We start from the raw sequence: 57,671 nt of genomic DNA, 5'->3' as shown, positions 1-57,671 counted from the left end.
CTACTGATTACTTCTTCATCAAACTAAAAATTTTCTCCTCCAAATCCTTCCCTCTCAAATTTTTGGCCACAATGACACCATCAGGATCGATGAGGAAAGTGGTAGGGTACCCTTGAATTCCGTAGGTCTCTTTTATTTTGTTACTATCATCCGATACGATTTGCGTCCAGGTTATAGAATCTTTTTTGATCATGGCTTTAAGCTGGTCCAAAGGACTTTCTGCCACGATGCTGATTATTTGGAATTTATCTTTATCCGCTGTTTCTTGAAGCTTTTTCAGGTGAGGAAGTTCTTGTATACAGGGTCCGCACCATACCGCCCAAAAATCGAGCAATACATACTTGCCTTTTAAGCTAGACGAAGATACGTTGGAGGCTGTAACGAAATCGCTGCCCTCAAAAGGGAAGGCTTTAAACCCGACTTGGGTAGAATATAGCTCACTTTTGGACTGCGCCATTTTTTCTAAGATCAATGTATTCTTATTGGTATTCACGCCAACATTTCGGTAGAGCTCTCCCTTCACTTCAATGAACTCATTTTTTTCTATCAATCGGTCAGGGTTTATTTTCATATCCTTTTTTAGGGTGTCTGGAATTAAAGCCACCACGGCATTAGTATAGGATAAACTTGTAAACCCATCCGAACAAACGGCCATTTTCTCTCCTTTGAATTCGGCGATGGAGTATTGAGGAAAATTGTACATGAACGCATCATACTCAGCCAAGTGGCCAATAAAAAGCGGGGCAGTAAGTAGCTGTTTTTTAGTATTTCCTAGCCGCTCAAACGAAACCTGAATGGCATTGCTTAATGCAACAGAATCGGTCAATCTTCCTGTAGGCGAAAGTTTGAAAGGCACAAAGGGTATATCATCACTAAGATCAAGGTTATTATTGGCATCCACTACCATGTTCATAACGCCCGCGGGGTCTTTCCCCATCGCAAAGGCAATTTTGCATTTTAACGGCTCTTTGGACAGCGCAAGGGTATCGGGTACCCAATCCCACGATTTTTGCAATTCTTCATACCATTCTTTGGTGATATTTCCGAGCAAATAGTTTTGGTAAACGGTTTGAAGCATGTTTGTCTCAATATCCCCGTACTTCACGTCAGTCCAATTCTTTGGCGCTCCGGTTACTGATAAATGCGTCTTTTTCCAAGGATCATTTTCTTCTTCTGAATACGTCGAGATCCCAGCTAAGGCCGAGCGGAAGTACCCGTATCCGTCCTGTTGCGTAAGTGGGAGCTCCACTAAGTGCTGTCCTGAGCAGCTCAGTGAGCAGGCTACGCCAATAGCGATGAGAGGTAACAATTGAAATTTCATACTAGGCATGTGTTATCGTTTAATGGTATGTTTTTATGGCTATGAAGCTGGATACTCTCCACCCGCTACCTACCTGCTTTCTATTTTCTTATCCGCCAAAAGCTTTTGAAACCAATTCCGTGTCCATGTATTCGTTTATTTCGCAGATTTTTCCGTCTTTTAGTTTACATACCCAGCAATAGTTATTTTTATAGGGTATACCGCTAGTGGTCTCGTTTTGCCCGGTCATCTCGACGACTACGTAATCGCCATCGGCTATGATTCGGTGCACAATGACTTGATAGGGTTGTTTGAGGGTAGCTCTCACATTTGCCCATAAGTCATTCAGCACTTGCGGTTTCCCGACGAAAGATTTAGACCATGCCCCGGAACCCATCCAATTCCATTGCATATCCTCACTCATTGATTCCAAGAAGGGCTCATCATTCCCTTTTGATAATTCTGAAAATATTTCAGTGATAATTCCTCTGTTATTCATGGGTACGACTACGAATTCAACGGTTTGCTTCATGAATCGCTAACGACATCGAAAGAAAGAGATACGATCGAAATAGTCGGGTACTTTCCTACTGATAGTCACCAGCTCCGACGATGTAAAGCCAAGGCTAATCGCCAAACTACTGCATAAGATACAAAAAATCTCGTGGCCCCATGCCACAGGCTGTTTTTTACATCAGAATAAGCGGTCTCAGATCATCAAGATAGGCTGAGGCCGCTTATTCTACTCTAAAGAAAAGTATTGCTTTTGAAACAAAGTACCCTAAAAGTTGAGCGTATAACTTACTATGGGCAACAGAGGCAACTGTTTCACCTCTTCGATACTTTTGTTAACGGCGTTATAGTACAAATCAATGACGGCACTCTGGTTGGTTACATTTTGCACATCCACCTTAAATTCGTGACTAAGCCTCGATCTATTGATTCTATAATTTACCGCCACGTTCAAACTGAATACATCCTCCCCTTTCTTTTTAAACGCATTCCTTTCATCATATACGGCATACCCTTTTTCAACCGATTCCTTCAGGTCAATGTTCAAAAGTCGGTTTGCGCCCAGCCAGGAAACTTTAGAATTGATACCCAGGCTATTATTCTTACTTGTCCCCACTTTAAACTCTCGCCCAAACAATCCGTTGGCAATATACCTTTTGTTAAACCGGGTGCTTCGCCAAACGCGGTCGCCCGCCTGGTACTTTGAATCAAATAAGGAAGCCGTGACCAAAAAATAGTAACTATCGGCAAAGTACCTTTCCAGGGTTAGTTCAAGGCCCGTATTTTTGCCTTTCCCCTCATTCACCAGAACCCGATCTGGGAATTCGGCCTGCTGGTTGATTAACGAATAGCTGCTGTTGCCCGCCTCTACGGGAATATCGTACAAGTCCTGATGGTAAGCCTCTACCTTGAGAAAGAGATTTTTAGACAGTTTATTTTCGTAGCCCACTACATAGTGCCGCGCCTTAAGCAATCCCAGGGCAGTATTGGGAACCCGTCTATTTCCTTCCGTATCGTACGTGATCGCATAGTAGTTGCCCAGGGAAGTCATATTACTATGTACCCCAAGGCCGGCGGTTAACGCCTGTCCGCGGGGGAGGTCATAGCGTAATGAACTACGTGGCTCGATCGTTACGGACTGGTTTTGAGACGTATTCTGGCTATGCAGCCCGGTGACCAGGCTCAGTTTTTCGGTGGCTCTCCATTTCCACGTCACAAAGGATTGGGACAACTGGGCCGTACCATCCACATCAAGCGTTTGGACAAACTTTCCAGCCGCGCCGTCAAAATACCTGGACTTAAAATTAAAATCAAAGTGAGAATAGACAGTACCTAGCTGAAAAAGATGCCTGTTGCTGAGTTTGTAGTTAAAGGTAGTATTCAGCCTAAGGCTAGTATTGCTTGTATTGAAATGAAGGTCTTCCTGTAAGGTTGGCGTATCAAAGGCTCTCAAACTGCTATTTTCGCTGCCATTGGTGGCATAGGCTAGCGTGGAGCTGACGTAGGATTTTTTATTTAGATTAATCAAATGCCGGATACCGACCACGCCCAGTCGCCCTTTTTGCTGAAATTCTTCGTTTACGACCTCCTGATTTTCCGGATCAAACGATTCGGTTTTGATGTTACTCAGCCCTCCCAAACCAAAAAGGGAAAAAGTACCTGCTTTCTCGGTAGGAATAACGATCTTGAAGGAGAGGTCCTGGTACTTGGGCACCCCACCAAAATCCAGAATTCCCAGACTGCTTATTAAAGCTAAAGTAGAATACCGATAATTGATTAAATAGCTGCTTTTACCGCCCGCTTTGAAAGGACCTTCCGTGGTAATATCCGTCCCCAATACGCCAATCGAGAAGCTATGTTCGCGCTTTTCGCTATTGCCCTTTCGCAACCGCATGTCAAAAATACCGGATAGCGCATTGCCATATTCAGGCGCAAAAGCGCCCGTATAGAATTCCGAATTGGCTAGCATTTGGCTATTTAAGGCACTAATGGGGCCACCCGTCAACCCTTCCTGGGAAAAATGGTTAGGGTTGGGTATCTCCGTCCCTTCCAGTTTCCATTGCACAAACCGGGGGTTATTCCCCCGTACAATGATGTCGTTATTGCCATCGCCGGTAGAGCCTACGCCCGCAAAGGAAGATACCAAGCGGGCAGGGTCACCAATCCCCCCGGCGTATCGTTTCGATTCCTCCACCGACAACCCTCGGGACGACACCTGAGCCATTTCATTCGTAAGCTCGGACTTATGCTGCCTGGATGAAATCGTTACTTCTTTTAGGGTTTCGAAAGACTCTTTCAGTTCAAGGTCCAATACGGTTTCTTTTCCGGAAATAATCACCAAATTAGGAATGATCTTCTCTTCGTAGCCAATCCGACTTACTTTGATGGTTGCTCTCCCAACGGGTACTTTTTTTATCGAAAAATAGCCATTATTATCCGAAATAGTACCCAGCAAAGGCTCGGTCCCAACCACTACAATAGTAGCAAATTCAACGGGAGCTTTGGAATCGTGATCGACTATTTTCCCTCGGACCGTTTGCGTTAAATCCTGCGCTGCTACACCAGCGGCAAGTAATAGGATTAAGTTCAATAGCAACAGGAAGGGTACTTTCATGGCTTTCATAAGGCTGTTTTTTTTGTTTACGGCCTCATGACACCCTTACTTGAGTTTACCCTTTGCTTTGCTAAAAAATAATTTTCGATTCTGCATCCATCGGTAAAAATGGTCGGGGGTACTTTTTGTTTACTTCTACCAAGTACCCTTGCCACCGCTCTTGCTCGGTGAATCGTTGTATAAAGTACCTTGTAGGATTTCTCCGCTTTTAAGTCGAGGAATCCCTTGCTGCCGCTAGCCTGGGGCTAGTGGTAAGAAATAAACACAGTCTCCGACTGTACACAAGCTCCCTTACTTCCAACGCATCACCTGGCCGGTGGCGGCGGACTCGTAGGAGGCCCAGACCAGCTGCACGGTGCGGAAATTGTCTGCGCCGGTCATTTCTGAAGTACCCCCTTGCAAGCCCCGCAGGATGTCCCGGTTGCAGTCCACAATACTGGAGTGTACTACGGCGTAGTCGGGGTCCAGCCAGGGGTACATGACGGGCTCCACGACCTCCGACTCGGTACCGGACTTCTTAGTGATTTTTAGTTCAAAATCGTGGGTCAGGTGCAGGGAGCCGCGCTCGCCTTCCACCAGTACCAGCGTTTGCGGAAAGGACTCTTTCTCCAGGATGGACGCGTACGACATTTCGGCGTAGCAGTGCAGCCCACTCTCCATCTCCATGAGTACATTGGCTACGTCTTCGCCCTGGATTTTAGGATTGACGCGCTTCGTGAGGCAGTAGAGCGAGCGCGCTTCGCCAAATAAAAAGCGGCACACATCCAACACGTGCGAGCCGACGTCGGTCAGGATGAATTTGTCCAGCTCGGCCAGGAAAGGCTGGTTTTCAAATACCGGAAAAGCCGAGCAAAACGATACTCGCGCCTTGAAGGGCGCCCCAATGGTACCAGCCGCCAGTGCCCGCTTCAGCGCCCGCAGGGGGGCCTGCCAGCGGAAATTTTCGTGAATGTAGAGCTGCACACCCTGCTGCTGGCACAGACTCAGCATCCCTTGCGCCTGCGTGAGCGAGGCCGCCATGGGCTTCTGACAGATCACGTGCACGCCCCGGCGGGCGGCCAGCTCGGTGAAGTGCGGGTGGGTGTCGACGTCGGTGATGATGTCCACGAAGTCCAGCTCCTCGGCGTCGAGCAGCGCCTGGGCGTCGTCGTACACGCGGGGTACGTCGAAGCGGTTGGCGATCTGCGCGGCCTTGGCGCGGGTGCGGTTGTAGACGGCCACCAGCTCCACCCCGTCCAGTTCCTGCCAGGCGGGGATTTGGTAGTTGGCCCAGAAACCGGTCCCCAGCACCGCAAATTTCAATTTTCTCTCTTCCATCAATTATCCAAAGTTTGGTAGATCATACGAATAAACGTCGCCTCGCTGGTATCGCCGGAGACGTCGCGGGTTTGCTTCATGAGCACGGCCACGATCTTTTCCTGCGGGTCGGCGAAGTAGTTGGTATTGAAGTACCCTCCCCAGTTGAATTTTCCGGCCCGGCCCAGGCCCCGGTCTTGCCCCTTGGGCGTGACAACGCTGAAGCCCAGGCTAAAATGCATGTACCCCGCCTCGCCGCCGTAGAGGGTACCCGTCTGGTTAGAAACGGTGAGGAGCTCGGTGGTGTAGCGGCTCAGGAAGCGCTGGCCGTTGTAGGTACCTCCGTTGACGAGCATTTGCAAAAATACGGCGTAGTCGCGGGCGGTGGAAGATAGCCCCGCTCCGCCCGAAAAGAAGGTTTTGGCTCCCGTCGCGGGGTAGTTGGGGTCGTAAAACGTCACTGGATAAGGTACCCACTTGCGGGCCGAATCGGGCTTCTGGATCGGTACCAGGCGGGCGCGTTGCGCTTCGGGTAGGTAGAAGTGCGTGTCTTTCAGGCCCAGCGGCTCAAAGAGCCGCGTACGCAGGAAGACGTCGAACGGCTGGCCCGACACCACCTCGATAAAGTACCCCAGCACATCGAGGCCTTCGGAGTAGACGTACTTTTCGCCGGGCTGGTGGTGCAGCGGCAGGGCGGCCAGCTTCCTGACGCTCTCCCCGATCCGGACTGGCGCGGTCGTGAACAGGTCGGTGATGCCCGCCTTGTGGTACATGGCCCGGAAGCGCTCGTCGCCGTCGATGACGCCGTAGCCCAGGCCCGAGGTGTGCGTCAGCAACTGCCGGATCGTGATCTCCGAGCCGGCCCGCTCGGTGGTATAGCTGGAGTCGGCAAAGGAAAACGACTTAAGTACCTTGGGATTTTTGAATTCAGGAATATAGCGCGAAATAGGGTCGTCCAGGGCAAATTTACCCTCTTCGTAGAGCATCATGACGGCCGTGGCCGTGATGGCCTTGGTCATGGAGGCGATCCGAAAAATATCGTCGGTACGCTGGGGCCGCTGGGTGGCGACGTCGGCCAAGCCGTAGGCCTGGTGGTACACGATCTGCCCGTTGCGCACCAGTATAGCCACCAAGCCGGGTACCTTACCGTCGTCCACGATGGCTTTCAGGGCGGCGTCCAGGCGGCGCAGCCGCTCCGGCGACACACCCACCGCTTCGGGATTTTTGGCTACGCTCAGCTGCTGGTGGGGAAGTGGGGCAGTAAGCTTGGTTTGGGCGGGCGCAGTGCCGTAAAGTACCCCACTGAGCAGGAGTACAAGTAGCGTTTGTTTCATAGAGATGGGTAAAGGGCTTCGAAAAAGAATCTTTCCCCACAAAGACGAAAAAAACGCTACTCTACCACTCTTTCGCGCTCCTTTTTGAGAAAGTACCCAGGGTACTTAGGGCAGCGGGTACCCCTTAGCCGCGTCGTCCAGCAGTAGTACCCAGTCCTGGCCGTAGCCCTGGCTGGGTGGCGAGAACAGCTTTTGCCCCTGGTTTGGAGAAGTACCCGCGTCTTTGGCTTCGCCGGTGCGGGGATTGTACCAGGTACCTTTCAGGGTGCTGCCGCTGATTTTTCCCAGATTGACCGTAAAGGGTTTTCCCTCCGAGGAGTACACCATCAGGTAGTCTTTGCCGCGCGTAGCCTGGGTGCGGTCGTGCTCGTGGCGGGCGTCGGTAATCAGGCTCTGGTCCGGCACGCGGTCGAGCATCGGGCGCGACTCCATGAGGCGGCGTAGGTACTTCATCTGGGAAGCCCCCGGCAGGTCCAGGGCGTCGTACCAGTAGTGATTCGGTCCGTTGACCGGCTCCCGGCCCGGCGCGTACATTTGCCAAATATCGTGGCAGCCGTAGGTATGGCCTAAAGCGCCCGCAAATACGTCCAGGTAGGCGTGCTTTCGGATGTCGAAGGCGCTGGAAGTACCCAGATCCTTGGCGTTAAAACAAACCGGATGATCTTCGTAGAGCGTTTCGCCGTCGAGCACGGGCTTGGTAGGTACCTTGTTGTAAGCTACCTGAATGCGGTCCCAGACGTTGTTCTCGCGGCAGTGACCGGTCTGGAACATGTTGAAGTCCAGCCAGGCATCCTGGTGAAACCACTTGGCCGAGCCCGCGTCCTCAAGGCCATTGGGCTGCGGATGAAACGTCATGAGGGCTTTGTCCTGACCGCCCACGCCCGCCACTACCCCGGCGGCCATGGCCCGCCACACGGCCACGTCGGCATCGTGGCGGGGGTTGCGGTCGCCGCCGATGATCCAGATCACGTTTTTGCGGTTTTTGTAGCGGGCACCCAGCCATTGGCCGTAGGCCTGGGCGCTGGCGGTCGTGAAGATCTCCGGGCCTTTGCCCCACCGGTCTTTGAATACCTTGTCGCCCCAGGTAGGCAGCAGCCCGATGTAGAGTCCCAGCTCGGCGGCTTTGTCGATGATGTAATCGACGTGCCTGAAGTAGGCTTCGTTGGGCTTGGTGGGGTCATTATTGAGCAGCGGTTTATCGCCGTAGGGATTGGGCGTATCAAGGCCGTCGAGCTCGGCCAACGCCACGGCTTGTATCACCGTGAAGCCCTTGTCGGCCCGGTTTTTCAGGTACCTGTCGGCCTCTTCGCGGTTGAGGCGGTGAAAAAGCTCCCAGGCCGTATCGCCTAGCCAGAAGAAAGGCTTGCCGTCGGCAGTCTGGAGGTACCTTTGGTTGTCGCTCACCCGGAGCTGCGCCCGCGAGGTACCCGCCAGCAGGCTCAGCAAAGCGAGGGGAAAAAGGAATTGTTTTTTCATAAAAAGAGCGTTTACGGAAAGATTCACGGCTTACTTTTGGGTAATGTCACGTACCTGCGCACGGATGTCGTCCATCTCAAAAATCCGCTCCCAGTTCTCTTTAAAAAGGATTGGCTTGGCGCGTTTACTGATCTTGTAGGCGGCGTCCGAGAAAGTACCATTCACTTCCTTGAACAGCACCGCGATCTGGATCCGCAGGTGGCCCAGCACGAAATCGCGCGCGGCGGCTTCAGGTACCCCCAGCGCCACGATGCGGTCATAGCCTTCTTTCACCACCTCCATGCAGGTTTGGGCCAGGGTTTCGACCATAGCGGGCTCCAGAATCGCCATCTGTTCCAGCGTGATGCGGTGCGTGTCCAGAATCGGTGCGTACATGTCCTGCGCTACTTTCTCGCCCAGCGCGTAGTGGGCTTCGGTACCGTGCATGAGTGCCACCACGATGGACTGTTTGGCCGAAATCCCCCCGTAAAAATCGCGGAAAGCGGCCTCGGTAGGCTCCCAGTTGAAGACTGACGGATGGCAAGGGTGCGCAATGACGTAGCCCAGGTCGTCGCGGTGGGCAATGACGCCGTCGATGGGCGCGGCGGGGTCCAGCGTGAGCACCAGCGCGCCCGGCTTCATGGCGGGGATGATCTCCTGCGAAAGCGCCCCGATGGCCACGTCGGGCAGGGCCAGGATCACCACGTCGGCGGTCGGGATGCAGTCGGCCTGGGTACTTACCTGTACGCCGCGCTCGGCGAGGTTGGCCAGGCCGCGTTCGCTGATTTCGAGGTAGTCGACGCCGTACTGATTGCACTTCAGAAAATTGTCGGTGAGGCGGCAGCCCATTTTTCCGCCAGCGCCTACTAGAGCTATTTTGATCATGGTTATTGGGTATAATTTTTCAACGTGTTTTTCAAAAGGTCAATTCCCTCCTCCGCCCAGGCAGCTTCCTGCCGGATGGTGGCCTCCAGGGTACCCAGGTAGGGCGGCCATTGTTCCAGCGTCACCGACTCGCAGCGGAGGTACTTGCTCAGGGTACTTAGCAGGTACCTGGGGTCAATCAGGCCCTGGCCCGGCGCGCAGCCTGCCACCTCAAAGCCCATCTTATGCGCCACCCGGCGGATGGCAATGTCTTTGTAATGCAGATTGATGACGTAAGGCGCCAGGATTTCGACGAGGTACGCCACGCCCTCGCCCGCGCCCAGCGAGTTGCTGGTATCCAGGCAGATACCTACCCAGTCGGGGTCGGTACTTTCTACGATGATTTGTAACGACTTGGCCGAAAAGCGGTCGTGGTTCTCGATGCCCAGCCGGATCTTTTGCTCGCGAAGCTGGGGGAGCAGCGCCCGTACCTCCGCCACTACCTCCGCCCGGCTCGGCGCGTACCCTTGGTCATCCACTACTACCCTCAGAAAGGGCGAGCCCGCCTGCGCCGCCAGCTCCAGGTACCTCCCGATGTGCTCCCGCTCCAGCCTGCGGGTACCCAGCTCCAGCTGCACGCCCAGCTGCCCCGCCCGCCGGATGGCCTCGCACCAGGAGGTACTTGGGAGCGTGTGCACGGGTAGGTTGTCGCCAATTTGCAGGCGCTTCACGGCCAGTCGGTGGCCGATTTCCAGGAGCTCCGGCAGGGCCAATGGCTGGGCGGGCCCGTAGCCAGGTACCCCCACGGCCCAGGGATAGGTATAGGTGCTAATTCCTAAATCCAATTTTTTCTTTTTATTTCCATGCAAATGTTCGGTAAAAAAAGAAAATTCATTTTCACTGGATTGCCGAATAGTTGACGTATTTTAGCATCAATTGAAAAAAATCGTCCAAGTACGTCAATATACTACCTGATGTCGCTTCCCAGCTACCGCCTCATTCATCCGCAAGCCAACCGCTCGTTTGTCTTTAAGTGGGAGCCCTTCGACCTCAGTACGCGCTGGCACTACCACCCCGAGCTGGAGCTGATTTACTTCATCGAAGGCAAAACCAACGGCGTGATCGGCGACGGCTTCCGGGAGTTTGAGGCGGGCGATCTGGTGCTGCTGGGAGCCAACTTTCCGCACGTGTTGCAACCCAACCCAGAGTACCGCCAGGCCGCTCCCGAAGCCCGGCCACTGGGGCTGATCATTCAGTTTACGGAGGATTTTTTGGGGAAAGATTTTTTGCAAAAACCCGAAGTCCAGGCGCTCAACGGACTTTTTGCCCGCGCCCGGCGCGGACTTCAGTTTACGGGGGCCGGGGAGGTACTTGCGCGGCTGGGCCAGATGCCGCCCCAGCCGGACTCGCGCAAGCTCCTGACGCTGCTGGAGGTACTGCTGCAACTGGCCGAAACCGAGCACTACAAGTACCTCACCAACCAGGACTACTACTTCGACTTCAGCCGCGACGAGGAGCGGATGTGGCGCATCAACCAGTACCTCTATACGCACTTTGCCGAGAAGATCAGCATCCGGGACGTGGCGCAGGTCGCTACCATGAGCGAAACGGCCTTTTGCAGGTACTTCAAAACCCGCACGCTGAAGAGCTTTACCAAGTACCTCAACGAGATCCGGGTGGCCTACGCCTGCAAGCTACTCCAAAAGCCCAACTACTCGGTCACGGCGGCCTGTTTCGAGGCGGGCTTCAATAACCTTTCGTACTTCAACCGACAGTTCCGGAGCCTCGTGGGCATGAACCCGCAAGCCTACCGCAAGCGGAAACTGGGCGAGTGAGGTACTTGGAAAGATGGCTTAGGTGGTGTGGCCACGGTTGTCGGGTGGAGCTTGAACCTGGGCGACGCCGTCTCCGCTAAACAAAGGCAACGCCAGCGGCGTTTAATGGGTACGGTTAACCAATTCGCCCAACGCTTATTAACCGTAGCAGGGTTGCACCCTGCCTGCAATAGGGCAACATCCGGTCTATGACGGGCATGGGGAGCGCCTATAAAGAATCAACGGAAGCGGCCATTACGGAACAGATTATTATCACTACCTTGCATTAAAATCGATAACCGGCCTTTTCCTGAGCTGGCCGGTGGCATTCTATATCTCCTACTCATTACATTCTCCAAAAGCACGAATGGAAACACCTATCTTTGAAATCTTACGGTCAAAGAAAGACCGGGTCTTACAACTTTGGCTGCAAGTTCAGCAAATGGATACCGAAGTGTCCAACAACTATAATACGGCCGATGAGCTTCGCGCGCAATCAACGGAATTCGTTGACATACTAGTAGGTTCGCTCAACGAAAATACCGTTCAGGATTTTTCTTCGCCAGAGTTGGAAGCTTTGACCGACTACATTTCAAGCCTCACCATTTCCCGAGCACGGCAAGGATTTTCTCCACGGGAAACCGCCACGTATATCTTCACGCTTAAGGATGCCCTTTTAAAGGTACTCAGCGAGCAAAACAGCGATAATCCCCAGCAGCTCTACCAGGACAGCATCCTGGTCAGCAAGTTTATCGATAACATAGGTATCCTTAGTTTTGAAACCTTCATTACCGGCAGAGAGGATGTGATTTTTCAGCAATCCGAAGAGATGGCCGAACTTTCTACGCCCGTCATACGGGTTTGGAACGGGATCCTGGCCATGCCCATTATCGGCACTCTGGACAGTGCCCGCACGCAGGTGGTCATGGAAAACCTTTTGCAGGGCATTGTCGATACGGGCAGTAGCATAGCGATTCTGGATATTTCAGGGGTACCGGCGGTGGATTCGCTGGTGGCCCAGCATTTGATAAAAACTGTGAATGCAACCCGGCTGATGGGCGCAGAATGTATCATCAGCGGCATCCGGCCCGAAATAGCCCAAACGGTTGTCCACCTGGGGATCGACCTATCGCAGATGATCACAAAAGCCACCCTGGAAAGCGCGCTTAAATTTGCCTTCAATAGCTTGCAGTTGGAAGTAAGGCGTACGCAAAGAGAAAAACTTAACTAATAAGAATAAGCTCTGACACTATGGAGAAAATTCCTATTCTTAAAATGGGAAAGTTTTTGCTGGTAACCATCCAGGTTGATTTATATGACCGCCTAGCACTTACCTTAGAAGAAGATCTGATCCAGATGGTATTCAAAACAGGATCTAAAGGGGTACTTATTGACATCTCGGCCCTGTCTATTGTGGATTCGTTTATGGGCAAAATCATTGGCAACATTGCCGGTATGTCCAGCATCATGGATGCAGAAACCGTCGTGGTAGGGATGCAGCCCGCCGTGGCGATCACGCTCATCGAACTGGGGCTGCCGCTTTCTGGGGTGCATACCGCCTTAAACGTGGAAAAAGGAATGGCACTGCTTGAATCCAGAATGCCGCCCAGCCTAGACGATGCTAATGATGACGATGTTGATTAAAGAAAGCCTGATTATCCAGCAAGAACGTGATTTGGTATACTGCCGCAACCGGGTAAAGGAGGTGGCAGCAAAAATAGGTATGGGTATCGTAAACCAGACCAAGCTGATCACAGCTACGAGTGAAATTGCCCGGAATATGCTCATCTACGGAGGCGGCGGAACCATGCGGCTAGAGGTAGTTACCAAGGGAAAACAGGAAGGTATCCAGCTGGTGTTTGAGGACAAAGGCCCAGGAATTGCCGATATCCAAAAGGCCATGCAAGACGGCTACACTACGGGCCGGAGCCTGGGCATGGGCCTGCCCGGGGCAAAGCGCCTGGTCAATGAATTTGTGATACAAAGCGCGATCGGTCAAGGGACTACCGTGAAAATGTTAAAATGGAAGAATGGATAGTCTACAACAAGTGGTTTTTAGCCTTACGGATCGCAGCTATTTGAATATATTAAAAAAAGATATCGTCAAGATCGCCGAGCCCGTAGGCTTGTCCACAAAACGGGTGGCGGAACTGGAGCTGGTTATTTCCGAGATTTCGACTAATCTCCTAAAACATGCCGGTGGCGGTGAGCTGGTCGTCCGGCTCTTATATGAAAATGCAAATAAAGGAATAGAAATCCTTAGCATTGATAAAGGGCCTGGCATGGCCGACCCGGCCCGGATGATCGAAGACGGCGTGTCTACAACCGGGACCCTGGGCCATGGCCTGGGCTCCATCAAAAGACTTTCCGACCAGTTTCAGCTCTATTCGTTAAAAGGCTGGGGAACGGTGCTTTTATCCCGAATTTTTTCACAACCGGTTTCACAAAGCCCGCCAGCCAGCGTGGGTATTTATCCCGTTGTTTTGCGCAAGCCCGGTGAAAAAGTATGCGGCGACGCCTACGCGTGGAAGGCCAACCCTTATTTTCTTAAAGTAATGCTGGCTGACGGACTTGGACATGGCCCCCTGGCAAACCTTGCTGCGCAACGGGCGTGTGAAGCCTTCCGAAAATCTACCTTTAATGACCCCAGCGACATTCTCAAGGATATCCACAAACACGTGAAAGATACCCGGGGGTTAGTTGGTACCGTAGCGGTTTATGATCTCCTTCATAAAACCTGGAGGATATGCGGCGTAGGCAATATTTCCACCCGGCTTTGCAATGCCTTAACCGCAAAAACCCACATGCCCTTCAACGGGATCCTGGGCATTAACATTTCGGGCAGGCTTCAATCCCAAACGATCGTGAACGAGACCGGGAGCTACCTGGTGCTGTGCTCGGACGGGATCTCAACCCGGTGGGAAACCAATAAACATGCGGCTGTTTTCAAGTATGACCTGTCAATTCTGGCCGCCGTTATTTATAAAGACTATGCCCGCCATTCCGATGATATGTCCGTGGTTGTTGTAAAAGTTAATTGAAGAATCCATGAAGGAAATAATCGTTTTTAACCTGGAAAACGACCTGGATTTAGTCCTGGCCCACCGAAGGTCCATGCATCTGGGCGAACTATGCGGGCTGGGGCTGGTCGCCCAAACCAGTTTTGCAACCGCCGTGTCTGAGGTGGCTCGCTTCATGATTGAGCAAAGAACGAATTCCATATTGAGCTTGGCACTCACTAAATCAAAAGAAAATCAAGCGGTTATTTGTGCCAGCATTAACAGCCCCTCTTTGAGCAGGCTGAATATATCCAACGAAAACTTTCGGTATGCCCGAAAACTTGTAAGCCATTTTGATATATCGGGTACCTCCGTTTCGATCAGCTGTGAGCTGCCTAAAACCGCGGTTTTAAGTCCGGCCCTGATCAATAAGTGCAAGCAGGAATTTAATGCCTCCCAGGCCATTTCGCCCTACGAGGAGGTTAGGCGTAAAAATACGGAGCTACAGCAACTCGCCGATAGCCTGGTTGAAAGCGAGAACCAGTACCAGGAGCTTACGAATTCCCTGCCTTTAATGATGTTTACGCTGGCCGCGGACCATCAAATGCTGTATGCCAATCAGTCGTTTCTGGACTTCATAGGAAAGTCTCTGCCCGCTCTTAAAGGCACAAACTGGTTTTATTGGATTCAGGACTACCATCTGGATGTAGACATTAACTACCTCAAGGTAAAGCTTGAAAAAAAAGCGTTTTTTCAGTTGGAAGTAAAGCTTTCCTCCGCTGCGGGCGGAGTATGGCATTTGCTCTCCCTGACGCCACAGCTGGATAGTGCGGGCAACTTGATGCAGTGGTTTGGATTTATCGTTAACATCCACGCGCAGAAGGTCGTTGACCAGGCTTTAAAGGACAACCAGGAGCTAAGGCACGTGAAAGAAATCATGGAAAGCCGCCAAAAGCAGCTCGATGATACCATTCATGAGCTCAACCGCAGCAACCATGAGCTGGCACGGTATGCCTATGTGGCTTCCCATGACCTACAGGAACCGGTTCGTAAAATAAAGATATTGGCCGACATCATCATTGACAAATACGATACGCACATTCCCGTAGATGCTCAGAATTTACTCGAGCGGCTGAAAAATTCGGCCGAAAGAATGCAGTCGTTGGTCAAAGACTTGCTGACTTACGCCAGGCTAAATTCAGGGCCCGTCCTGTTGAATGAAAAAGTTGAACTTTCTAAAATCGTCCAGCTTGCCACGGCAAACCTTGAATATTTGATCCAGGAAAAGGGGGCGACCATTACGGCAACTGATTCTTATACCATCACCGGGAATGCTTTACAGCTGCTTTTGTTATTTCAAAATTTGCTTGCCAACGCCATTAAGTTCACCTCCGACGGAGTCAAGCCGGTCGTTGTCGTGCTTGCCGACGTTTTAACAAGCCAACAGGCTAAGCAGCTAAAACTAGCCGACAACCGGCAATGGCTATGCATCCAGGTTATTGACAATGGTATTGGCTTTGAACCGCAGTATACCGAAATGATTTTTGAAGTTTTTCAACGCCTTCATTTACAATCGGAGTTTAATGGCACGGGGATTGGCTTGTCGATTTGTAGGAAGATTGTAGAACTGCACGGCGGTAGTATTACCGCCAAAAGCAGCCCAGGGAGCGGTTCTAACTTTACCCTGTATTTACCGACAAAATGATTTTAACGCTAACGGTTTGCGCTTGCCGTACCGCATAGCGATGGGTGTTGCGTACCACAGGGTACACGGTAGGGTACTTCATTCAAGATTAGCCTTAGAAAAAAACCGTAAGTAGGCAAAAGAGGTTAAATAAGTCCTTTCGATCGCCGCACCTACCCCACTACGTCACAGCCTCGCTCGCCGCGCCGGTACCGAAAGTACCTCCTGCGTCCGCTCGTCCGACCGGATCACTTCGCTGATGAGGTAGTCGTTGGACTTGGTCATGGATTGTTTCACCAGGAGCTCACCCAGGAAGCCACCCAGAAAGAGTTGCGACCCCACCACGATCACCGTGAGCGCCAGGAAGAAAAGCGGGTTGTCGGTGGCGTTGCGGTAGGGCTGGTGCGTGTAGATGTTGTAGATTTTTTCGCCCAGCAGGTACATGGCCAGCAGCGAGCCCAGGAAGAACATCAAGGTACCCAGGCTCCCAAAAAAGTGCATGGGCCGTCGGCCAAATTTGTTCACAAACGCAATGGAAAGTAGGTCCAGAAAACCGTAGATGAAGCGCTCCAGGCCAAACTTCGTTTGGCCGTACTTGCGGGCCTGGTGCTGCACCACTTTCTCGCCGATGCGCCCGAAGCCGTTCCACTTCGCAATAACCGGAATGTAGCGGTGCATTTCGCCGTAGATCGTGATATTCTTGACCACCTCCTGCCGGTAGGCCTTCAGGCCGCAGTTGAAGTCGTGCAGGTGTACGTCGGAGATCCAGCGCGTGGCGGCGTTGAAGAGCTTAGTGGGAAGGGTTTTACTGATGGGGTCGTAGCGCTTCTGCTTCCAGCCCGACACCAGGTCGTAGCGCTCCTCGGTGATCAGGCGGTACAACGCCGGGATTTCGTCGGGGCTGTCTTGCAGGTCGGCATCCATCGTGATCACGACCTTACCCTTCACGAGTTGGAAGCCGGTCTGGAGGGCGGCGGTTTTGCCGTAGTTGCGCGTGAAGCGCACGCCGCGCACGGCGGGATTCTGCGCCGCCAGCTCGCTGATGACACCCCAGGAGCCGTCGCGGCTGCCGTCGTCCATGAACAGGATTTCGTAGGTAAAGCGGTGCTCCTCCATCACCCGCACGATCCAGTCGTGGAGCTCGGGCAAGGATTCTTCTTCGTTATAAAGAGGAATAACTACGGAAATCTGTAGGATGGGATCGGTCATAGCTCAGTTCGTTCGGGACGAAAGCCCAAAGGTCGTCTTTTTATTTTTTAAAATGGCAGGTAAAAATCCCGCAGCAGGTACCTAAACGCCGCGTTGAAGGTACTTCCGTCGGCTTCGTAGACGCACAACGCCTGTTTCTCCAAGGTACCTTCAAAAGTACCCCGCCGCCGGTAGGTACCCAGCCGCCGGAAAGGTACCTGACCGGGCTGGTGGGCCAGCGTCAGCTGCCGGGTCAGTACCCAGCCGGTGGCCTCGGCCTGGCGTTGGAGCTGCTCACTTTCGGCCACGGGGAGCAACACGCTCCAGGTACCTGCCTGGGTTAATAACCGCTCCACGGCCGTCAGGAGTTCCGTAAAAGTCAGGCTCGTAGCGTGGTGCGCCTGGTTAACGGCGGCGTCGGGCGAGCGCAGGTCGGACTGGTAAAAGGGCGGATTGGTAAGGATAAAATCGTAGGGTACTTCGGCGACAAACGCCTGGATAGGTACCTGCACCACGCGGATGCGCGCCGCAAAGGGACTTGCGGCGACGTTGGCACGGGCTTGCTCAGCGGCCTCGGCGTTGAGCTCCACGGCGTCGATGTGGGCGGCCGGGTTGCGCTGGGCGGCCATCAGCGCCAGCAGGCCCGTGCCGGTACCGATGTCCAGCACTCGGCTGGGGGTACTTGAGGTACCTACCTCCGCCCAGGCCCCCAGCACGCAGGCGTCGGTGCATACCTTCATGGCGCAGCGCTCTTGCTGCACGGTAAATTGCTTGAACTGGAAGTAGGTACGGCGGGGCATGGCTGGCATTTACTTTCGACCAAAATCCGCCGGATTCTCGCCCCAGTACTCGGTTTCCCACTTCAGGATCTGATTGGAGTACTTGTTCTCGGCCAGCCAGCGCTCGGCCCGTTGCATCAACTCAAACACGGGCTTGTTGCGGGGCGTCAGCACCAGCTTGGTATTGGCGTGCTTTTTCTTAACCCAGCTCATGGCCGTGCGCGAATCGGTATAGATGGGCAGGTTGCTGCCGTTTTTTTGCAAATAGGCCAGTCCGTGCACAATGGCCAGAAACTCCCCGATGTTGTTGGTGGCGTCAGAGAAAGGCCCTTGCAGGAAAATCCGCTCGCCGGTGCGCAGGTACACGCCCTGGTACTCCATGTCGCCGGTGGCGGTGTTCCAGGCGGCATCGACGGCAATGCTGTCGCGGATGGGCTGCCCCACGCTGGCGGGCGCGGGCTTGGTGGCCGAAGTACCCGCTTCTTTTTTCGCCACAAACTCCCAGTAGTTGCGGTGAATGGCTTCCTCGGCTTCCTTCAGCGAGTCGAACGACTTGAAGCGCGCATCTTCAAAACCCTTTATTTGCGCCTCGCACTCTTTCCAGTCGGTGAAGACGCCCGTCTGCCGTCCCTGCCACACCACGTAGTATTTTTGTTTTTTTGCCATGAATGCTCAATCAATGTCCCGCCTGCTCCTCCCAAACCTGGCTGAGCGCTATAAGTACCTCCACGGCTTTTTCCATGTCCTGCACCGACACCCACTCCAGGCGCGAGTGAAAAGCGTGCTCGCCCGCGAAGATATTGGGGCACGGCAGCCCCATGAACGACAGCCGGGAGCCGTCGGTACCGCCCCGGATGCTCCGGCGCACGGGCGTAAGGCCCACGCGGTGCATGGCTTCCAGGGCGTTGTTGACCACCTGCGGATGCTGGTCGAGGACCACTTTCATGTTGCGGTACTGCGGTACTACGTCCATTTCCACGCGCGAGTGGGGGTACCTGGCTCCTACTTCGTTGACGATATTGCGTAGAAATTTTTCCTTTTCGTATAAGCCCAATTCTGTAAAATCCCGGACAATAAACTCCACCGTGGCGGTATCCTGCCCGCCCGTGATGTGCACCGGATGAATGAAACCCTGCATGCCGTCGGTGGTTTCGGGCGAGAGGCCGTTTTTGGGTAGTTCGGCCAGGATGTCGGCCGCCAGCTTGAGGGCGTTCTCCATTTTTCCTTTCGCAAAACCCGGATGGGTACTTACGCCGTGAATGGTCAGCGTGACGCCGTCGGCCGAGAAGGTGGCGTCTTCCAAAGTACCTACCGTTTCGCCATCGACGGTGTAGCCGAAGTCAGCCCCCAGTTTTTCCAGGTTTACTTTCTCGGTACCGCGGCCCACTTCTTCGTCGGGCGTAAAGAGGATCTTGACGGTACCTCGCTTCACTTCCGGATGCTGCATGAGGTACTCAGCGGCGGCCATGATCTCGGCCACGCCCGCCTTGTTGTCGGCCCCGAGCAGGGTGGTGCCGCTGGCGGTCACAATATCATTCCCTATTTGCGCCTCCAGGTCGGGGTGCTCGCCGCGGCGAAGTACCTGCGTGGGGTCGTCGGGCAGGACGATGTCGCGGCCGTCCCAGTTTTGATGCACCAGCGGCATGACGTTGGCCCCGCTGACGTCGGGCGAGGTATCCACGTGCGAGCAATAGCAGATTACAGGTACCCCGGGCTTGGTGCTGGTAGCGGGCAGCGTGGCGTACACGTAGCCGTGCTCGTCGAGATGGGCGTCGGTCACGCCCATTTCCTGTAGCTCGATCACCAACAATTGGCTCAGGTCGCGCTGTTTGGCAGTACTGGGAAAGCTCGTCGAGTGCGGATCAGACTGGGTGTCGATCTGGACGTAGCGAAGAAAACGTTCGAGAACGGATGACATGTTGTTTAGAAATAAAAGGCTCGGAGGTACTTGCGCAAGGTACCTTGACTACTGATTCAGAATACTAACCAGATCGGCGGGCGAGTAGTTGATATTTTTCAGGGTTTTGTTGTCTGAGGTCCGGTACACCAGGTACTTGCCGTTGTCTTCCTGGTAGTAGCAGTCGGTGCCTTTTTGCTGGTAGTGCGCCACGGTGGCTTCGGCTTCTTCCAGCGAGTTACAGGCTTTGGACATGTTGGAGCGCTGTACTTCGTCAAACAGCGCCCGGAATTTTTCGCCCAGGCCAAACTCCAGCACCGCCCCGGCCAGTACGTATTGCAGGTCACAGAGAGCGTCGGCTACTTCTACGATGTCTTTTTCCAGAATCGCCACCTCCAGCTCTTTCAGCTCTTCGGCCAGCAGCGCCACCCGCAGGCGGCTGCGCTCCTCAGACGGCAGCTGGGGCTTGTCCAGAATGGGGTGCTTGAAGGTACGGTGAAAATCAGCTACTTGATTCAGGCTATCGAGGCTTTGCATGGGTTTTTAGTAGGAGTTGAGAGTTAAAAGTATTGGCGTTGATCCAGACTTAACACCCTTCTCCTCCAAGGAGAAGGGCCGGGGATCAGGTACCTTTACAAAAAATTCGTTTTAAAAAGCTTAATGGAAATCGCCAGCAGAATAATCCCGAACACGCGCCGGAGCACGTCGGTACCGGCCTGGCCGAGCTTCCGCTCCAGCCACTCCGACGACTTCAGCACCAGGTACACCAGCAGCAGATTCACCACGATACCAATCAGGATGTTGGGGATGGCATAGGCGGCGCGTAGCGTGATGAGGGTGGTCATGGTACCGGCCCCCGCAATGAGCGGAAACGCAATGGGTACGATGGAGGCCGTGCCGGTGCTGACGTTGTCGTGGCGGAAAAAATTCCGGCCCAGAATCATTTCCAGGCCCAGCAAAAACAAAATAATAGCCCCCGCCACGGCAAAAGAAGCGACATCGACCCCAAAGAGCGACAGGATGCGCTCGCCCAGAAACAGGAAAACCACCATGAGCGTACCGGCTACCAGCGTGGCCTTCTCGGACTGGATGTGCCCGGCCTTTTTGCGCAGATCCACGATCACCGGCACGGAGCCCACGATGTCGATCACCGAAAAGAGGATGAGCGTAACGGAAAGTACTTCTTTGAAATTGAACATAGCCCGGATACGGATTGAAGCCGCAAAGTTGAACAAAAGCCCTTGCATACACAAACCGTTCGGGCCGGGAGCGCCTAGGTACCTCCGTTGGGCAGAAAATTCAGGAAAGTATTAAACTGCTTTTGGTACTTTTCCTCGTTCACTTTATAAAGGTAGGCTCCCTTTTTGGAGTACCCCCGCTGCTTTTCGTCCAGCTTTTCCAGTAGATTGGTGGAAAGAATTTTTCGGCTGAAATTGCGCTTATCCAGCGGCGCGTCAAAGATAGCCTCGTAGAGCTTCTGCAGCTGCGGAATGGTGAATTTCTCGGGAAGTAGCTCAAAACCAATGGGATGCTGCGATGCCTTGTAGCGCAGCCGCTCGATGGCCTGCTCCACCATCTGGCCGTGGTCGAAGAGCAGCCGGGGTAGTTCGTGCATCGAAAACCAATGCGCCTCGTAGGTGTGCGAGACGCGCTCCTGGTAGTCGGTGACGTTGATGAGCGCAAAGTACGACACCGCCACGGTGCGCTCCACGCGGTCGCGGTGGGGAGCACCAAAAGTATACAACTGCTCGAGGTAGATGTCCGTAAGGCCCGTAAGCTCGAACAAGATCCGGTTGGCGGCCTCTTCCAGGCCTTCGTCGGGCCGGAGCCAGCCGCCCATCAGCGACCAGGTGGAGCCGTCGTCTTCGACGCCCCTTTTTACTAATAAAAGCTTCAACTCTTCGCCGTCGAATCCAAAGATAATTGAATCGAGGGCCACCAGGCATTTGATCTGCGCCTGGTACTGCTCTACCATTTTTTGTGTCACGTGGGTAGGAAGGGAAATAATGGGTACTGCTAGTAAAGTACAGCGGGCCCGCGTACCTACTCATGCTGCTCCCAGGATCGTTTGCGCAGGAACGTCTGAAACTGCTCGATTTCGCTCAGCGTGATGGCCGGAAAGTTCGCCATGCGGAAGGTGGTGGCCTTCCAGGTACCGTAGCCGCTGCCCACCACGATGCCCGCTTCGGAAGCCGCCGCCTTGAGCCGCGTTACCTCCGCGGGGGTACTTTGTACCACTACTACCGTAGGCGAGCGTACGTCCGGCTCCGTCACCAGCAGCCCGAAGCCCTGCGCCGCCAGGAACGCGTACCAGTCGGCGGCGCGGCGGTGGGTTTCGGCGTCTACTTCGGCCAGCGGGGGTACCTGCTGCATCACCCGGCCCAGCAGGTAGATCGCCAGCGTGTTGGGCGTGTAGGGCGTTTGGTTTTGGATAAAATTTTCGCGCAAAAAAAGCAGACTGTTGTAATGATTGCGCTCGGCCCGCTCCTCGGCCCGCGCCACCGCCCGCGGCGACACCACCAGCACGCCCAGCCCCGGCGGCAGCCCGAAGCACTTCTGCACCGAAGCCAGCCAAACGTCGCCCAGGAGCCAGTCGGTAGCTACGCCCGCCATGGAAGAGGTAGCATCAATGGCAATGAGCCCCGCAAAGTACCCTCGGAGGGCCCGCAGGCTGGCGTCGGGCAGGGCGGTGCCGTTGGAGGTTTCGTTGTGGGTGAGGCAAAGTACCTCCGCGTCGGGGTAGGTACCTGGCGCTTGCGGGTCGGGCAGGGTTTGGAAATCAAACGGAAGCCCCACGGCCTCGGCCCGCAAGCGGCGCGTGTAGGCGTACCACTTCTCGCCAAAAGCCCCGTTGTACAGGTGCAGGCTCCGCCGCGCCACCAGCGACTGCGCCACGATCTCCCAGCCCTCGGTGGCCGAGGACGTCAGGTACACTTCGTAGCTGGCCGGGATCGCCAGCTTTTCGCGCAGCGCCGCCAGGGTACCTTCGAGCATGGTCATGAAAGCCGCACTGCGGTGGTTCATGCTCAGGATGCCCGAGCGGTAGGCGTCGGCCAGGTACTGCTCTACTTGCGGGTAAATTTTGGAAGGACCGGGATAAAAAGTGATCATTTTATTTTTTGAAGAATCGCTATAAAAATAAACCTTTTTGGTCGAAGGGTACCTCCTGCCAAGTACCATCCAAAAGTACCCGGAGCGTCCGGAAACCTACCGCTTGAAGTACCCCGGCGGCCTCCGCGAAGCGGGCCGTGATTTCCTCGGGCGCGTGGCTGTCGGCGTTGAGCATCACGGGAATGTTCCGGGCCAGTACTTTTTTCAGGATCGTAGCCGAGGGGTAGGTATCGAGGTTTCTCTTGTACATACCGCGGGTATTTACTTCCAGCACACAACCCGCCGCCGCAATCACCTCCAGCGTGTGGTCAATCTCGGCCTGGTACCAGTCGTCCTGCTCGCGGTACAGGCTTTCGTTCAGGTTATGGATCTTGATCTTATCCAAATGCCCTACGATCAGCGGCGGGTCTTGCTCCACCATTTCCCGGATGAGCGCGTAGTACCGCCGAAGTACCTTCTGGATGTCGCCGCCATGTACCTCCACCAGCCCCTTCATAAAGCCCTCCGTAGCGCCGTCGATCTCCCAGGGCTGGCCTTCCCAGTTCTGGTCCACGTAGTGCACCGAGCCGATGGTAAAATCCAGGGCGTGGGCGTAGGTACCTGGGCCGCACAGGCCGGGTACGTAGTCGACCTCCAGCCCCACGTACAGTTCTATGTCTCCCTGGTACTTTTGTTGCAAAGCGCGGGTTTCCGCCAGGTACCCCTCAAGCCGCTCCGGCTTCATGCTCCAGGCGTTGGCAAACGGCACCGGCCCGTGCGACGAAAAGCCAAAGGCCCGCACGCCCTGCTGCCGGGCGGCCCGCACCTGCGCCTCCGGTGCCTCGCGCCCGTCGCAGTAGTGGCTGTGGCTGTGGTAGTTGGTCCAGAAGGAGGGTTTCATAGGCGTTGGTAGTTGGTTTGGACTAAGGGCTTGGGGTCAAAAGTACCTAGAAAAGTGCGACTCCGTGGCGGTCAGCTTGGTTGGCTATTGAATAGGCTTGCAATAGAAAAGAAAAATAAGGGTACTTTTTCAAAAATGATTTATTTAAAAACCGTAGGCTGACTTTACTTTTCATTACCCCAAAGTACCCATGGCCCATTAATCCCATGCCCCAAACCCTCTGCCCCGGCCACGACCTACCAGTCGAACCGCAGCGTCACCCACAGGCTGCGACCCACGCCCGTCACGCCCGAGCCGTGGGTGTAGTACCGCTGGTCCAAGAGGTTTTGGATCTCGGCGGCCACACGCAGTAGCCCCACCCGCTGTCCGATCGCAGCATTGATGACGTGCCAACCGGGGGTACCTGCGGACGGAATCAGCGGGTCCGCGACATCGGCCGGTGCCAGGCGGTCCTGCCGGGCGGCCATCCACCACTCGGCGCGTACCCAGTTGCGGGCATTGCGCTGGTAAGTGACGCCCAGCTTGCCGTGCAAGGGCGGGATGAGCCGCAGGGGCTCTTGAGTCGTTAGATTTTGACCGTGGGTGTACGTCGCATTGCCGAAGAGCAGCCAGTTGGGGAACAGCTGCCACTCGGCCTCCGCCTCCAGGCCCCGGATCAGGGCGCGGCCCAGGTTCTGCCGGAAGTACACGGCGTAGTTGTCCAGCAAACTACCCCGCTGTCGCCGCACGATCAGGTCTGAGAGCTGGTTGTGGTACAGCGTGAAGGAGCTCGAAAAACGGTTGTCACGGATCTTGAGGCCCACCTCTTTGTTGAGGCCGCGCTCGGGCCGCAGCGCCCCGTTGGGTAGTTCAAAATAGGTACTTCCCAGGCCCACGGTACTCAGGTCGTTGACGTTAGGAGCCCGGAAGGAGGAGCTGACGTTGGCCACCAGGCGCACCGACGGCCACAAGGCCACAGAAAGGCCCGCATTCCCCACCCAGGCCGACGGATTTTGCTGAACTTCGCCCAGTACTTCGTCGGGAATGGTGGTAGCAAAAAGGTTGTAACGCACCCCGGCGGTAACGGTGAGCCGCGCAAAGGTAAGCGTGTGCAGGGTGTAAAGGCCCAGGCTATGCTGGCTGGCTCCGTTGGCGTAGAGGCCTTTCCGGTTGGTGGGCGGCAAACCACCAAGGGTGTCGGTATCCTGGCGTCGGCTGGCTACCTCATCGAAGTACCAGTCCAGGCCGGTCTGGATTTTCCAGAAGTCCGTTGGCTCCGTTATTGCCGACGCCAGCGCTCCCTGGGTATCGACATCCTCTTTTTCCTGACGAAGCAGGGGCGAACCGTTGGCGTGGCTGCTGCGGTCTTCGGCGGCCTGCTGCGCCAGGGTGGTGACCTGCCAGTGCCTGAGCCAGCGGTGCGGGCGGTTTCCCTCCAGCCGTAGGTACCCCAGCGTGCGTTGTTGCATGGTGATTTCGCTCAGCAGGAAATTCTCGCGGGCCACTTGGGGATAAAAAGGCACGCTATCCTGCCGAAGTACCTGGTAGGCGGCGGTGAGCTTCAGGCTGGGCTTCAGCCGCAGCACGGCCTTCACGTCTGCCGAGCGCTGCTCATAGCCCGTGCGCTCCTGCACCAAGTTACCGCCCCCGATCAGGTTTCCGAAATTGCGGTACGAAAAGCCCGCCTGCACCGCTACCTTCCGGCTGCTCACGCCCAGGGAAAGGCGTCCGCTCTCCTCCATTTCACTGCTCATCCACTTGGTCAGGGCCGAGCCCGTGACGCGCGTCTGGTCCGAAAACTGCGGCGTTTGCGAAAATACCTGCACGGCACCGCCTACGGCATCGCTGCCGTACTGCACGCCCCCCCCGCCTCGCAGCACCTCCACCCGCCTTAGGCTGAACGGATCTACGGTATTAAGGTACTGGTTGGGACCGGAGCCGTAGGTGGCGTTGTTGAGCCGGATGCCGTCTACCAGCAGCAGCGTGTGGTGGCCGGTGAGCCCACGTACAATGGGTGCGCCACCCCCGTGGGTGGTTTTTTGCACAAAGACGCCCGTCTCTCCCAGCAGGAGCTCGGGCGTGGAGCGGAGGGAATTGCGGTAAAGATCGCGCCGGGTAAGTACGGTTATAGCCTCCGGCCTGCCAAAAGTGCGGCTTTCGTAGCGCTGGGCCGTGCTGGCTTCCTGCCCGTTGAGCTGGACTACGTCCGGTTGGAGGGCTACGTTAAGCTCCTGATCGATGAATTCGCTCACGGTGCGGTGGGCCGTTTGGTAGCCCGCCTGCATGTAGCTGAGCAGGTAGGTACCCGGTTGGAGTAGTTGCAGCCGGTATTTGCCGTCGCGGTCGGTGGTGGTACCGATAAACAGCTCCTGGGCCTGAACCGAAACGCTCATGAGTGTATCGCCACTCTGGGCATCGGTGACCATGCCCCGGATCGTTTGAGCGCGTATTTGTAGAGAAAAAAGTAGAAAAAGAAGTACTAATCGAGATACCTTCATAGCTCATGCAACGACGAGAAGCCCCAAGTACCGACCTAAATATGGCCCATGGCAGCCTTCGTCCCAATTTTTTATGCCACGCTTTCTGTTTCAGGAACGCCCATGGTTCCCCTTTTTATATGTACCCATTGCCTTTTCAGGCCGCTTCCAGCAGGTACTTCACGGCCAGCTCGTAGCCTCGCAAGCCCAGGCCGCAGATCATCCCCCGGCAGCGGCTGGTAAGGAAGCTGTGGTGGCGAAACGCCTCGCGGGCGTGGATGTTGGAAATATGTACCTCCACGGCGGGCATGGGCACGGCCGATAGCGCGTCGGCCAGCGCTACCGACGTGTGCGTGAGCCCTCCGGCGTTGATCACCAGGCCGTCGAAGGTAAAGCCCAGCTCGTGGATTTTGTCGATCAAAGCACCTTCGTGGTTCGACTGATAGTAGTGCAGCTCTGCGCTCGGGAAGGTACTTTGCAGGGTTTGGAAATAATCCTCAAAAGACTGGCTGCCGTACACGGACGGCTCGCGTTTGCCGAGCAGGTTGAGGTTAGGGCCGTTCAGGATCAGGATTCGTTTCATGGGTACTTATTGGTGAAATGAAAAGGTTTGGGTAGCTTCGTCGAGCGTTTGGAGCCGTTCTTTCATCGACTTTCTACAGGTACCTATGTGGCAAAGCTACATCAAACATTTTAAAAACTACCTCCGGCTGGAAAGGTCGCTTTCCGACCACTCCGTACAGGCCTACGTGCACGACGCCGACAAGCTGCGCGAGTACCTGGACCTCAGCGCGCTGGCCCTCACCCCCGCCGATGTGCGGGAAGAACACCTGCTGGGGTACCTTAAGTACCTCACCGAGCTGGGGCTGTCGGCGCACTCGCAGGCGCGGTTACTCTCGGGCCTCAAGTCGTTTTTTGGGTACCTGTTGCTGGAAGGGGTCGTCACCGAAAATCCCACCGAGCTGCTGGAAGCTCCGCGCCTGCCGCGCAAGCTACCCGATGTACTGAGCTACCCCGAGATCGAGCGAATGCTAGAGGCCATTGACCCCACCACGCCCGAAGGTACCCGCAACCGCGCCATGCTGGAGGTACTTTACAGCTGCGGCCTGCGGGTGTCGGAGCTGACGAGCCTGCAACTCACCAACTGCTACTTCGACATCGGCTTCGTGCGGGTACTTGGTAAGGGCGACAAGGTACGGCTGGTACCCATCGGGCGCGACGCCATCAAGTACACGCAGCTCTACCTCGACACCGTTCGGTGCCAGCAGGAGGTCAAGAAAGAGAGTGAAGACATCGTTTTTCTGAACCGCCGCGGCGCGCAGCTCTCGCGCGTCATGATCTTCCTGATTATCAAAGAAACCGCGGCTCTGGCCGGTATCCAAAAAAACGTGAGCCCGCATACCTTCCGGCACTCGTTTGCTACGCACCTCATCGAGGGCGGTGCCAGCCTGCGGGCCGTGCAGGAAATGCTCGGGCACGAGTCCATCACCACCACCGAGATCTACACCCACCTCGACCGCGACTACCTCCGGCAGGTCGTCACGGAATTTCACCCACGGGCGTGAGCAGGTACCTGGCCAGGGTTGGAGGTACTTTGAAAGAAAGACTTTTTTTGTAAAAACAAGGTACCTAAAGCGTCGTTGTCTGCTAGGTTTGTGATGCCTTACACCAAGTACCCCGAGGGGTCCCTGGGTGGGGACGGAAAAACTCATTTTATTGAAAAGTACTTTTACATAAAAAAACAAAGTACCTTCTGCCTCTGGCCCGAAAAACCATCTTGTGATCATCAAAAGTACCTACTTCCTATGCAGTGCCAAAAACACCTCTTTTCGCTCGACCCCGCCATTCACTACCTCAACTGCGCCACCCGCGGGCCGTTTACGCAGGCCGTGGAAGCCGCGGGCGTGGAGGCCATCCGGCAAACCACCCGGCAGATCCACACCCTCACGCCACCGGATTTTTTTGAGCCCGCCTGGAACGTCCGTCGGTTGTTTTCGGAGCTCATTGGCAACGACGACCCCGAGCGCATTGCGCTCATCCCGTCGGTATCGTACGGACTGGCGGTGGTAGCGCGCAACCTGCCCCGCAAGCCGGGCCTGGCCAAAGGACAGAAAATAGTACTGCTGGACGGTGAATTCCCCAGCGATGTGTACGCCTGGGAGCGCGTGGCGGCGGAGCAGGGCCTGAGCATTGAGACCGTGCCCATGCCGGAAGGCACTTCCGTGGGCCGCAGCTGGAACGAGCGCCTGCTGGCCGCCCTGGACGCAAGTACCTGCCTGCTGGTGTGCCCGCCCGTGCATTGGATGTACGGCGTCAAATTTGAGCTGGAGGCCCTCGCAGCCCGAGCCCGCGACGTAGACGCCTGGCTGGTGGTTGACGGCACGCAGTCGGTAGGGGCGCTGCCCTTTGACCTTGCCCAAGTCCGTCCCGACGCGCTGCTGTGTGCGTCGTACAAATGGCTCATGGGCCCCTACTCGCTCGGGCTAGGGTACTTTGGGGAGGTATTTGACGACGGTATTCCGCTGGAAGAAACCTGGATGGCCCGGCCCGACAGCCACCTTTTCCACCAGCTCACGCACTACCGCCGCGACTACCGCCCCAAGGCGTTTCGGTACAACGTGGGTGAGCAAGCGCAGTTTATCCAGCTGCCTATGCTCGAAGCGGCCCTGCGCCAACTGCTGGACTGGGGCGTCGCCACCATTCAGAGCTACGGAAAAGAGCTGCTGGCCGAGGTACTTCCCCGCCTGGCTGAGCTCGGCTACGGCCTGGAAGAAGAAGGCTATCGGGCCCACCACCTGCTGGGCCTACGCACCCCGCCGGGCTTGGATGTAATGGCCCTGCAACGGTCGCTTTCGGAACGCCAGGTCTACGTTTCGGCGCGCGGAAGTGGCATTCGGGTGGCACCACACGTGTACAATACCCCCGAAGACGCCAACGCCCTGCTACGGGCGTTGGAGAGCGTGGTCTGATTTTATAAAAAGGGGGTACTTTGCGTTGACGAAAGTAGGTCACCCCAAAGTACCCTTTTCTACTTTATTTGTTGGAAATAACCTCCCGGGTACCGATCATGGCGGCCAGGAGCTCGCTGACAGATACCGTGGCAAATCCCGTGGAGTAGTCTGACTTCGCGTAGGGAATAAAGAGTTGGTTGCCCAGGCATAGCGCTCCGCAGGTGTACACCACATTGGGTACGTAGCCTTCCCGCTCTTCGCCTTCGGCGTACATGAGCGGGTACGGCAAGCGGCCAATCACCCGGGTAGGGTCATGGAGGTCCAGCAGAAAAATACCCAGGCAGTACTTGCGCATGGGCCCCACACCGTGGCTCAGTACCAGCCAGCCGTCGGGGGTTTCAATGGGTGATCCGCAATTTCCCATCTGAATAAACTCCCAGGTCTGCTGGGGCTCGATGAGCAGCTGGCTTTCGCGCCAGATGTAAAGATCGTCGGAGAACATGATGTAGATGTTCTCCCCATCCTGCCGCCCCAGCATGGCGTACTGGCCGTTGATGCGGCGGGGGAAAAGCGCCATGCCCTTGTTCTGAGCCCCTTTGCCGGCCAGCGTCCGTACCCGAAAGGTAATAAAATCGTCGGTTTCGAGGAGCTGGGGGAAGATCAACATGCCGCTGTAGGCCGTATAGGTGGCGTAGTAGCGCGAGGTACCGTCTTCGTCCTCCAGTTCCACAAAGCGGGCGTCTTCCATGCCGTTCATCTCGCGGGCGGCGTACGGAAAAATAACGCGCTCCGACAGCGATGTATCCTCGGCAAAGACCATCTCGTAGTTGGCACTCAGCAGGCTTACCAGCGCCGTGGACAGCATCACATGGTCTTCAAAGCGGCTGTCGGACTGCACCAATCCCTTCAATTCGCCCAGCGTGAAGCGCTCGGGTAGTTGCTCGATCAGCGGGTCATTGGTCAGCTCCCCCAGGCCAATCTCGGCTACCTTTTTGATGATAAACTTCCGCGAAAGCCGCACTTCGTTATACTGGATGGGAGCCGTAGAAAACTCGGAGTCTTCGTCGATCGTGACGTTGCCCTGCTCGTCAAAAATACCCGTCCTGAAAATAATTGACGAAATATGCCCCTCGCCCGTAGCCCGCAGGCTCAGGGCAAACCGCTTGCTGCCTTCCGGCACTCCCGACTGATCAGGGTGCCACACCACCGACGGATTGAACAAGGCCGCCGCTTCGATGGAATATTCGTGCGTAAAAAAACTTCCGATGAGTAGCTGGTGCGCCCGGCTGGGCTCCGTTTCCAGGCCAACTACCTGGCGTATCCGGTCGTAGTTGATCAGGACCGTTTCCTCGAAGCGTCGATGGCGGTGATCAAATTCTTCCAGCACGGATTCGTACTTGGTCTGCGCCTCTTCTTCCGACAAAGCCAGGATACGTTTGACCAGGCCGTGGGTACGGTCTTTATCAATACGGAAAGGCCGCAACATGACGCGGTTCATATTGGGTACTATGGTAATTTCCTTTTTATCTACCGAAATCTTCTTCACGAGAAATAGGGCTTTAGGTTTGCAATTTGTGTAATTAACGGTACCGCACAACCATAAGGTATGTGCACCGGCCATGTTGTAAACATACTACTCTCTATTTAAATATACCTATAAAAGCGACGACGGGTCATTTCTTTTTGGAAAAGAAACCCCGCCGTCGCTTCAAAGTATACTCACTTTCTTTCTGATAATTAGCCCTTTAAGGGCTTTCTACTTCACGAAGTTCGGGCGCGGGCCGCCGGTCATGCTGATCGGCTGTATCGAAAGTGCCGGTTTGCTTTTGCCCGGAGTACTGCTTTTTTCTTTCCAGACAGGTATTGCCGCCACTTTGGTAGGTGCCACTGGGGCGCTCCGCAATATCACCTGCTTGTACTGCCAGCTTTCTAACCGCAGGCGGGCCGCCAGGTAAGACAGACAAGACTCTGCTCCGCAGTTGAGGTTGGGCCCTTCGCTGTGGATGCCGTCGTAGCAGGCGCCCGTCTCTTCGTTATACATGGGTATATTAATGCGGTTATTTCCCAAAAACCAGGAGAAGGCGTGGTCGCCCAGGGTGAGCCATTTGGCTTCCTGCGTGTGATTGTAGGCTTCCTGGCAGGCATCCACGGTGGCCCATACCTCCACGGGTTGCTGGTCAAAATCGGTGAGGCACTCCCGCCTTTTCTTGCCAAAGCCCTGATTTCCGATGGGTCTGAACAGCCCAAACGCATCGACCTGGACCGTCATGAGCCAGTCAAGGGTGGTGTAGCCTACCAGTCGTTCCTGGGGGTTATCGCTCATCAGCAGCGCCTGCGATAGCCGGGCGTTGTCGTAGCTGAGTCCTTCCTCAAACCACTCCCACTCGGGCGTTGCTACCTTGGCGTACAGCTCCATGAGTCGGGCGTTTAGGTCATTGCGCAGGGTAGCGGCTTGCTCGTCGGGTTGGTAGCGCAGGTAATGCGTGAGGCCAATGGACGCAAAGGCCCAGGCCCGGGGAGACGTCATCGCTGAGAGTGTCGGCAGCATTTCGCGTAAGTAATGGCTCGCCCACTGCTTGAGGTCGGGCCGCTTGGCCAGGCAGACGGTTTCGCCCAGGGCCCAGGCGGTTCGTCCCTGCGAATCGTCAGAGCCGCGCCGCTCCAGCCAGGTACGCTCGTACGACATAAAGTTGCGGAACGCGCGCTGCTCCTCGTCAAAGGCGTGGCCCACGAAAGCCGCGTAGGTCTCCACCAGGCGCCACAGCCGGGCGGGTACTTCCTGGGTTCCATCCATAAGCCTAACGCAATACAAAAGCGCCCGGGCGTTGTCGTCGATGCAGTAGCCCTCCTGCCGATAGGGCATCCCGTAGCGGGCGTGCTGAATCATGCCCGTGGAGTCGGTAAGCCGCAGCAAGTGGTCCAGCTTCATTTTGGGCAGAGCGGGCTTAGGTACTTTTGCGGGCTTGGTACCCGCGCTGCTGTACACTTTCCGGTAGCTTTCGGCCACCTGCGGCCAGGTCATGGAGCGGCCGTAGGCGTAGGCCTTCCGTTCCATATCCTCGAGGTACTTTTTATCCGTAAACAGCCGCAGCAGCGCCTGCGAAATATCCTGGTGGCAGCCAAATTTCACCAAAGTACCCCGACCGTCGGCCAGCAGCTCCTGGGCGTGCCAGTAGGGCGTCGAAACAACGGCCTTCCCGCAGCCCACGCTATAGGCCAAAGTACCTGAGGTGATCTGCGCTTCGTTGAGGTAAGGAGTGAGGTAGACATCGCTGGCCTGTAGGTACTCCAGCAAGGTAGGGTCGTCGACGAACCGGTTGTGAAAGGCCACGTTACGCTCTACGCCCAGCGCTTTGGCCAGGGCCATGAGCTCGTTGCGGTAGGCTTCTCCCTGCTCCCGGATCAGGTTGGGATGGGTGGCCCCCAACACCACATACAGTACGTCGGGTATTTTTTCGACTACGGGCGGCAAAGCCCGAATGGCCAACTCGATGCCTTTGTTGGGCGAAAGCAAGCCGAAAGTCAACACTATCTTTTTGCCGCTCAAGCCCAGCTTTTCTTTATTGGCCTCCTTGGTTCCAAAGGGTACATCGGGCACGCCGTGCGGAATCACTTTGATCTTGGTAAAAGGTACCTTGAAGACGCAGTTGAGCATATCGGCTCCTTTCTCTGACATCACCACAACCTGTTGAGCCCCGTGGGCCAGCTCCTGCAACACCAGGCGCTGCGCCTGGGTGGGCTCCTTCAATACCGTGTGCAGCGTCACCACGTAAGGTTTGGTGAGATGGCGTGTCAGATGCAACAGGTAGCTGCCCGATTCGCCGCCGTAGATTCCGTATTCGTGCTGCACACATACTACCTCGGCCTCGGAAGCATTGAGCTGATCGGCCACGCGCCGGTAACCGAGCGGATCGTGCTGATCAAAGGTCCAGCGTACCTCCTCGGGGTAGGCGTAGGTATGGGGCAAATCTTCTACTGAGACTACAAAAGAGTGGGTACCGGGGTACTTTTCCGTGTAAGAACGGAACATATCATGTGTAAACGTAGCAATACCACAGCGCCGGGGCACGTAGTTTCCCAGAAAAGCCACCGTGGGCGTGGAATCCATTTTTGAGTTGATCATGTAGTGATGCGATTGGGCTATGGATGATTTTTTAGAAACAATTTCCGCCAACTCCTAAAAAAGTAAGTAGTCCGGGGCGGCGTACCATGTTGCTCAATGGGGTACTTTGTGGTGTGTGTAGTGGTACCAATAAATTCAAACGGATGATAACAAAAAGCGTACCCGACCCCAAAGGCAGCCTACGGAGGCACTAACTGAGAAATTGCTTGCACAACTTGCACAACTTGAAAAATGGGAACCGCGCCTGACCCGCCTGGCTAGGCCTTCAGGTACTTCAGGCCCGCCGTGGCATATGGTTTTTGTACAAATCCGCGGGGCTGTTTTTAAGCACCCTTTTAGTTACTCACTATTTTGTACTATTCGCAACCATCATGAACTACGATATGAAAATCAAAGGTCAGACTCAGCCTGACCAACCCGGTGTGGAAGAATTGATGAAGCCGGAACCCATCGTGATCCGGGACAACTACCGCGGCAGCGGCAAACTGGATGGAAAGACGGCGCTCATTACCGGCGGTGATAGCGGCATTGGACGTGCCGTGGCGGTGCACTTTGCCCGCGAAGGAGCCAACGTCGCCATTGTGTACCTCAACGAAGACCAGGACGCCGAAGATACCCGGCAAATGGTGGAAGATGAAGGCAAGCGCTGCCTGCTGATCCGGGGCGACGTGCGGGAGGAAAACTTCTGCAAAGAGGCGGTGGAGAAAACGGTGAACGAATTTGGAAAGCTGAACATTCTGGTCAATAACGCCGCCGAGCAGCATCCCAAAAAAGACATCCGGGAGATCGACACGAACAAGCTGAAAGATACCTTTGCGACCAATATCTTCGCTTTTTTCTACTTTACGCAGGCGGCCCTGCCGCACCTAAGCGAAGGCGACTCCATCATCAATACTACCTCAGTGACCGCCTTCCAGGGTAGTCCGGGGCTGCTGGACTACTCCTCTACCAAGGGAGCCATTACGGCTTTTACCCGCTCGCTGTCGGGCAACCTAGCCGACAAGGGAATCCGGGTCAATGCCGTAGCGCCGGGGCCCATCTGGACGCCCCTGATTCCGGCTACGTTTGATGCCGAAAAGGTAGAGAAATTTGGGAAAGATACCCCGCTGGGACGCCCCGGACAACCCGCCGAGGTAGCTCCCTGCTACGTTTTCCTGGCCAGTGAAGACGCCAGCTACATCAGCGGCCAAACCCTGCACCCCAACGGCGGGCAGGTGATCAACGGCTAGTTACGCATTTGTCCACCAGGTACTTCTATTTATGGCAGCCACCGCCCCTATTCCGTCGCACACGGGTAGAGCGGTGGCTGTACTTATTTCGGACGAAGGGTATCGGGAGTGGGCTCTTTTTCTTCCCGTAGCAGCGAGTCGAGCAGGGAGTTGTCGGCGGGAGGTAGCGCACCCGGCAGGGCCCGCTCTAGCTGCTTGGGTTTGTTCCAGGGAGCGGTAGTGCGGCGCGCCATGTCAAGGGCCAGCATGGCCATCAACAGGGTGAACCCAATAAAAATAAAGATGAAAAGCTTGCGATTTCGATTTGGTTCCGCCATGGGTAGTCAGGAAAGTCTAATTTGCCTGGGCGATTCGTAGCCCAGCAGCCGGGCGGTTTTGGCCGACACCTCGGCCCAGCTCAGATCTTCAAACTCGTAGATAGCCACGGCTCCTTTTTCCATGGAGCTCACGTCCGAGCGGGTCAGGTACTCGCCAAAGTAGGTAATGTCCGGATTATGCCCAAAAAGCATCAGAACGCTACAGTTTTCCGGCGTGGTATTCACGGCCTCGAGGTAGGCCTGAGGGCCGCCGTCGTAGAGCTTGTCTACGCACACAATTGCCTCCTGCTCATAGCCAAGCTGCTCGGCCATCACCTTGGCCGTCTGGTAGGCGCGGGCGGCACTGCTGGTGACCATCCGGTCTACTTGTGTCGATTTTTGGGCCAGGTACTTGCCCATGCGGGCCGAGTCCATGATGCCCTGCGAGGTTAGCTCCCGCTCAAAATCCCGGAACATCGGAGCCCGGTCTTCGGCCTGGCCGTGGCGCACCAGATACAGTAATTTTTTCATCATATGTTTTTTCTAAAAAACCGGATCTATCCAGACCGGATCTGCCCAGGTAGTATTCTGCAGCGGAAAGTACCCCGGCAAAGGTAAGGTAGTTGGCCCCTGAATTTTACCGTCCGTAGTACAAAATAAACCACTAAGCCATTTTCCTCCCGACCGTTGGCAAAATTAATCGTTATTTTTGTTGATTGGTTAGCATTGAAGTTTAACCCCTGGTTTTTTTACAAAAGACAATTTCTTACTCTATGTTACAATTCTTGAAGTACGTGCTGGCCACCATTGTGGGTATCTTATTATTCTCCGTACTTTCGCTTTTGCTGCTCATCGGCATCGGCTCGGCTTTCTCATCGGACGAGAAAGTCAACGTCAAAGACAATTCCGTACTTAAACTAGACCTGAGTGATCCCATCCGGGAAGTGGGCGTGGATAATCCGTTTTCGGACCTGGGCGGCCCTTTTGTGGGTGGTTCCAACGTCACGGGCTTGAAAGACATCCGCGAAGCCCTGCGCAACGCCCGGGAGGACAAAAACATCAAAGGGGTTTTTCTTAAAACCGAAATGCCGATGGCAGGCTGGGCTACGCTGGAAGAAATCCGGAACGAGTTGATTGAATTTAAAAAATCCAAAAAATTCATATACGCCTACGGCGAATTTTACTCCGAAAAAGGATACTACCTGGCTTCCGTAGCCGACCACATCTACCTGAACCCGGCGGGAGGTATGGAGTGGAATGGCCTCTCGGCCGAGTACGATTTCTACAAAGGTACCTTTGACAAACTCGAGATCAAGCCCGTCGTGTTTCGGGTGGGTGAGTTTAAAAGTGCCGTGGAGATGTTCTCGCGCAAGGACATGAGCGAGGCCAGCAAAAAACAAACGCTCGAGCTGCTTTCGTCGGTCAACGGGCAGTTTATCGCTAAGGTAGCCGCTACCCGCAACCTAACGCCCGAGTACCTCAGCGGCCTGGCCGACTCCCTGGCCGTACGCAGCCCGGCCTCGGCCCTCAAGTACAAGCTCATCACGAACGTAGCCTACCTCGATGAAGTAGAAAGCGCAATAAAAAAAGAGTTGAAGCTAGGCGAAAAGAAGAGCATTGAGTACGTAGGCCTGAACAAGTACCTCAAGTCGGACCTGCCCGTGAAGGAGGGGGATTTCAACAAGCGCATTGCCGTGATGGTGGCCGAAGGCGAAATCATTTCGGGCGATAGCGGCGACGGCGTCATTGCCTCCGAGAAATTTGTGAAGGAGCTCAGGAAGATTCGGGAAAATGACAAGATCAAAGCCGTTGTGATCCGGATCAATTCGCCGGGGGGTAGTTCGCTGGCCTCGGACGTGATGTGGCGCGAAATCCAGCTCACCCGCAAGAAAAAACCCGTGATCGCGTCTATGTCGGACGTGGCGGCTTCGGGCGGCTACTACATGGCCATGGCCTGCGACACCATCGTGGCCCAGCCCAACACCATCACCGGCTCCATCGGGATCTTCGCGCTGCTCTTTAACGTGGAGCACTTCATGAACAACAAGCTGGGCATTACCTTCGACGGCGTCAAGACCAACCCCCACGCCGACTGGCCCACCGTGACCCGCGAAATGACCGATTTTGAAAAAGAGATATTCCAGAAAAGCGTAAACGAAGGCTACGCGACTTTCACTAAAAAAGCCGCCGAAGGCCGTAAAATGCCGCTCGAAAAACTCCAGAGCCTGGCGTCGGGCCGGGTGTGGTCGGGCCAGGACGCTAAAAACAACGGCCTGGTGGATGTACTCGGTGGCATCGACGAAGCCATCGCCCTGGCGGCCAAAGCTGCCAAGCTGGACAAAGGCGACTACCGCGTGCGTTTCTATCCCGAAAAGAAAAAACCGCTGGAAGAAATGATCAATAAGCTCACCGGCGACGCCGAGGAGAAAGCGTTCAACAAGCAGCTGGGCGAGCTCGCTCCCTACGTAAAAATGTACCAAAAAGCCCTGCGCATGGAAGGCATCCAGGCCCGGATGCCCTTCGAGCTGGATATTCGGTAGAAGGAAGGTACCTTTAGGTACTTTATCGTACAAAAGCGGGATGGTTCGTGTAGAGCCATCCCGCTTCTTTTTTTATCAAGAAACTACCTCTAAAGTACCCCTACCCCAGCTGAAACGTCCTCATGCTGATGCCCCCGTAGGCTACTTCTTCGTAGAGCTGCTGGAGCGGGTCGGTGGCATCAGCCAGGCCCACGCTGTAGAGCAGCGGAATGTAGTGGTCGGGCGTGGGTACGGCCAGCTTCCCCACGGTCCCCAGCTCCAGGTACCTGGTCAGGCTTTCGTAGTCGCCCTTTTCGAGTTGTTGCTTGGTCCAGGCGTCAAACTCCGTGGCCCAGTCGTAAGCGGCGTGGTCGCCGGTCATCAGGCGCGGCATGCTCTGGCGCAGGTTGTGCACGATATTCCCACTGCCAATAATAAGTACCCCTTTGCGGCGAAGTACCTTGAGTTGCTGCGCCAGCCGCAGGTGGTACTCCATCGGCTGGTAGTAGTCGATGCTCAGCTGGTACACGGGTACTTCCGCCCCCGGAAACAAGTGATGCAGGATGGTCCAGGCGCCGTGGTCCAGGCCCCAGTCGTCGGTTTCGTGGATGAGGGTACTTAGCCGGGCCGTCTCCCGCGCCAGCTCGGGTGCGCCGGGGGCCGGGTACTGCACGGCAAAAAGCGCGTCGGGAAAGCCGCCGAAGTCGTGGATGGTCTCGGGCCGGGGGGCTACGTTTACGAAAGTACCCCGCGTGAGCCAGTGCGCCGACACCACCAGGATGGCCTGCGGGGGGTACTTGGCGCGCAGCTGCTCCCCTGCTTGCCGCAGGCTACGCGTAAACGGGTTATCTTCCAGGGCGTTCATGGGGTTGCCGTGCCCTACGAAGAGGACGGGCATCCGCTCGGTGGTTCCGAAGGGCTGGGTCAGTTGGGTTAGTTCGTTCAGTTTCATCGCCGTGCAGGTACCTGTGTTAGGGAGGTACTTTGGTTTAATTTATATGTATTAACATTTAATGTTCATACATATAGATAATCGTTTCTGACACACAAAAGTTCAACCAGGTACCTCCGCAAGTACCTTACCAAGGCGGGCGGCAAATCCATTTTGATTCCGCGAGGAAAAAGTACCTCGCGGATATTCATTTAAGCTACCAACTACCTACCCTGAAAGGTATCTTCAGGCTGTCGAAAGTACCCCCTACGGGCGGCAAAGTACCTTTCCGTTGGGAGGGGGTAATCCCGGCACGGGGGTACTTTTGAGGTACTTTTCCGTGATTCGATTTTGTTCTTTTCAGGCCAGGCAGCAATGCCAAAATAAATGGGTAGTATCCCATGAGAAAAGGCACGCGACAGCTTGGATATTTGTTCCAAAATGGTACTTTCGGGCCTTGGCAATCTAGGTAGTACGATCACGATATTTTATTCACCCACATAGCCAAAAGTACCTTGATCATAAGCCCGGTTTGCCAAACCGTTCTATTGCTCCGCCGAGCGAAAAAAGGCCAGATCGGGTCGTTGGGCGTACTATAGCTACCATACAACTAATGCTGCAGGAACACCTCATGAAATAAGTATACCTTTGTCGCCAGCCATGCGGAGCAAAAGCCAACATAGAAAGCCGAACGTGCATCTCAAGAACCTGGAAGTACTTTTCAGGTGCTTCTGCTTTTTGCTTTCATTTAGCTTTTCGTTTCTGGGCGAAAGTACCCATTCTTTCCCCAAGCCGTACCCGCAGACGAGTGAATCAAGCCTGGAAGATCATGCTTCGCTGCTTACGGGTAACGACGATGCTTCTGCTGCCCACCACCCGCTCCAGCTTCCCTACGAGCCCGACCCCGAATCTTCGGACGAAAACGACGAGTCGACCGAAGACGTAGAAGACGAATGGAGTAAATGGACCTGGGATCTGGGCAGCTGTGATTTTATAAAATACAGCGCCGCAAAAAGTACAAAAACGACCTATTTAAAGCTCCTTTTATCCTTCCAAAACCGGAAAACGGTTTCGCTCTTCATTCTGCATCACTCCTGGAAAAGTTTCCTGTCCTGATTTATTAAACGCTCGTAGAAATCCTTGGGCTCTTTGCTGAAGGCTTTCCCGTACGCATCCCCCATGAGGCCTTTCCATAAGCCTTTGGGTGCGTTCGTGCTTTCCCAGTTTCGTTTAATAAATCAAAAATCAACATGAGATATTTTCATATGCTCCTCTGCCTGGCCGCGGTATGTATTACCAGCTGCACGCACGACGAACACCAAGAGCAGGAACAAACCAAGTACTTGGTATCGAGCCCAATAAAAAAAGACACCCTTATTTTTCACGATTACGTTTGTCAGATCCGGGCCATCCAGCACATCGAGCTTCGGGCTTTGGAAAAAGGCTACCTGCAAAAAATTTACGTAGACGAAGGCCAGTTTATTAAAAAGGGGCAGCTCATGTTCCAAATTATGCCCGTGATCTACCAGGCCGAAAAGCAAATTGCCAATGCCGAGGCCAGTTTTGCCGAAATAGAATTTCAAAACACCAAAAGTCTCGCCGACAGCAACATCGTATCCAAAAATGAATTGGCCCTGTCCAAAGCCAAACTGGACAAGGCCAAAGCCGAGCTGGAACTGGCCCAGGCCCACCTGGGATTTACGGAGATTCGGGCCCCGTTTGATGGCATCGTGGGCCGCTTCAATGACGTCCGTCTGGGTAGTTTGGTGGACGAAGGAGAACTGCTCACCACCCTTTCCGACAACAACCGGATGTGGGTTTACTTCAACGTTCCGGAAGCCGAGTACCTGGACTACATCACCCGCGCCAAGTCCAACGATCCCTTGAAGGTAAAACTAAGAATCGCTAACAATCAGCTATTTGGCCAGGAAGGTGTGGTGGAAACCATTGAAGCAGACTTTAATAATGAGACCGGAAACATTGCCTTTAGGGCCACTTTTCAAAACCCACAAGGCGTCCTACGACACGGTGAAACCGGCAATATTTTGATGCCCGTAAAGCTGAATGACGCCCTGCTCATTCCGCAAAAAGCCACCTTTGAGGTTTTGGACAAAAAGTACGTCTACGTAGTCGACACCAGCAATGTCATTCGATCCCGGCAAATTACCGTAGGGGCAGAAATCCCCCATATCTACCAGGTTTCGGAAGGATTATTGGTAACGGATAAAATCCTGATTGAAGGGCTGCGGAAGGTTAAAAACAACCAGGAAATCAAGTACGAATTCCATCCGCAGCAAAAGATCCTGGCCGAACTGCACCAACTACACGCCGAATAAGTAAGAACCCTAAAACGTGAATTAAGATGTTTAGCAAATTCATTCAAAGGCCGGTTCTTGCTATCTCCATTTCGCTGGCCATCATTTTCTTAGGGGTTCTAGCGATTACTACAAGACCGATCTCCCAATTTCCGGACATTGCTCCGCCCCGCGTCAATATATTTATTGCCTATCCCGGAGCCAGCGCCCAGGTACTCGTGGAATCGACCCTCATTCCCCTCGAACGGGCCATCAACGGCGTACAGGGCATGCAGTACCTGATCTCCGACGCCACCAGCGCCGGAGAAGCGACGGTGCAAATTGTGTTTGAGCCCGGTACCGACCCCAACGCGGCGGTGGTTAACGTAAAGACCCGGGTCGACCAAATCATGAATAACCTGCCTCCGCTGGTGCAACGCGAAGGGATCGTGATCACGCCCATCCAGCCCAGTATGCTGATGTACGTGAACCTCTTCAGCACGGATAAAAACGCGGACGAAAAGTTTTTGTACAACTACGCCAACGTACACATCCTCCCCGAGCTCCAAAGGATCAGCGGCATGGGGCGCGCCCAAATACTGGGGAGTCGCCAGTACGCCATGCGGGTATGGCTCAAACCCGACCGCATGCGCGCCTACAACATTTCGACCGACGAAGTGATGAAAGCCCTGGAAGAACAAAGTGTGATCGGAAGGCCGGGGCGGCTGGGACAGGCTTCCGGAAAAACCGCCCAGTCGCTCGAGTACGTGCTGACGTATAAGGGTCGGTTTAATAAACCCGAAGAATACGAGAACATCATTGTGAAAGCCAATGCCAATGGCGAAACGCTCAAACTCAAGGACATTGCCGAAGTGGAGCTAGGCAGTGAGTTTTTTGACATTTATTCCAACAAAGATGGGTACCCGGCGGCCTCGATTGTCTTGAAGCAAAACTTCGGTACCAACGCCAGCAAGGTCATTGAGGGTGTAAAAGAAAAGCTCACGGAATTGGAGAAAGACTTCCCGCCCGGCATGGCCTACGAAATCAACTACGATGTGTCCAAATTTGTGGATGCCTCGATTGATAAAGTGATGCATACGCTGGTGGAAGCCTTTGTGTTGGTGGCTTTGGTGGTATTTCTCTTCCTGGGCGACTGGCGTTCTACGCTGATCCCCATCATCGCCGTGCCGGTGTCGCTGGTGGGGGCCTTTATGTTCATGCAGCTCTTTGGCCTCACCATCAACCTCATCACGCTTTTTGCCCTGGTACTGGCCATCGGGATCGTGGTCGATGACGCCATCGTGGTGGTGGAGGCCGTCCATGCCAAAATGGAGGAAGAACACTTAACGCCCTACCGGGCCGTCAAGAAGGTACTTGGGGAAATTAGCGGGGCCATCATCGCCATCACGCTCATCATGACGTCGGTGTTTGTACCCATTGCGTTCATGACCGGCCCCGTCGGGGTTTTCTACCGCCAGTTCTCCATCACCATGGCGAGCTCCATCGTATTGTCGGGGGTAGTGGCGTTAACCCTCACGCCGGTCCTTTGTGCCATGATTTTAAAAAACAATCACCACAAGCCCAAACGAAAAACGCCCGTCAGCTTATTCATTGATTGGTTCAACCGAAGGTTTGATAAGCTAACCGGCAGGTACACCCGTTTGCTCCGCCGGATCGTGGACCGCCGGGTCATTACCTACGGCATACTCATCGCTTTTGGGTTCGGCATTTTTGCCGTTAACCAAACCCTGCCGTCGGGCTTTATTCCCAACGAAGACCAGGGCATGATTTACGCCATCATTCAAACGCCGCCCGGTAGTACCCTGGAAAGTACCAATGAGGTGTCCCGGCGGTTGCAGCACATCGCCGAAGAGGTGGAGGGAATCCAGTCGGTGTCTTCGCTGGCGGGTTACGAAATCCTGACCGAAGGGCGAGGCTCCAACGCGGGTACCTGTATCATCAACCTGAAAGACTGGTCGGAGCGGAAGCATTCCGTGCATGAGATCATGGAAGAGCTGGAAGAAAAAACCCAGAACCTGGGGGCCGTCATCGAGTACTTTGAACCACCGGCCGTGCCAGGTTATGGCTCGTCGGACGGTTTTTCGCTCCGGCTGCTGGATAAAAGCAGTACCATCGACTACCAGGAGTTTGACAAAATAAACTCGGAGTTTATGGAGTCTCTGCGCAACCGTAAAGAGCTGAGTGGGCTGTTCACGTTTTATGCCGCCAACTACCCCCAGTACGAGCTCCTCATTGACAACGAGCTGGCCATGCAAAAAGGGGTTTCCATTGGCAAAGCCATGGAAAACCTGGACATCCTGATCGGAAGTACCTACGAGCAAGGCTTTACGAGGTTCAATACTTTTTTCAAGGTATATACCCAAGCCGCCCCCAGCTACCGCCGAATGCCCTCGGATGTGTTGGATTTATTCATTAAAAACGAGAGCGGTGAAATGGTACCCTACTCTTCCTTCATGAAAATGAAAAAGACCCAGGGTCCCAATGAAATCACGCGCTTCAACCTGTATACTTCTTCGTCGATCCGGGGAATACCCGCTCCGGGCTATACGAGCGGCGATGCCATCCGGGCCATTCAGGAAGTGGCCGAGAAAACCCTGCCCCAGGGGTACGACATCGCCTGGGAAGGCCTGTCGTTTGACGAAGCCCGCCGGGGCAACGAAGCCCTGTACATCTTTGTGGTGGTGCTGATCTTCGTGTATTTGGTACTGGCGTCACAGTACGAAAGTTTCATCATTCCGCTGGTGGTCATTATATCCCTGCCCGCCGGGGTATTTGGCTCCTTTGCCGTCCTGAAAGTAATGGGGCTAGCCAATGATATCTACGCCCAGATAGGGCTGATCATGCTGGTGGGGCTTCTGGGAAAAAATGCGGTACTGATTGTCGAATTTGCCGTGCAGAAACACCAGCAGGGGCTTTCGATTTTAGAGGCCGCCATCGAAGGTTCCAAAGCCCGCTTTCGTCCCATCCTGATGACCTCCTTTGCCTTTATTGCCGGGCTTATTCCGTTGGTAGTCGCTACGGGGCCGGGAGCCGTGGGCAACCGCACCATCGGCTCATCCGCCCTGGGCGGTATGCTGTTCGGGACGGTGTTCGGGGTGATCATCGTGCCGGGGCTCTATTATATTTTCGGCACCCTGGCCAGTGGTCGAAAACTCATTCAGGATGAGGATCAGAATCCGCTCACCGAAGATTTTGTCAAAAGCAGCGTGGAAGCGTCGCTACTGAAAAAGATTCAAAAAATGGGGCTGGTCATCAAAGCAAACAACCGAAAAAGAAACAGAAATGAAAAATAAGTCAATCTATCCGCTTATCGGTGTAGCCTGGATCGTGCTGTCGGTGTGGGGTTGTAAAATCACGGAGCCCGCCGTCCGGACAGAAAATAAAACCGTACCGGCCAGCTATGCCCACTCCGGCGACACCCTCAATAGCACCCGGCTTAATTGGCGGGACTATTTCGCCGACGAAAACCTGATTTCCCTCATTGACACGGCGCTGAAAAATAACCAGGAGCTCCATATTACCCTCCAGGAAATCAGCATCAGCCAAAATGAGATCCGGGCCCGAAAAGGGGAATACCTCCCTTTTGTGCATTTCAGAGCCGGAGCAGGCGTGGAAAAAGCCGGTCGGTACACGCGGGACGGGGCCGTCGAAAGGCAATTGGACATCCGGCCCGGCCGGGAGTTCCCGGACCCTCTGACCGATTTTGGGCTGGGCGCCTACGCCACCTGGGAAGTGGATATTTGGAAGAAGTTGCGCAACGCTAAAAAATCGGCAATAGCAAGGTACCTGGCGTCCATCGAAGGCAAAAACTTCATGGTGACGAACCTGATTGCCGAAATTGCCGATGCATACTATGAGCTCATGGCTTTGGATAATACCCTCAACATCCTCGAGCAAAATAGTCAGATTCAGTCCAACGCCCTTCGAGTGGTACAAATGCAAAAAAACGCCGCCAAAGTAACCCAGCTGGCGGTGAATCGGTTTGAGGCTCAGCTCTTAAATACGCAAAATTTGCAGTTTGAGGTAAAGCAGAAAATCGTTGAAACCGAAAACCGGATCAATTTCCTAACGGCCCGGTTTCCAAGGCCCATTCCCCGCGCTTCAGTTTCATTCGACACGATGAACATCGACTCCATTCAGGCGGGGGTACCGGCCCAGCTCCTGGTAAATCGCCCGGATATAAGGCAGGCGGAATACGAATTGGCCGCCGCCAAATTAGACGTAAAGGTAGCCAGAGCTAATTTTTATCCGTCCCTGGGTATTTCGGCGGGAGTTAGTTTCCAGGCCTTTAATCCTGTCTTTCTGGTAAGGCCCGAGTCGATCCTTTACAACCTGGCCGGTGACCTGATAGCCCCGCTGATCAACCGAAATGCCATCAAAGCCACGTACTACTCCGCCAACGCGCAGCAAGTACAAGCCGCCTATAACTACGAAAAAACCATTCTGAATGCGTACGTAGACGTGCTTAACCAGCTTTCCAGGATGGCTAATTTTGAAAAAAGCTACCAGACCAAGCAGCGGGAAGTGGAGCTCTTGCGGCAGTCCGTAACCATTGCCAGTAGCCTGTTCAACTCGGCCCGGGCTGACTATGGCGAGGTATTGCTTACGCAGCGCGAAGCCTTGGAATCCCGAATGGATCTGATTGAAATAAAAATGAAACGTTTAAACGCCAAAGTAAACATGTACAGAGCCTTGGGCGGAGGCTGGAATTAATCGTAAGCCTTGATCAGCGGCCAGAGCTCTGGCCGCTGATCAAGGTTATGTAAAGACGCGTGCTAAAAAAGGTACTTGCCGCAAAAAAAGGCTCCAGGTACTTTGGCTTTTTACTTAGAAGTGGTACTTTCGAGCAACAACTATCCTATCCATCGTATGAATCCTGCCCTGATTGATAAATTCCTGTGGGTGATGCAAGGCTTCTTAGCCGTGGCCTTCCTGATAGCGGGTAGCGCCAAACTGCTCCAGTCGCCCGCAAAAGTAGCTCAACTGGTACCTGCCGCTATTCCTTTGCCTTTTCTAAGAACGCTCGGCGCGCTGGAGATACTGGGTGCGGTGGGTATAGCATTGCCTTTATTTATCGATGCCTGGTCCGCCTTAACGCCCGTTGCTGCTGCTTGTATGGCGATCGTGCTGCTGGCGGCCGTGGTCATTCATGGGCGGGCAAAGGAGTTTTCCAAACTACCCATGCTCTTGGTGCTGCTGGCGCTGGCCATGACGGTTGCCGTTGGCAGGTACTTTTTGATGAAGTAGTAGCAACGCTACCTGACGCATGAATGCTGTAACGCGTATTTTCCATAAGAACAAACCCCTGCTCCTCTACGGGGTACTTTTGGCCTTTCTGGTATTCATCTTAAAATGGCTGCAATGGAAATTCCTGATCGTGGACCATTCCGTCGATCTCTACGCCGGGCTGATCGCTCTTTTTTTTACCGTACTGGGCGTGTGGGTGGCCAACCAGCTCGCCAAGCCTAAGGTACAGACCGTCATCGTGGAGAAGGAAGTGTACGTAAGCTCCGCAGGTACCTTTGTGGTGAATGAAGCTGAATTAAAGAAGCTGAATCTAACCAGCCGCGAATACGAAATCTTACAGCTCCTGGCCCAGGGCCACCGCAATGCCGACGTGGCCGATCGGCTTTTCCTCTCGCTCAGCACCATCAAAACCCACGTCTCCAATGTGTTTGTGAAGTTGGACGTGAGCAGCCGGACGCAAGCCATTGAAAAGGCCAAAAGGCTGCGGATCATCCCCTGACTCGACCTCCTACTTTAGTCGGAAAAGCGCGTAATACGCCCATTTGGTACTAAAGTATGAAGGTACCTTCATGCGCTCCCCCTAGTTTTGCCCCCATCGTAAACAGCAAACAACGGCAATCTTATGAAACGCAACGTACTGATTTTTGGCCTCGTGCTCGGCACCATTCTGTGCGCCAACATGATTTACATGGTCAATTTGTGCTACACCAACCCCGACTTCAAGAGCACCGACGTCGTTGGGTACACGGCCCTGGTCGTTATTTTTTCGTTGATTTTCTTTGGGATCAGGAACTACCGCAACAAGGAGCTCGGCGGGGTTATTTCGTTTGGCAAGGCTTTTAAAGTAGGGACTTTTATCGCCCTGGTCGGCTCGACGATGTACGTACTCGTGTGGCTCTTTTACTACTACCTGTTTGTGCCTGACTACCTGGACGTGTACATTCCCCACGTCCTGAAAGAAGCGGCACAAAACGGTACGTCGGACCTGGCGGCCAAAACCCAGGAAATGGAAAATTTCAAGCAAATGTACGCCAACCCGCTCTTCGTGGTGCTTATTACCTACTTTGAAGTACTGCCCATCGGACTGGTCGTGGCGTTGATCAGCGCGCTTGTGCTCAAAAAGAAAAATACCCTCGAAATAACGGGGTAGCTTGGGTAGGTACAGTCGTCGGTTAGGGTACTTCAGGTACCTCGACCTCAATCCGGCTGTCGCCCCGAACGAGCCTCACGTGGCAGCAGTCTGCGCCCACTACGTACACGGCACTAACGACCTCCTGCCCGGCCAGGTACCCCCTAAACTCCAGCTCCACCTCCCGGTTTCGGTACTCTTGTACAAAGGAATCCTCAAAGATCGGATAGGTACCTTGGGCACGAATTTCTTCCCAGGCGGACAAATTGGGCAACAGGTTAGCTCCGCTACCGCGTTCTACCACGGCCATACTATCCAGCCTCACGGGGCTCCCATCGGGCTGTACCAGCGTCACCGTAATGACCCGGTACTCCTCGGTACAGTTTACATCCGCGCAGCCCAGTTGGTCTTTCTGGCAGCTGACCAACAAAATGATTAGTAAGAAAAGGAGCTGTCTCATGCTGGTGTGTTTTTAAATATAAATCAACTTTTCAAAAGATTTTTTGATGCGTGAATGAGGTGGTAAAGTACCTGGACGTTTCCTGTTGTCCCTGAAGGAAAATAACTCTTTTCACAGCACTTAGGTTTTTATAGGACTACTCTATAGATTTAGAAAGTACTTTTTCCGTTATTTCAAGATTCCGGAGGAATCCCACGTGTATAGCCAAGATTCGAGCCCGATTTTCCACTGATTCCAGCGGAATCACACGGTTTTTCGGACCGTACGGCCACGCTGTGGTCGATTCACCGGGGTACTTTGCTTTTATCTCTATAAGCGTGTAACGCCGCTGCCTTCGGTATTTTTATAAGAAAACCCTACAGGTACCTATTACCTCCCCCCTGTCCTTACCCAAGTTAAGAAAAAAACCAACAGGTTCGTTGATCGGGTGAGGTACTTGTGGCCCGCAGGTAAGCACGGGAAGCGGCTTTTGTCGTATCTTGCCGGAGCATTTACTTAGAAACAACTACCTATCATGAACGAAACTACCCGGCGAAAATTCCTCCTCAGCAGTGGCCTGGCCGCCTTGTCCGCCGCCGCGCCGCTGGCCGCCGAGCCCGAAAAAAAGAAAGATTTGTTTGTACACCACGTGTACTTTTACCTCAAAAACCCCGACAGCGCCCAGGACGAAGCCAAGCTGCGCGAAGGGCTGGATAAGCTAGCCAAGGTACCTACCATTCAGCTGGCGCACATCGGCAGCCCGGCCCCTACCAACCGCTCGGTGATCGAAAAGGGGTACTCGGTATCCTGGTTGTGTTTTTTCAAGAACCTGATCGAGGAGGAAATCTACCAGACGCACCCCATCCACCTGAAGTTTATCGAGGAGTATTCGCACCTGTGGGAAAAGGTGGTGGTGTATGACTCCATCGGCCCCAAACGGTAAAGTACCTGCGCGGAGCGGCTGGGGCTAACTCACCAGTCGCTCCGTTGTAATAATCCTTTCAGGGTACTTTGGGCCTGCCGAATGACCTCTCCGCTATCCACTACGGTAAGCTTTCCGTGCCGCTTAAGTACCTTTCCGGCTACCATCACGGTGTCGACGTTGGCCGGTTGCGCGGCCAGCACCAGCGCCGCCACGGGGTCGGTGAAGACGCCCAGGTTGAGGGCTTGCTTTGACACCATGATCACATCGGCCTGCTTGCCGGGCGTCAGGGAGCCAATTTGCTGGCTCACCCCCATCGAACGCGCGCCCTCGAGCGTAGCCAGTGCCAGGATGCGCCGCGCCGACACCACAAATTCGTCCTTGGCGAGGGCGTTGGCCAGGTTGATAAAAATTTTCATCACCGCAAACATATCCGCATTGCCCGATAGCGGCGTGGTATCTACCGACAGGCCCAGGGCGATGCCCGAATCCAGCATGGCGTTTACCGGCGGAATGCCGTAGCCGATCCGCAGCTCGCTGTAGGGAGATATGCTCAGGGAAGTACCTGCCACCGCCAGGGCTTTGAGTTCTTTTTGGGTAGCCGTGATGCCGTGGATGATCTGCAAGTCCGGGCCAAAGTAGTCTTTGAGCTTCGAGATGCCATCCTCGCGCCGGGCTCGGCGTCCGGCGTGCACCGATATGGGTACCTTCAGCGCGCGAGCCGTTTCGATTTCCTGCTTTCGAACGTCAAGGGCATCGCCCAGGCCGGGCCAGGCCAAGCCGAGCGACACCCTACCCTCCGGCGAATAGGTACCTAGGTTAGTATGTAGGTGCTGGAGTACGTCCAGCTTGATACCACTGCCACTGGGCTGTCCCGAGGCCGGTCCCACCGAAAATCGCCCCCGGATGCCCAGCTCGCGCAGGGCCCGCAGGCTGGCCTCGGCATGTTCCTGACTTTGTACGTTGTGGCACCAGTCGTGCACGTAGGTAATGCCCGAAAACACCGCCTCTGCCAGGCCCAGGCGGCTACTGTGGTAGGTATCTTCGGGGGTAAAGAGTTTTCCGAAGGTACCCGTCAGATCAAAGTACCCCCCGCCGGGCTTGCTGCCCGCCATGGCGCGGAGCACGGCCGTCCAAACGTGCCAGTGGGTTTCTACCAAGCCGGGCAACACCAGCATGTCTTCGCCGTCGATCTCCTGCGCTCCAGGTACCTGAAGGCCCGCCCCCACGGCCTCAATGCGGCTATCCCGTACGTGCACATCGCCCCGCGGCAGGTCGCCCAGGGTAGGGTCCATGGTGATGACGTAGGCGTTTCGAATGACTACATCCCCAGCGCCCGAAGAGCCGCTGGGGGTACTTTGGGCGCTCACGCCCGACCAGCCCGCCAGGCCCAGCCCGGCCATTCCGCCCAGAAACTGACGCCGCCTCAGCGTGGATGTGGTCGGGTCAGCCGCCGACTCTTCCCGTAGCTTTTTCATGAAGAATGAATTGTGTCCTAAAAAGTACCTTGTGAGTATACTACCCCCGGCCGCCGGTATATGTTTTGAGGAAAGGCGATAAAGACAGGTACCTTCAGCAACGACGAGCGCCCGCCAAGGTACTTGGGCGGGCGCTCGGGTATTGGCACGAACGGGACTTAGAGCCAGGGGTACTTTATAGCAAAAGCCCCGCCAGCGTGGCCGACATATACGAAGCCAAGGTACCACAGATCAACGCTTTAAAACCCAAACGGGCCAGGTCCGAGCGGCGCGTGGGGGCCAGCTCGCCGATCCCCCCCACCTGAATGGCAATGGAGCTGAAATTGGCAAAACCGCACAAGGCAAAGCTGGTAATGACCAGTGTTTTGGGGTCGATGGTATCTTTAACTTTTACCAGATCCAGGTAGGCCACAAACTCGTTGATGACCATTTTGGTACCCATGAGCGCCCCGGCGGTTTGTACATCTTGCGAAGGTACCCCCATCGCCCACGCAAACACCGAGAAAAATTTACCCAGCAGGAAGTTGAAACTCAGCTCCGGGAAGGCAAAAATACCGCCTACTTTGCCCAGCAAATAGTCAAACAACGCCACCAGCGCAATGAAGCCGATCAGCATGGCGATGACGTTGAAACCTACCTTGAGGCCTTCGCTGGCTCCCGCCGCAATGGCGTCCAGGAGGTTGGCGTGGGTTTTCTTGATTTCGAGCTTCACGGCTCCTTTGGTTTCGGAAACCTCCGTTTCGGGGTAGATGATCTTGGCCATCACCAGCGCGCCCGGTGCCGCCATGAGGCTGGCCGCAATCAGGTAGGGAGCGGGCACGCCCAGCGAAATGTACACGGCCATGACGCCCCCGGCAATGCAGGCAAAACTACCCGACATGGAGGCCATGAGCTCGGAGTTGGTCATGCCTTTGAGGTACGGCTTGATCATGATCTGGGCTTCGACCTGCCCCACAAAGGTACTTGCCACGTTGGAGAGGGCCTCGGCGCCGCTCACCCCCATGAGCCAGTACACCACCCGCGCGATCACCGACACCACCCGCTGCATGATGCCCAGGTGATACAGCATGTTGACCAGCACGGCCACAAAAATAATGGTAGGAATTACTTTGAAAAAAAAGACGAAGTCGTTGCCTTCGCCAAAGGTACGCCGCATGACGTCGCTGCGCACCAGGGTACCAAATACGAAGTCGGCCCCCTGATCAGAGAAAGAAAGTAGCTTCTGGACTTTATCACCCAGCCACTGAAAGATGGCCTGCCCGGTGTCGGTGCGAAGAATGAATACGGCCAGGCCGAACTGCAGCCCCAATCCCACGCCTACCGTGCGGTAGTTGATGGCCTTACGATTGTTTGAAAGCGCGTAGGCTACGCCCAAAATAAGTACTACACCCAGCAATCCGGTGAATCTTTCCATTAAGAGAGTTTAATTTAATTGCCACGAAACCGCTAAAATAGACAATTTCAGTCTTTATATGTATAAAGTAGCGTGGGTATAAAATGCAATGGCTTGTTTTTTCCAAATCCACAATTTATCTTTCTTTTGCTTAATCCTTTTAGCTCTTTCAGAATTCTTTGTACCTTTCTTTTCCTTAACCCCAACCCTGTACTAAGCATGGAAAACCAATCCTTTCCTCCTCCTCCTCCCGCTCCTGGCGTCACCGCTGAGCAACGTTCCTTAGGCATGTGGATGCACCTGGCTCCGCTGCTGGCCATTCCGGTCAACATGTTCATTCCCATTCCGTTTCTGGGCTTAATAGCCACGCTGGTACTGTACTACAGCCAGCGCGAAAAGGGCGCTTTCGTGAGCAGCAATGGCAAAGAATCGGTGAATTTTCAGATCACCCTGGCGCTGCTGGGGGTACTGATGGTTATTCTTGTGATGATCTTTTTTGGCGGCTCCATTTTAAGCATGTTCATGGGCGGCGCCAGTGGTAGCGAAGCGGCGGCGGGAGCCGGCGTAATGGGGCTGATCGGCACCAGCCTGATCGTGGGCCTGGTAGCCATGGTGGTGGGGATCACGGCCGTGGTGCTGATGATCATCGGGACCATTCGGGCCAACGGCGGACAGGTATACCGCTACCCTATCTCCATCCGGCTGGTCAAGTAAAAAGTACCTTCCTGGGAGTATTGCCCTTGCCCCTATACAGCAACGGCCCGGACTGCTCCGGGCCGTTGTTATTTTTAGGAGTAGGTAGTACTACTGTCTTGCTCTTCGCCGTCGGGGGTACTTTCGGCCTCCTCCAGGGGGTTTAGGCAGGCTTCCGGCTCGCTGTCAAACAGCCGGGCCTGCATTACTTCGTCCAGGGTTACGTTAAAAAACGCCTGGTGAATGTTAAAAGCCGGGCTGTCGTCTTCGCCTACACACTTAAGGTAGGAGCCGTCTTCCTGCAACACATACGCATTGACGTTGTCGCGCAGGTTGTACTGCAGCATGTGAATCACTTCCTGCTTCACGCGTTCGTCAACCAGCAGGAACAGAGACTCAATGCGGCGGTCAAAGCTCCGCACCATCACGTCCGCACTACCGCCGTACAGCAGCGGATCGCCGTTATTATGGAAATAAAAGATGCGCGAATGCTCCAGGAAATCGCCCACAATGGAGCGTACCGTAATGTTTTCGCTCAGCCCCGGTCGGCCCGGCCGCAGGCAGCAGATCCCCCGCACGATCAGCTTGATCGTGACGCCCGCCTGGGAGGCTTTGTAGAGCTCTTCGATCACTTCCCGGTCTTCCAGCGAATTAATTTTGATACACACACCACTCGCCAGGCCTTGCCGTTGGTTTTCGGCCTCGTTTCGGATCAGCTCGATGAGCTTGTCGCGCATGTGCCGGGGTGCCGTGATGAGGTTTTTGTAGTTGGTAGGCAGCGAATGCCCGGTAATGACGTTAAAAAACTCGGAAATATCGTGCGTATACTCCTCATTGGTGGTCAGGAGGCCAATGTCGGTATAGAGTCGGGCGGTTTCTTCGTTGTAGTTACCGCTCGACATGTGGGCGTACCGTACCACCCGATTACCCTCATTGCGCACAATGAGTAGCAGCTTGGTATGGGTCTTCAACAGCCCGATTCCGTAAATCACGAAGCAACCGGCTTTTTGCAGGCGTTGCGCTTCCCGGATGTTATTTTCTTCGTCGAAACGCGCTTTTACTTCAAACAATACCGCCACGTGCTTGCCGTTTTCGGCCGCGAGCAGCAGCGCTTCCGTCACGCGGGAGTTTTTGGCCAGCCGGTAGATGGTCAGTTTGATGGAAAGTACCTTGGGGTCTTCGGCCGCCTGCTCTAGCAGCTGAAGTACCGGCTCAAAGTTGTTGAAAGGATGGTGCAGCAGAATATCCCGCTCTTTCATCACTTCAAAAATATCCGTAATGCGCTCCTTGCCGAGGCCCAGGGGAGGTACCGGCGGGTGCACCGACGGGATCTCGTGCTTGAATTCAGGGTGCTTGATGATTTGCCAAAGGGCCGTATAGTCCAGGAAGCCTTCCGACCGGAACACGTTGTAGTCGTCGATTTCCCAGCGTTTTTTTAGCAGGTTCAGGAATTCTTCGTCCATATCCGGCTCTATTTCTACCCGCACTACGCGTCCCAGCCGCCGGTTTTTTATTTTTTGCTTAATTTCATCAATGAAATCCACCTCAATGTCATCGCTTTCTTCCAGCGAAAAATCCCCGTTTCGCATGATGCGGAAAAGGTTCGTCGAGACAATGTCCACGTTGCGGTAGAGCTTCTTGATAAACTCGCACACAATGGTTTCGATGGGCAGAAAGAGTACCTCATCTTCCCGCTCGATCACGTAAAAACGGGGCAAGTTGGGCGGTAGCTGCACAAAAGACAGCTTTCGATCTTCCTCGCTGGTGGTACCGGCCGCCTGCGTGATGACCCCGAAGATAAGTACCTTGGCCAGCAATACCGGAAACACGTGCGTGTAGTCGTAGAGCATGGGCGTAAGCATGGGGTACACGGTGCGATCGAAGTAGGCTACCACTTTGTCCCGCTCTTCTTCGTGCAGATCGGCCATGCGGGCTATTCGGAGCCGGTAATCGTCAAACTGCGGTAGGAGCCCCTGAATGAAGCATTCGTTTTGCTTACGCACAAAGTCCTGGCACATGCGCAGGAGTGTCTTCCGGAAGGGGATTTCCCGCAGGCCCGAGTAGTCTACGCGTTCTTTGCCGTAGTCGAGGTAGTTATAAAGGCTCCCGATTCGGATGGTAAAAAACTCGTCCAGGTTTGACGACGTAATCGCCAGGAATTTCATCCGGTCGAACAGGTTACGCTCGAGGTTTTGGGCCTGGTCAAGTACCCGGTCGTTAAACTGGAGCCAGCTCAGGTCGCGGCTGATGAAGTCGCTCTGCTCGATGAGGGTACTTGCTTTGTCGTTGATGCGCATGGAACGTTCCTCTTTGGTTTGGTCAGTGGTATCGTCAAAAAAGGAGCGGGTGGCAAATCGTAGCAAACTCGATAATGTACTCTTTTTTTCGCTACTGGGTATATAATCAGAATCACGGGACATAATCTCTCAGAAATGGTCTAGACACTATAAATAGCCTACCTATGAATCGCTAAGCGGATTCGTCAAGCGGCGAGAACTACCTTCTCTACCAGTCAACGAACGCCCCTTTTCCTCATTGTGCTATTTAAGATAAAATGAATACTACTTTCCACCTTAAAAGTACCCCTTTTGTAGTTTCTACTAAAATAACCGCTTTGCGGGCAGTTGCCCAAGCAGAACGTATATTATCTTTTGAATAAAAAAAATGGCTGAACCTGCGTCCAGCCATTTTCTGCTCGTGTAGTCAGGAAAGCGGAGGTACTTTACACGTCTACGCGGGCGTACTTGGCGTTTTTCTCGATAAAATCGCGGCGCGGGGCTACCTCGTCGCCCATCAGCATCGAGAACAGGTGATCTGCCTCGGCCGCCGACTCCACCGTAACCTGCTTGAGGCTGCGATGCTCGGGGTTCATGGTCGTTTGCCAGAGCTGCTCGGCGTTCATTTCGCCCAGTCCCTTGTAACGCTGAATATTCACGGATTCTTCGCGCCCGGCCCCCAGCTCGCGCACGGCGGTTTCGCGCTGGGCTTCGGTCCAGCAGTAGCGCTCTTCGCGTCCCTTCTTAATGAGGTAGAGTGGCGGCTGCGCAATGTAAATATACCCGCTGTCAATCAGTAGCTTCATGTACCGGAAGAAGAACGTCAGGATCAGCGTCCGGATGTGGCTTCCGTCAATGTCGGCATCGGTCATGATGATGATCTTGTGGTAGCGCAGCTTGTCGATGTTCAGGGCCCGCTCGTCGCCGTCTTTGCCGATCTGCACACCCATGGCCGTAAACATGTTCTTGATCTCTTCGTTTTCGTAGATGCGGTATTCCTGGGCCTTCTCCACGTTCAGGATTTTACCCCGAAGCGGCAGAATGGCCTGGAACGCCCGGTTCCGGCCTTGCTTGGCCGTCCCCCCGGCTGAGTCACCCTCTACCAGGTAGAGCTCGCACTGTTCGGGGTCGGTTTCGGAGCAGTCGGCCAGCTTGCCGGGCAGGCCCGTACCCGTGAGGACGTTCTTACGCTGTACCATTTCACGGGCCTTGCGGGCCGCAATGCGCGCCTTGGCCGCCAGTACTACTTTATCAATAATAACCCGGGCTTCCTTCGGGTGCTCCTGCAAGTAGTTGTCCAGCATTTCGGACACTACCTGGCTCACGGCTCCGGCTACGTCTGAGTTGCCAAGCTTGGTTTTGGTCTGGCCCTCAAACTGCGGCTCGGCGACTTTCACCGAAATCACCGCCGTAATCCCCTCGCGGAAGTCATCCCCGCTGATCTCGATTTTTTCCTTAGCCAGAATACCCGACTTGTCGGCGTAGCTTTTCAGGGTACGCGTCAGTGCTGCCCGGAAACCCGACACGTGGGTACCTCCTTCGACGGTATTAATGTTGTTGACGTACGAAAACACGTTTTCACCGTAGGACGTGTTGTAAATCATCGCCACTTCCACGGGTACTACGCCCTTGTCGTTTTCCATGTAAATGGGAACCGGAATGAGCGGCTGCCGGGTACTATCCAGGTAGGAAACAAACTCGCTGAGCCCGCCCTGCGAGTAAAATTCCTCGTAGCGCGCCACGTCGTTTTCGTCTTTTTCCCGCTGGTCGGTCAGGGTGAGTTTAATTCCCTTATTGAGGAAAGAAAGCTCCCGCAAGCGGGTAGCCACGGTTTCGTACTTAAACTCCGTGACGGTGAAGATGGTGTCATCGGGTTTGAAGTGAATTTGGGTACCCGTTTTGGTGGATTCCCCAATCACCCGCGTGGGGTACAAGGGCTTGCCTTTTTGGTATTCCTGCTCAAATATTTTTCCTTCCCGGTGTATTTCGGCCCGCAGGTCCACCGAGAGGGCGTTCACGCAGGATACCCCTACCCCGTGCAAACCACCCGAAACTTTATACGTGTCTTTGTCAAATTTGCCCCCGGCGTGCAGTACCGTCATAACGACCTCTAGCGCCGAGCGTTTTTCCTTGGTCATGATACCGGTGGGAATCCCCCGACCGTTGTCCCGTACGGTCACGGAATTATCCTCTTCGATGGTCACGTGAATGGTGTCGCAGTAACCCGCCATCGCTTCATCGATGGAGTTATCGACTACTTCCCAGATGAGGTGGTGTACGCCTTTGAAACCGGTGTCGCCGATGTACATAGCCGGGCGTTTGCGCACGGCCTCCAACCCTTCAAGTACCTGGATGTTATCGGCGGAATAATTACTTACTTCAATCGCTGCTTCGTTTGTCATATTCTTAATTTTACACTACGATATAAAGTGCCCTATTCAGGGGATTTTAAACGTGTAAAGATACAATTTTTTTGCGGGATTGCCTATCATTTTATTGATATTGGGCGGTTTTTAGGCCTACACCACAAGTACCTGCGGCACCTGGGCTTCCGGGCGGGTTTGGCGCGCGTTCCGGTGGGCGAGGGAAGTACCTAAACCAGAAGGCCAGGCTAGGCCCAGCTCCCGTGCGCTGGAGGCTTCCGGGGGCGTAGCGGGTCTACAAAAGGTACTTGGAGGGCTTTGACCCCTCCCTCAGCCCGGCTCAGCGCGGACTGCCGAAGGGCGCGGGCTAGTCTTCGGGAAAAGGCATAAAGACGAAACCGGCGAAGTCGCCATGGATAACAAAAAGACAGCAGAACTCGTCGGGATTTTTGTAATTTTCTTTGAATAGCTCCACCGACTCCGGACCAATGAGCCTGCGGTCCACGAACTCCTGCAAAAAGGACGCCCGGTACATCCAGCGGTTGGTGAGGTCTTCGGGGGCAAAGAGTAAAATACCAATCTCTGCGGCCTCGCGGGTCACGGCGAAGATCGGATGGTCCGAAAAGCCCCGCTTACGGATCTGGTAAGACGCTTCTTTCAGCTGATCGGCTACTTTCACAAAGTCGGTAGACACCATACCCAGCAGCTTTCGGTTCACGTCGGGCGAGTTGGCGTCGTCCATCAGGACATTCTCATTGCTGTGGTTTATCATGGTACGTATAGGCTAAATGGTCAGTAAGGCTTCGGTAAAAATCGATCCCGCAGGAGGCCGGCCTTTTACATGCGGGCAGCCAGCAGCAGCGTCAGGTCTTTGTAGCGCATGCTGAACTTACGGGCAATGTGGTGGTTGGTGAGGGTACCTTTGTGGCAATACACCCCTTTCATAAACCACCGATTGGCGTAAATCATTTCTTCGATGCCGCCAATGGTACCCGTTTGAAGCAGGAAAGGCAGAAAAATATTGCTCAGGGCGGCACTGGCGGTATGGGCTACGCGGGAAGGAATATTGGGTACGCAGTAGTGAATCACTTCGTTGTACCGAAAAACCGGATCTTTGTGGGTAGTCATGCGGGAGCTTTCGAAGCAGCCGCCCTGGTCGATGCTGACGTCGATAATAACGGTA

At 54.5% G+C, this 57,671-nt stretch carries 50 protein-coding genes (1 of these 50 only partly in view); 19 read left to right on the top strand and 31 right to left on the bottom strand.

Features of this window, described 5'->3' with window-relative positions; genetic code table 11:
• Positions 1-7: 7 nt before the first annotated feature.
• The 8 genes from HNQ92_RS23050 to HNQ92_RS23015 form a co-directional block, all read right to left on the bottom strand.
• Complete coding sequence (locus tag HNQ92_RS23050; RefSeq protein WP_184177824.1) at positions 8-1,321, bottom strand: TlpA family protein disulfide reductase; 1,314 nt, start codon at positions 1,319-1,321, stop codon at positions 8-10.
• 88 nt (positions 1,322-1,409) lie between these two features.
• Positions 1,410-1,799: a nuclear transport factor 2 family protein gene (locus HNQ92_RS23045; RefSeq protein WP_184177822.1), complete on the bottom strand. Its 390-nt coding sequence runs from the start codon at positions 1,797-1,799 to the stop codon at positions 1,410-1,412.
• Between the two features lie 282 nt (positions 1,800-2,081).
• A complete protein-coding gene (locus HNQ92_RS23040; protein ID WP_246440712.1) occupies positions 2,082-4,436 on the bottom strand; it encodes a TonB-dependent receptor in 2,355 nt (784 codons plus the stop codon).
• Positions 4,437-4,718: 282 nt separating this feature from the next.
• Positions 4,719-5,744, bottom strand: a complete 1,026-nt coding sequence (locus HNQ92_RS23035; RefSeq protein ID WP_184177819.1) for a Gfo/Idh/MocA family protein — start codon at positions 5,742-5,744, stop codon at positions 4,719-4,721.
• Positions 5,744-7,057, bottom strand: coding sequence for a serine hydrolase domain-containing protein (locus HNQ92_RS23030; RefSeq protein WP_184177817.1), 1,314 nt, complete (start codon positions 7,055-7,057; stop codon positions 5,744-5,746). The genes HNQ92_RS23035 and HNQ92_RS23030 overlap by 1 nt, the downstream gene beginning before the upstream one ends.
• Before the next feature lie 105 nt (positions 7,058-7,162).
• Positions 7,163-8,533 (bottom strand): glycoside hydrolase family 140 protein, encoded by a 1,371-nt coding sequence (locus tag HNQ92_RS23025; RefSeq protein WP_184177815.1) that lies wholly within the window; start codon positions 8,531-8,533, stop codon positions 7,163-7,165.
• Positions 8,534-8,563: 30 nt separating this feature from the next.
• Positions 8,564-9,397 (bottom strand): phosphogluconate dehydrogenase C-terminal domain-containing protein, encoded by an 834-nt coding sequence (locus tag HNQ92_RS23020; protein ID WP_184177813.1) that lies wholly within the window; start codon positions 9,395-9,397, stop codon positions 8,564-8,566.
• A 2-nt stretch (positions 9,398-9,399) separates the two neighbouring features.
• Positions 9,400-10,221 (bottom strand): sugar phosphate isomerase/epimerase family protein, encoded by an 822-nt coding sequence (locus tag HNQ92_RS23015; protein WP_184177811.1) that lies wholly within the window; start codon positions 10,219-10,221, stop codon positions 9,400-9,402.
• Between the two features lie 129 nt (positions 10,222-10,350).
• Between HNQ92_RS23015 and HNQ92_RS23010 the strand changes: the two genes are divergently transcribed.
• The 6 genes from HNQ92_RS23010 (at position 10,351) to HNQ92_RS22985 (ending at position 15,894) form a co-directional block, all read left to right on the top strand.
• Positions 10,351-11,211 carry an AraC family transcriptional regulator gene (locus tag HNQ92_RS23010; protein ID WP_184177809.1) on the top strand — a complete coding sequence of 287 codons (861 nt, stop codon included), beginning with the start codon at positions 10,351-10,353 and terminating at the stop codon, positions 11,209-11,211.
• 346 nt (positions 11,212-11,557) lie between these two features.
• On the top strand, positions 11,558-12,421 hold the full coding sequence (locus tag HNQ92_RS23005) for an STAS domain-containing protein (RefSeq protein ID WP_184177807.1): 864 nt from the start codon (positions 11,558-11,560) through the stop codon (positions 12,419-12,421).
• A gap of 20 nt (positions 12,422-12,441) precedes the next feature.
• The gene (locus HNQ92_RS23000; RefSeq protein ID WP_184177805.1) at positions 12,442-12,834 is read left to right on the top strand and encodes an STAS domain-containing protein; all 393 of its coding nucleotides are present in this window, start codon (positions 12,442-12,444) and stop codon (positions 12,832-12,834) included.
• Complete coding sequence (locus HNQ92_RS22995) at positions 12,815-13,228, top strand: anti-sigma regulatory factor (protein WP_184177802.1); 414 nt, start codon at positions 12,815-12,817, stop codon at positions 13,226-13,228. Before HNQ92_RS23000 ends, HNQ92_RS22995 begins: the two co-directional genes overlap by 20 nt.
• Positions 13,221-14,231, top strand: coding sequence for an ATP-binding SpoIIE family protein phosphatase (locus HNQ92_RS22990; RefSeq protein WP_184177800.1), 1,011 nt, complete (start codon positions 13,221-13,223; stop codon positions 14,229-14,231). The genes HNQ92_RS22995 and HNQ92_RS22990 overlap by 8 nt, the downstream gene beginning before the upstream one ends.
• 7 nt (positions 14,232-14,238) lie before the next feature.
• A complete protein-coding gene (locus HNQ92_RS22985; protein WP_184177798.1) occupies positions 14,239-15,894 on the top strand; it encodes an ATP-binding protein in 1,656 nt (551 codons plus the stop codon).
• A 165-nt stretch (positions 15,895-16,059) separates the two neighbouring features.
• Here HNQ92_RS22985 and HNQ92_RS22980 read toward each other — a convergent pair whose 3' ends face one another.
• The 11 genes from HNQ92_RS22980 to aroQ form a co-directional block, all read right to left on the bottom strand.
• Positions 16,060-17,082 carry a glycosyltransferase family 2 protein gene (locus tag HNQ92_RS22980; RefSeq protein WP_184177796.1) on the bottom strand — a complete coding sequence of 341 codons (1,023 nt, stop codon included), beginning with the start codon at positions 17,080-17,082 and terminating at the stop codon, positions 16,060-16,062.
• Positions 17,083-17,129: 47 nt separating this feature from the next.
• The gene (locus HNQ92_RS22975) at positions 17,130-17,861 is read right to left on the bottom strand and encodes a tRNA1(Val) (adenine(37)-N6)-methyltransferase (protein ID WP_184177794.1); all 732 of its coding nucleotides are present in this window, start codon (positions 17,859-17,861) and stop codon (positions 17,130-17,132) included.
• Positions 17,862-17,870: 9 nt separating this feature from the next.
• Positions 17,871-18,506 (bottom strand): ribonuclease H1 domain-containing protein, encoded by a 636-nt coding sequence (locus tag HNQ92_RS22970; RefSeq protein WP_184177792.1) that lies wholly within the window; start codon positions 18,504-18,506, stop codon positions 17,871-17,873.
• A 10-nt stretch (positions 18,507-18,516) separates the two neighbouring features.
• Positions 18,517-19,758: a peptidase T gene (gene pepT, locus HNQ92_RS22965; RefSeq protein ID WP_184177790.1), complete on the bottom strand. Its 1,242-nt coding sequence runs from the start codon at positions 19,756-19,758 to the stop codon at positions 18,517-18,519.
• Between the two features lie 48 nt (positions 19,759-19,806).
• The gene (locus HNQ92_RS22960; protein ID WP_184177789.1) at positions 19,807-20,274 is read right to left on the bottom strand and encodes a pyrophosphohydrolase domain-containing protein; all 468 of its coding nucleotides are present in this window, start codon (positions 20,272-20,274) and stop codon (positions 19,807-19,809) included.
• 95 nt (positions 20,275-20,369) lie between these two features.
• Entirely contained in the window at positions 20,370-20,936 is a 567-nt protein-coding gene (locus tag HNQ92_RS22955; RefSeq protein WP_184178044.1) for a MarC family protein, read from the bottom strand.
• Between the two features lie 74 nt (positions 20,937-21,010).
• On the bottom strand, positions 21,011-21,712 hold the full coding sequence (locus tag HNQ92_RS22950) for an NUDIX hydrolase (protein WP_184178042.1): 702 nt from the start codon (positions 21,710-21,712) through the stop codon (positions 21,011-21,013).
• 68 nt (positions 21,713-21,780) lie between these two features.
• Positions 21,781-22,848, bottom strand: a complete 1,068-nt coding sequence (locus HNQ92_RS22945) for an aminotransferase class V-fold PLP-dependent enzyme (RefSeq protein WP_184177788.1) — start codon at positions 22,846-22,848, stop codon at positions 21,781-21,783.
• Between the two features lie 19 nt (positions 22,849-22,867).
• Complete coding sequence (locus HNQ92_RS22940) at positions 22,868-23,728, bottom strand: histidinol-phosphatase (RefSeq protein ID WP_184177787.1); 861 nt, start codon at positions 23,726-23,728, stop codon at positions 22,868-22,870.
• A gap of 236 nt (positions 23,729-23,964) precedes the next feature.
• Positions 23,965-26,133, bottom strand: a complete 2,169-nt coding sequence (locus tag HNQ92_RS22935) for a TonB-dependent receptor (RefSeq protein ID WP_184177786.1) — start codon at positions 26,131-26,133, stop codon at positions 23,965-23,967.
• A gap of 208 nt (positions 26,134-26,341) precedes the next feature.
• A complete protein-coding gene (gene aroQ / locus HNQ92_RS22930) occupies positions 26,342-26,767 on the bottom strand; it encodes a type II 3-dehydroquinate dehydratase (RefSeq protein WP_184177785.1) in 426 nt (141 codons plus the stop codon).
• An 85-nt stretch (positions 26,768-26,852) separates the two neighbouring features.
• Here aroQ and xerD point away from each other — a divergent pair, with 85 nt between their 5' ends.
• Both xerD and HNQ92_RS22920 read left to right on the top strand, forming a co-directional pair.
• Positions 26,853-27,749, top strand: coding sequence for a site-specific tyrosine recombinase XerD (gene xerD, locus HNQ92_RS22925; RefSeq protein ID WP_184177784.1), 897 nt, complete (start codon positions 26,853-26,855; stop codon positions 27,747-27,749).
• Positions 27,750-27,989: 240 nt separating this feature from the next.
• Positions 27,990-29,153: an aminotransferase class V-fold PLP-dependent enzyme gene (locus tag HNQ92_RS22920; protein WP_184177782.1), complete on the top strand. Its 1,164-nt coding sequence runs from the start codon at positions 27,990-27,992 to the stop codon at positions 29,151-29,153.
• 64 nt (positions 29,154-29,217) lie between these two features.
• On the opposite strand, the gene HNQ92_RS22915 is transcribed toward HNQ92_RS22920, so the two are convergent.
• Both HNQ92_RS22915 and HNQ92_RS22910 read right to left on the bottom strand, forming a co-directional pair.
• A complete protein-coding gene (locus HNQ92_RS22915) occupies positions 29,218-30,681 on the bottom strand; it encodes a glycoside hydrolase family 130 protein (protein ID WP_343063037.1) in 1,464 nt (487 codons plus the stop codon).
• 210 nt (positions 30,682-30,891) lie between these two features.
• Positions 30,892-33,258 (bottom strand): glycosyltransferase, encoded by a 2,367-nt coding sequence (locus tag HNQ92_RS22910; protein ID WP_184177778.1) that lies wholly within the window; start codon positions 33,256-33,258, stop codon positions 30,892-30,894.
• A 383-nt stretch (positions 33,259-33,641) separates the two neighbouring features.
• Here HNQ92_RS22910 and HNQ92_RS22905 point away from each other — a divergent pair, with 383 nt between their 5' ends.
• Entirely contained in the window at positions 33,642-34,487 is an 846-nt protein-coding gene (locus HNQ92_RS22905) for an SDR family oxidoreductase (RefSeq protein ID WP_246440710.1), read from the top strand.
• Between the two features lie 83 nt (positions 34,488-34,570).
• On the opposite strand, the gene HNQ92_RS22900 is transcribed toward HNQ92_RS22905, so the two are convergent.
• Positions 34,571-34,804 carry a hypothetical protein gene (locus HNQ92_RS22900; RefSeq protein ID WP_184177774.1) on the bottom strand — a complete coding sequence of 78 codons (234 nt, stop codon included), beginning with the start codon at positions 34,802-34,804 and terminating at the stop codon, positions 34,571-34,573.
• 6 nt (positions 34,805-34,810) lie between these two features.
• Positions 34,811-35,317, bottom strand: a complete 507-nt coding sequence (locus HNQ92_RS22895) for a SixA phosphatase family protein (protein WP_246440708.1) — start codon at positions 35,315-35,317, stop codon at positions 34,811-34,813.
• A 239-nt stretch (positions 35,318-35,556) separates the two neighbouring features.
• Here HNQ92_RS22895 and sppA point away from each other — a divergent pair, with 239 nt between their 5' ends.
• Positions 35,557-37,323 carry a signal peptide peptidase SppA gene (sppA, locus tag HNQ92_RS22890; protein ID WP_184177772.1) on the top strand — a complete coding sequence of 589 codons (1,767 nt, stop codon included), beginning with the start codon at positions 35,557-35,559 and terminating at the stop codon, positions 37,321-37,323.
• Positions 37,324-37,423: 100 nt separating this feature from the next.
• On the opposite strand, the gene ygiD is transcribed toward sppA, so the two are convergent.
• Complete coding sequence (gene ygiD, locus HNQ92_RS22885; protein ID WP_184177770.1) at positions 37,424-38,254, bottom strand: 4,5-DOPA-extradiol-dioxygenase; 831 nt, start codon at positions 38,252-38,254, stop codon at positions 37,424-37,426.
• Positions 38,255-38,926: 672 nt separating this feature from the next.
• On the opposite strand from ygiD, the gene HNQ92_RS22880 reads away from it, so the two are divergent.
• From HNQ92_RS22880 to HNQ92_RS22850, 7 genes are all read left to right on the top strand, one after another.
• The gene (locus tag HNQ92_RS22880; RefSeq protein WP_184177768.1) at positions 38,927-39,349 is read left to right on the top strand and encodes a hypothetical protein; all 423 of its coding nucleotides are present in this window, start codon (positions 38,927-38,929) and stop codon (positions 39,347-39,349) included.
• Between the two features lie 134 nt (positions 39,350-39,483).
• Positions 39,484-40,569, top strand: a complete 1,086-nt coding sequence (locus HNQ92_RS22875; protein ID WP_184177766.1) for an efflux RND transporter periplasmic adaptor subunit — start codon at positions 39,484-39,486, stop codon at positions 40,567-40,569.
• A gap of 26 nt (positions 40,570-40,595) precedes the next feature.
• A complete protein-coding gene (locus HNQ92_RS22870; protein WP_184177764.1) occupies positions 40,596-43,841 on the top strand; it encodes an efflux RND transporter permease subunit in 3,246 nt (1,081 codons plus the stop codon).
• Positions 43,831-45,261: a TolC family protein gene (locus HNQ92_RS22865; RefSeq protein WP_184177762.1), complete on the top strand. Its 1,431-nt coding sequence runs from the start codon at positions 43,831-43,833 to the stop codon at positions 45,259-45,261. The genes HNQ92_RS22870 and HNQ92_RS22865 overlap by 11 nt, the downstream gene beginning before the upstream one ends.
• Positions 45,262-45,336: 75 nt before the next feature.
• The gene (locus tag HNQ92_RS22860; protein ID WP_221307527.1) at positions 45,337-45,795 is read left to right on the top strand and encodes a DoxX family protein; all 459 of its coding nucleotides are present in this window, start codon (positions 45,337-45,339) and stop codon (positions 45,793-45,795) included.
• A 19-nt stretch (positions 45,796-45,814) separates the two neighbouring features.
• The gene (locus tag HNQ92_RS22855; RefSeq protein ID WP_184177736.1) at positions 45,815-46,294 is read left to right on the top strand and encodes a response regulator transcription factor; all 480 of its coding nucleotides are present in this window, start codon (positions 45,815-45,817) and stop codon (positions 46,292-46,294) included.
• 123 nt (positions 46,295-46,417) lie between these two features.
• Positions 46,418-46,945: a DUF4199 domain-containing protein gene (locus tag HNQ92_RS22850; RefSeq protein ID WP_184177734.1), complete on the top strand. Its 528-nt coding sequence runs from the start codon at positions 46,418-46,420 to the stop codon at positions 46,943-46,945.
• A 22-nt stretch (positions 46,946-46,967) separates the two neighbouring features.
• On the opposite strand, the gene HNQ92_RS22845 is transcribed toward HNQ92_RS22850, so the two are convergent.
• Positions 46,968-47,384, bottom strand: coding sequence for a hypothetical protein (locus tag HNQ92_RS22845; protein ID WP_184177732.1), 417 nt, complete (start codon positions 47,382-47,384; stop codon positions 46,968-46,970).
• Between the two features lie 514 nt (positions 47,385-47,898).
• Here HNQ92_RS22845 and HNQ92_RS22840 point away from each other — a divergent pair.
• A complete protein-coding gene (locus HNQ92_RS22840) occupies positions 47,899-48,306 on the top strand; it encodes a Dabb family protein (RefSeq protein WP_184177730.1) in 408 nt (135 codons plus the stop codon).
• 29 nt (positions 48,307-48,335) lie between these two features.
• Here HNQ92_RS22840 and HNQ92_RS22835 read toward each other — a convergent pair whose 3' ends face one another.
• Together HNQ92_RS22835 and HNQ92_RS22830 are read right to left on the bottom strand one after the other, a co-directional pair.
• A complete protein-coding gene (locus HNQ92_RS22835; protein ID WP_184177728.1) occupies positions 48,336-49,763 on the bottom strand; it encodes an amidohydrolase family protein in 1,428 nt (475 codons plus the stop codon).
• 175 nt (positions 49,764-49,938) lie between these two features.
• Complete coding sequence (locus HNQ92_RS22830) at positions 49,939-51,177, bottom strand: NupC/NupG family nucleoside CNT transporter (RefSeq protein WP_184177726.1); 1,239 nt, start codon at positions 51,175-51,177, stop codon at positions 49,939-49,941.
• Between the two features lie 198 nt (positions 51,178-51,375).
• Between HNQ92_RS22830 and HNQ92_RS22825 the strand changes: the two genes are divergently transcribed.
• Positions 51,376-51,870, top strand: coding sequence for a DUF4870 domain-containing protein (locus tag HNQ92_RS22825; protein ID WP_184177724.1), 495 nt, complete (start codon positions 51,376-51,378; stop codon positions 51,868-51,870).
• Positions 51,871-51,944: 74 nt separating this feature from the next.
• Here HNQ92_RS22825 and ppk1 read toward each other — a convergent pair whose 3' ends face one another.
• From ppk1 to HNQ92_RS22805, 4 genes are all read right to left on the bottom strand, one after another.
• Positions 51,945-54,269 carry a polyphosphate kinase 1 gene (ppk1, locus tag HNQ92_RS22820; RefSeq protein ID WP_184177722.1) on the bottom strand — a complete coding sequence of 775 codons (2,325 nt, stop codon included), beginning with the start codon at positions 54,267-54,269 and terminating at the stop codon, positions 51,945-51,947.
• A 302-nt stretch (positions 54,270-54,571) separates the two neighbouring features.
• Complete coding sequence (gyrB, locus tag HNQ92_RS22815; RefSeq protein ID WP_184177720.1) at positions 54,572-56,527, bottom strand: DNA topoisomerase (ATP-hydrolyzing) subunit B; 1,956 nt, start codon at positions 56,525-56,527, stop codon at positions 54,572-54,574.
• Positions 56,528-56,855: 328 nt separating this feature from the next.
• Positions 56,856-57,260 carry a hypothetical protein gene (locus tag HNQ92_RS22810; protein WP_184177718.1) on the bottom strand — a complete coding sequence of 135 codons (405 nt, stop codon included), beginning with the start codon at positions 57,258-57,260 and terminating at the stop codon, positions 56,856-56,858.
• A 65-nt stretch (positions 57,261-57,325) separates the two neighbouring features.
• On the bottom strand, positions 57,326-57,671 hold the 3' end of the coding sequence (locus tag HNQ92_RS22805) for an alanine dehydrogenase (RefSeq protein ID WP_184177716.1). It continues 881 nt past the right edge of the window; only the last 346 of its 1,227 coding nucleotides appear in the window; the start codon falls outside the window, past its right edge — the gene reads right to left on this strand; its stop codon occupies positions 57,326-57,328.

This window comes from Rhabdobacter roseus (assembly GCF_014202275.1).
GTDB lineage: Bacteria > Bacteroidota > Bacteroidia > Cytophagales > Spirosomataceae > Rhabdobacter > Rhabdobacter roseus.
Note: the sequence above shows the minus strand (reverse complement) of the source record. Positions and strands in the feature narration are given on the sequence as shown.

Excerpts from the sequence above, each read along its gene's own strand:
- HNQ92_RS23050 (WP_184177824.1), bottom strand. The coding sequence starts at position 1,321 with ATGAAATTTCAATTGTTACCTCTCATCGCTATTGGCGTAGCCTGCTCA.
- HNQ92_RS23045 (WP_184177822.1), bottom strand. The coding sequence starts at position 1,799 with ATGAATAACAGAGGAATTATCACTGAAATATTTTCAGAATTATCAAAA.
- HNQ92_RS23040 (WP_246440712.1), bottom strand. The coding sequence starts at position 4,436 with ATGAAAGCCATGAAAGTACCCTTCCTGTTGCTATTGAACTTAATCCTA.
- HNQ92_RS23035 (WP_184177819.1), bottom strand. The coding sequence starts at position 5,744 with ATGGAAGAGAGAAAATTGAAATTTGCGGTGCTGGGGACCGGTTTCTGG.
- HNQ92_RS23030 (WP_184177817.1), bottom strand. The coding sequence starts at position 7,057 with ATGAAACAAACGCTACTTGTACTCCTGCTCAGTGGGGTACTTTACGGC.
- HNQ92_RS23025 (WP_184177815.1), bottom strand. The coding sequence starts at position 8,533 with ATGAAAAAACAATTCCTTTTTCCCCTCGCTTTGCTGAGCCTGCTGGCG.
- HNQ92_RS23020 (WP_184177813.1), bottom strand. The coding sequence starts at position 9,397 with ATGATCAAAATAGCTCTAGTAGGCGCTGGCGGAAAAATGGGCTGCCGC.
- HNQ92_RS23010 (WP_184177809.1), top strand. The coding sequence starts at position 10,351 with ATGTCGCTTCCCAGCTACCGCCTCATTCATCCGCAAGCCAACCGCTCG.
- HNQ92_RS23005 (WP_184177807.1), top strand. The coding sequence starts at position 11,558 with ATGGAAACACCTATCTTTGAAATCTTACGGTCAAAGAAAGACCGGGTC.
- HNQ92_RS23000 (WP_184177805.1), top strand. The coding sequence starts at position 12,442 with ATGGAGAAAATTCCTATTCTTAAAATGGGAAAGTTTTTGCTGGTAACC.
- HNQ92_RS22995 (WP_184177802.1), top strand. The coding sequence starts at position 12,815 with ATGATGACGATGTTGATTAAAGAAAGCCTGATTATCCAGCAAGAACGT.
- HNQ92_RS22990 (WP_184177800.1), top strand. The coding sequence starts at position 13,221 with ATGGATAGTCTACAACAAGTGGTTTTTAGCCTTACGGATCGCAGCTAT.
- HNQ92_RS22985 (WP_184177798.1), top strand. The coding sequence starts at position 14,239 with ATGAAGGAAATAATCGTTTTTAACCTGGAAAACGACCTGGATTTAGTC.
- HNQ92_RS22980 (WP_184177796.1), bottom strand. The coding sequence starts at position 17,082 with ATGACCGATCCCATCCTACAGATTTCCGTAGTTATTCCTCTTTATAAC.
- HNQ92_RS22975 (WP_184177794.1), bottom strand. The coding sequence starts at position 17,861 with ATGCCCCGCCGTACCTACTTCCAGTTCAAGCAATTTACCGTGCAGCAA.
- HNQ92_RS22970 (WP_184177792.1), bottom strand. The coding sequence starts at position 18,506 with ATGGCAAAAAAACAAAAATACTACGTGGTGTGGCAGGGACGGCAGACG.
- pepT (WP_184177790.1), bottom strand. The coding sequence starts at position 19,758 with ATGTCATCCGTTCTCGAACGTTTTCTTCGCTACGTCCAGATCGACACC.
- HNQ92_RS22960 (WP_184177789.1), bottom strand. The coding sequence starts at position 20,274 with ATGCAAAGCCTCGATAGCCTGAATCAAGTAGCTGATTTTCACCGTACC.
- HNQ92_RS22955 (WP_184178044.1), bottom strand. The coding sequence starts at position 20,936 with ATGTTCAATTTCAAAGAAGTACTTTCCGTTACGCTCATCCTCTTTTCG.
- HNQ92_RS22950 (WP_184178042.1), bottom strand. The coding sequence starts at position 21,712 with ATGGTAGAGCAGTACCAGGCGCAGATCAAATGCCTGGTGGCCCTCGAT.
- HNQ92_RS22945 (WP_184177788.1), bottom strand. The coding sequence starts at position 22,848 with ATGATCACTTTTTATCCCGGTCCTTCCAAAATTTACCCGCAAGTAGAG.
- HNQ92_RS22940 (WP_184177787.1), bottom strand. The coding sequence starts at position 23,728 with ATGAAACCCTCCTTCTGGACCAACTACCACAGCCACAGCCACTACTGC.
- HNQ92_RS22935 (WP_184177786.1), bottom strand. The coding sequence starts at position 26,133 with ATGGTCACCGATGCCCAGAGTGGCGATACACTCATGAGCGTTTCGGTT.
- aroQ (WP_184177785.1), bottom strand. The coding sequence starts at position 26,767 with ATGAAACGAATCCTGATCCTGAACGGCCCTAACCTCAACCTGCTCGGC.
- xerD (WP_184177784.1), top strand. The coding sequence starts at position 26,853 with ATGTGGCAAAGCTACATCAAACATTTTAAAAACTACCTCCGGCTGGAA.
- HNQ92_RS22920 (WP_184177782.1), top strand. The coding sequence starts at position 27,990 with ATGCAGTGCCAAAAACACCTCTTTTCGCTCGACCCCGCCATTCACTAC.
- HNQ92_RS22910 (WP_184177778.1), bottom strand. The coding sequence starts at position 33,258 with ATGATCAACTCAAAAATGGATTCCACGCCCACGGTGGCTTTTCTGGGA.
- HNQ92_RS22905 (WP_246440710.1), top strand. The coding sequence starts at position 33,642 with ATGAAAATCAAAGGTCAGACTCAGCCTGACCAACCCGGTGTGGAAGAA.
- HNQ92_RS22900 (WP_184177774.1), bottom strand. The coding sequence starts at position 34,804 with ATGGCGGAACCAAATCGAAATCGCAAGCTTTTCATCTTTATTTTTATT.
- HNQ92_RS22895 (WP_246440708.1), bottom strand. The coding sequence starts at position 35,317 with ATGATGAAAAAATTACTGTATCTGGTGCGCCACGGCCAGGCCGAAGAC.
- sppA (WP_184177772.1), top strand. The coding sequence starts at position 35,557 with ATGTTACAATTCTTGAAGTACGTGCTGGCCACCATTGTGGGTATCTTA.
- ygiD (WP_184177770.1), bottom strand. The coding sequence starts at position 38,254 with ATGAAACTGAACGAACTAACCCAACTGACCCAGCCCTTCGGAACCACC.
- HNQ92_RS22875 (WP_184177766.1), top strand. The coding sequence starts at position 39,484 with ATGAGATATTTTCATATGCTCCTCTGCCTGGCCGCGGTATGTATTACC.
- HNQ92_RS22870 (WP_184177764.1), top strand. The coding sequence starts at position 40,596 with ATGTTTAGCAAATTCATTCAAAGGCCGGTTCTTGCTATCTCCATTTCG.
- HNQ92_RS22865 (WP_184177762.1), top strand. The coding sequence starts at position 43,831 with ATGAAAAATAAGTCAATCTATCCGCTTATCGGTGTAGCCTGGATCGTG.
- HNQ92_RS22855 (WP_184177736.1), top strand. The coding sequence starts at position 45,815 with ATGAATGCTGTAACGCGTATTTTCCATAAGAACAAACCCCTGCTCCTC.
- HNQ92_RS22850 (WP_184177734.1), top strand. The coding sequence starts at position 46,418 with ATGAAACGCAACGTACTGATTTTTGGCCTCGTGCTCGGCACCATTCTG.
- HNQ92_RS22845 (WP_184177732.1), bottom strand. The coding sequence starts at position 47,384 with ATGAGACAGCTCCTTTTCTTACTAATCATTTTGTTGGTCAGCTGCCAG.
- HNQ92_RS22840 (WP_184177730.1), top strand. The coding sequence starts at position 47,899 with ATGAACGAAACTACCCGGCGAAAATTCCTCCTCAGCAGTGGCCTGGCC.
- HNQ92_RS22835 (WP_184177728.1), bottom strand. The coding sequence starts at position 49,763 with ATGAAAAAGCTACGGGAAGAGTCGGCGGCTGACCCGACCACATCCACG.
- HNQ92_RS22830 (WP_184177726.1), bottom strand. The coding sequence starts at position 51,177 with ATGGAAAGATTCACCGGATTGCTGGGTGTAGTACTTATTTTGGGCGTA.
- HNQ92_RS22825 (WP_184177724.1), top strand. The coding sequence starts at position 51,376 with ATGGAAAACCAATCCTTTCCTCCTCCTCCTCCCGCTCCTGGCGTCACC.
- ppk1 (WP_184177722.1), bottom strand. The coding sequence starts at position 54,269 with ATGTCCCGTGATTCTGATTATATACCCAGTAGCGAAAAAAAGAGTACA.
- gyrB (WP_184177720.1), bottom strand. The coding sequence starts at position 56,527 with ATGACAAACGAAGCAGCGATTGAAGTAAGTAATTATTCCGCCGATAAC.
- HNQ92_RS22810 (WP_184177718.1), bottom strand. The coding sequence starts at position 57,260 with ATGATAAACCACAGCAATGAGAATGTCCTGATGGACGACGCCAACTCG.